39 protein-coding genes are annotated in these 50,564 nt (G+C 58.2%); 25 read left to right on the top strand and 14 right to left on the bottom strand.

Features of this window, described 5'->3' with window-relative positions; all coding sequences use genetic code 11:
• The first annotated feature begins 106 nt into the window (after positions 1–106).
• From VIL80_RS10070 to VIL80_RS10060, 3 genes are read left to right on the top strand one after another with little or no spacing between them, the layout of a single operon-like run.
• Positions 107–1,543, top strand: coding sequence for an NlpC/P60 family protein (locus VIL80_RS10070; protein WP_332035984.1), 1,437 nt, complete (start codon positions 107–109; stop codon positions 1,541–1,543).
• 11 nt (positions 1,544–1,554) lie between these two features.
• Entirely contained in the window at positions 1,555–2,649 is a 1,095-nt protein-coding gene (locus VIL80_RS10065) for a dipeptide epimerase (protein WP_332035983.1), read from the top strand.
• Between the two features lie 30 nt (positions 2,650–2,679).
• Positions 2,680–3,465, top strand: coding sequence for a MurR/RpiR family transcriptional regulator (locus VIL80_RS10060; protein WP_332035982.1), 786 nt, complete (start codon positions 2,680–2,682; stop codon positions 3,463–3,465).
• 94 nt (positions 3,466–3,559) lie between these two features.
• Here the strand turns inward: VIL80_RS10060 and VIL80_RS10055 are convergent, their stop codons facing one another.
• Positions 3,560–5,050 carry a transglutaminase-like domain-containing protein gene (locus VIL80_RS10055; protein WP_332035981.1) on the bottom strand — a complete coding sequence of 497 codons (1,491 nt, stop codon included), beginning with the start codon at positions 5,048–5,050 and terminating at the stop codon, positions 3,560–3,562.
• 160 nt (positions 5,051–5,210) lie between these two features.
• On the opposite strand from VIL80_RS10055, the gene VIL80_RS10050 reads away from it, so the two are divergent.
• The 6 genes from VIL80_RS10050 (at position 5,211) to VIL80_RS10025 (ending at position 14,007) form a co-directional block, all read left to right on the top strand.
• Positions 5,211–6,842 (top strand): serine hydrolase, encoded by a 1,632-nt coding sequence (locus VIL80_RS10050; RefSeq protein WP_332035980.1) that lies wholly within the window; start codon positions 5,211–5,213, stop codon positions 6,840–6,842.
• Between the two features lie 49 nt (positions 6,843–6,891).
• A complete protein-coding gene (locus tag VIL80_RS10045) occupies positions 6,892–7,974 on the top strand; it encodes a S66 peptidase family protein (RefSeq protein ID WP_332035979.1) in 1,083 nt (360 codons plus the stop codon).
• Positions 7,975–8,104: 130 nt separating this feature from the next.
• Entirely contained in the window at positions 8,105–9,514 is a 1,410-nt protein-coding gene (locus tag VIL80_RS10040; protein WP_332035978.1) for a Na+/H+ antiporter NhaC family protein, read from the top strand.
• Between the two features lie 13 nt (positions 9,515–9,527).
• Entirely contained in the window at positions 9,528–11,510 is a 1,983-nt protein-coding gene (locus VIL80_RS10035) for an aminotransferase class I/II-fold pyridoxal phosphate-dependent enzyme (protein WP_332035977.1), read from the top strand.
• Between the two features lie 133 nt (positions 11,511–11,643).
• Positions 11,644–12,813 (top strand): exo-beta-N-acetylmuramidase NamZ family protein, encoded by a 1,170-nt coding sequence (locus VIL80_RS10030; protein ID WP_332035976.1) that lies wholly within the window; start codon positions 11,644–11,646, stop codon positions 12,811–12,813.
• A 3-nt stretch (positions 12,814–12,816) separates the two neighbouring features.
• Entirely contained in the window at positions 12,817–14,007 is a 1,191-nt protein-coding gene (locus tag VIL80_RS10025) for an acyltransferase family protein (RefSeq protein ID WP_332035975.1), read from the top strand.
• Between the two features lie 89 nt (positions 14,008–14,096).
• Here VIL80_RS10025 and VIL80_RS10020 read toward each other — a convergent pair whose 3' ends face one another.
• The 8 genes from VIL80_RS10020 to VIL80_RS09985 are packed head-to-tail and all read right to left on the bottom strand — an operon-like array spanning position 14,097 to position 23,073.
• The gene (locus tag VIL80_RS10020; RefSeq protein WP_332035974.1) at positions 14,097–15,440 is read right to left on the bottom strand and encodes an ABC transporter permease; all 1,344 of its coding nucleotides are present in this window, start codon (positions 15,438–15,440) and stop codon (positions 14,097–14,099) included.
• On the bottom strand, positions 15,437–16,714 hold the full coding sequence (locus tag VIL80_RS10015; RefSeq protein WP_332035973.1) for an efflux RND transporter periplasmic adaptor subunit: 1,278 nt from the start codon (positions 16,712–16,714) through the stop codon (positions 15,437–15,439). Before VIL80_RS10015 ends, VIL80_RS10020 begins: the two co-directional genes overlap by 4 nt.
• Entirely contained in the window at positions 16,711–17,802 is a 1,092-nt protein-coding gene (locus tag VIL80_RS10010) for an HlyD family secretion protein (protein ID WP_332035972.1), read from the bottom strand. Before VIL80_RS10010 ends, VIL80_RS10015 begins: the two co-directional genes overlap by 4 nt.
• Entirely contained in the window at positions 17,799–18,836 is a 1,038-nt protein-coding gene (locus tag VIL80_RS10005) for an HlyD family secretion protein (RefSeq protein WP_332035971.1), read from the bottom strand. Before VIL80_RS10005 ends, VIL80_RS10010 begins: the two co-directional genes overlap by 4 nt.
• Positions 18,824–19,504 carry an ABC transporter ATP-binding protein gene (locus tag VIL80_RS10000; RefSeq protein ID WP_332035970.1) on the bottom strand — a complete coding sequence of 227 codons (681 nt, stop codon included), beginning with the start codon at positions 19,502–19,504 and terminating at the stop codon, positions 18,824–18,826. Before VIL80_RS10000 ends, VIL80_RS10005 begins: the two co-directional genes overlap by 13 nt.
• Before the next feature lie 59 nt (positions 19,505–19,563).
• The gene (gene murQ, locus VIL80_RS09995; RefSeq protein ID WP_332035969.1) at positions 19,564–20,547 is read right to left on the bottom strand and encodes an N-acetylmuramic acid 6-phosphate etherase; all 984 of its coding nucleotides are present in this window, start codon (positions 20,545–20,547) and stop codon (positions 19,564–19,566) included.
• Between the two features lie 52 nt (positions 20,548–20,599).
• Positions 20,600–21,487 carry a glucosamine kinase nucleotide-binding domain-containing protein gene (locus VIL80_RS09990; RefSeq protein WP_332035968.1) on the bottom strand — a complete coding sequence of 296 codons (888 nt, stop codon included), beginning with the start codon at positions 21,485–21,487 and terminating at the stop codon, positions 20,600–20,602.
• Positions 21,484–23,073 (bottom strand): sodium:solute symporter, encoded by a 1,590-nt coding sequence (locus VIL80_RS09985; protein ID WP_332035967.1) that lies wholly within the window; start codon positions 23,071–23,073, stop codon positions 21,484–21,486. Before VIL80_RS09985 ends, VIL80_RS09990 begins: the two co-directional genes overlap by 4 nt.
• A 210-nt stretch (positions 23,074–23,283) precedes the next feature.
• Here VIL80_RS09985 and VIL80_RS09980 point away from each other — a divergent pair, with 210 nt between their 5' ends.
• Positions 23,284–24,135 carry a MurR/RpiR family transcriptional regulator gene (locus VIL80_RS09980; protein ID WP_332035966.1) on the top strand — a complete coding sequence of 284 codons (852 nt, stop codon included), beginning with the start codon at positions 23,284–23,286 and terminating at the stop codon, positions 24,133–24,135.
• A 306-nt stretch (positions 24,136–24,441) separates the two neighbouring features.
• Here the strand turns inward: VIL80_RS09980 and ppnN are convergent, their stop codons facing one another.
• Positions 24,442–25,815 carry a nucleotide 5'-monophosphate nucleosidase PpnN gene (ppnN, locus tag VIL80_RS09975; RefSeq protein ID WP_332035965.1) on the bottom strand — a complete coding sequence of 458 codons (1,374 nt, stop codon included), beginning with the start codon at positions 25,813–25,815 and terminating at the stop codon, positions 24,442–24,444.
• Positions 25,816–26,042: 227 nt separating this feature from the next.
• Between ppnN and VIL80_RS09970 the strand changes: the two genes are divergently transcribed.
• The 3 genes from VIL80_RS09970 to VIL80_RS09960 all read left to right on the top strand — a co-directional run bounded on the left by VIL80_RS09970 (position 26,043) and on the right by VIL80_RS09960 (position 28,884).
• Positions 26,043–26,288, top strand: coding sequence for a DUF6482 family protein (locus VIL80_RS09970; RefSeq protein ID WP_332035964.1), 246 nt, complete (start codon positions 26,043–26,045; stop codon positions 26,286–26,288).
• Positions 26,289–26,512: 224 nt separating this feature from the next.
• Positions 26,513–27,727, top strand: a complete 1,215-nt coding sequence (locus VIL80_RS09965) for an MFS transporter (RefSeq protein ID WP_332035963.1) — start codon at positions 26,513–26,515, stop codon at positions 27,725–27,727.
• A 65-nt stretch (positions 27,728–27,792) separates the two neighbouring features.
• Entirely contained in the window at positions 27,793–28,884 is a 1,092-nt protein-coding gene (locus tag VIL80_RS09960) for an NADH:flavin oxidoreductase/NADH oxidase (protein ID WP_332035962.1), read from the top strand.
• 81 nt (positions 28,885–28,965) lie between these two features.
• Here VIL80_RS09960 and VIL80_RS09955 read toward each other — a convergent pair whose 3' ends face one another.
• Positions 28,966–30,306, bottom strand: a complete 1,341-nt coding sequence (locus tag VIL80_RS09955; protein WP_332035961.1) for a Na+/H+ antiporter NhaC family protein — start codon at positions 30,304–30,306, stop codon at positions 28,966–28,968.
• A gap of 197 nt (positions 30,307–30,503) precedes the next feature.
• On the opposite strand from VIL80_RS09955, the gene VIL80_RS09950 reads away from it, so the two are divergent.
• The 4 genes from VIL80_RS09950 (at position 30,504) to VIL80_RS09935 (ending at position 34,163) form a co-directional block, all read left to right on the top strand.
• Positions 30,504–31,103, top strand: coding sequence for a PepSY-associated TM helix domain-containing protein (locus tag VIL80_RS09950; RefSeq protein WP_332035960.1), 600 nt, complete (start codon positions 30,504–30,506; stop codon positions 31,101–31,103).
• Between the two features lie 24 nt (positions 31,104–31,127).
• On the top strand, positions 31,128–31,661 hold the full coding sequence (locus tag VIL80_RS09945; protein WP_332035959.1) for a DUF2271 domain-containing protein: 534 nt from the start codon (positions 31,128–31,130) through the stop codon (positions 31,659–31,661).
• Between the two features lie 31 nt (positions 31,662–31,692).
• Positions 31,693–32,526, top strand: coding sequence for a DUF4198 domain-containing protein (locus tag VIL80_RS09940; RefSeq protein ID WP_332035958.1), 834 nt, complete (start codon positions 31,693–31,695; stop codon positions 32,524–32,526).
• A gap of 89 nt (positions 32,527–32,615) precedes the next feature.
• A complete protein-coding gene (locus VIL80_RS09935) occupies positions 32,616–34,163 on the top strand; it encodes a flavodoxin domain-containing protein (RefSeq protein WP_332035957.1) in 1,548 nt (515 codons plus the stop codon).
• Between the two features lie 16 nt (positions 34,164–34,179).
• Here the strand turns inward: VIL80_RS09935 and VIL80_RS09930 are convergent, their stop codons facing one another.
• On the bottom strand, positions 34,180–35,292 hold the full coding sequence (locus VIL80_RS09930; RefSeq protein ID WP_332035956.1) for an SGNH/GDSL hydrolase family protein: 1,113 nt from the start codon (positions 35,290–35,292) through the stop codon (positions 34,180–34,182).
• 157 nt (positions 35,293–35,449) lie between these two features.
• Here VIL80_RS09930 and VIL80_RS09925 point away from each other — a divergent pair, with 157 nt between their 5' ends.
• Entirely contained in the window at positions 35,450–36,376 is a 927-nt protein-coding gene (locus VIL80_RS09925) for a dienelactone hydrolase family protein (RefSeq protein WP_332035955.1), read from the top strand.
• Here the strand turns inward: VIL80_RS09925 and VIL80_RS09920 are convergent.
• The gene (locus VIL80_RS09920; protein WP_332035954.1) at positions 36,353–38,029 is read right to left on the bottom strand and encodes a GMC family oxidoreductase; all 1,677 of its coding nucleotides are present in this window, start codon (positions 38,027–38,029) and stop codon (positions 36,353–36,355) included. The two genes, VIL80_RS09925 and VIL80_RS09920, sit on opposite strands and share 24 nt — an antisense overlap.
• Positions 38,030–38,102: 73 nt before the next feature.
• On the bottom strand, positions 38,103–38,726 hold the full coding sequence (locus VIL80_RS09915; RefSeq protein ID WP_332035953.1) for a TetR/AcrR family transcriptional regulator: 624 nt from the start codon (positions 38,724–38,726) through the stop codon (positions 38,103–38,105).
• A gap of 225 nt (positions 38,727–38,951) precedes the next feature.
• On the opposite strand from VIL80_RS09915, the gene VIL80_RS09910 reads away from it, so the two are divergent.
• The 7 genes from VIL80_RS09910 to VIL80_RS09880 all read left to right on the top strand — a co-directional run.
• A complete protein-coding gene (locus VIL80_RS09910; RefSeq protein ID WP_332035952.1) occupies positions 38,952–40,109 on the top strand; it encodes an acyl-CoA dehydrogenase family protein in 1,158 nt (385 codons plus the stop codon).
• 60 nt (positions 40,110–40,169) lie between these two features.
• Positions 40,170–41,144: an NAD(P)H-dependent flavin oxidoreductase gene (locus VIL80_RS09905; RefSeq protein WP_332035951.1), complete on the top strand. Its 975-nt coding sequence runs from the start codon at positions 40,170–40,172 to the stop codon at positions 41,142–41,144.
• Between the two features lie 103 nt (positions 41,145–41,247).
• Positions 41,248–44,043: a winged helix-turn-helix domain-containing protein gene (locus VIL80_RS09900; protein WP_332035950.1), complete on the top strand. Its 2,796-nt coding sequence runs from the start codon at positions 41,248–41,250 to the stop codon at positions 44,041–44,043.
• Between the two features lie 212 nt (positions 44,044–44,255).
• Complete coding sequence (locus tag VIL80_RS09895) at positions 44,256–46,589, top strand: TonB-dependent receptor (RefSeq protein ID WP_332035949.1); 2,334 nt, start codon at positions 44,256–44,258, stop codon at positions 46,587–46,589.
• A 91-nt stretch (positions 46,590–46,680) separates the two neighbouring features.
• Entirely contained in the window at positions 46,681–47,895 is a 1,215-nt protein-coding gene (locus tag VIL80_RS09890) for a phosphotransferase family protein (protein WP_332035948.1), read from the top strand.
• A 44-nt stretch (positions 47,896–47,939) separates the two neighbouring features.
• Complete coding sequence (locus tag VIL80_RS09885) at positions 47,940–49,082, top strand: acyl-CoA dehydrogenase family protein (protein WP_332035947.1); 1,143 nt, start codon at positions 47,940–47,942, stop codon at positions 49,080–49,082.
• 118 nt (positions 49,083–49,200) lie between these two features.
• On the top strand, positions 49,201–50,564 hold a 1,364-nt coding region (locus tag VIL80_RS09880), incomplete at its 3' end, for an AMP-binding protein (RefSeq protein WP_332035946.1).

The following is a 50,564-nucleotide window of genomic DNA, read 5'->3' as shown; positions in this document are numbered from 1 at the left end:
AGAGAATTTTTTTTGAATAAATTATTCTTTGGTGGTGAGGTGTTAGGTTAAAATATGTGCTCGTAAAGAAAGTCTGGCGTTCCAAGGGCTTAAAGGGTTTTCCCTGATGAAAATTAAAAACATATTTGTCTGCCTGTTGGGGGCAGCTGTTGCCGTCGTCGCACTTTCTGCTTGTGATCAGACTCCACAGAGTGCAGCTGGATCGTACGTAACATCCCTTGCTTCGATCTCAGTGCCGGAATATGTCAGCGATGTGCCAGGTGTTACTGAGTCCATGTTGGGGGTGGGGTTTTGGCAGCATCGCCTGATCGATGATCTTGTACGTTTGTCCGAGTCTCAGATCCATGATCTAAATGCCGCAAGTTTTTCCAGCGACCCGAACATGTTTCAGTTGGACGACTTCCCGAGTGTTATGTCGAAGGCAGAAGTGGTTTCGCTGATTGACCGAGTTAGTCAGCCCGCATCCTCTCCACGGGTATTTCCTGATGGACGCAGCGTTGAGCCTGCAGACTATGCAGAACTTGCGCAGGCGGTAGATCGGGAGGCGCTGCCGGAGGACGTTGCAGTGCAGTGGGGGCTGGTTGTCGAGCGTGTGAGCATGCGCAGTTTTCCGACCCAACGCCGCATACTGAAAAATATCGATGACCAGGATCTGGATCGATTTCAGGAGACCGGCGCGTTTCCGGGGCAGCGTCTCGCGATCCTGCATGAAAGCGCAGACGGGGAATGGTGGTTCGCGGTGAATTATCACTACGCGGCCTGGATACCGAAGCGTGCAGTAGCCGTCGGCGAGCGCGATGAAATCAACCGCTGGTTCCATAAACAGCCGCGGCTTACGGTAACCGGTGCTCAAGTGCGCACAAATTTCAATCCTGAGGAAGCGCGCACTTCCGAAGTTGTTCTCGATATGGGCGTTTCGCTGCCGCTGTTGAGTGCCGCTGACGTTGGCCACAATGTGCATGGGCAAAATCCGTATGCCAGCCACATTGTCTCGTTGCCTGTACGCGGTGACAGTGGAAATCTTGAGTTCGAACCGACCCTTATCGGGCGGGCACAGGATGTCACCCCGGGGAAGCTTGAGTACCACCCGTCGCTGGTATTGCAGCAGGCGTTCAAATTCCTGGGGGAGCGCTACGGTTGGGGGCACGACTACAACGGTCGCGATTGCACAGGGTTCGTCGGTGAGGTGTACAAGTCATTCGGAATTCTGATGCCGCGCAATTCTGGACAGCAGGGGAGCAGCGGTTTTGCCCCGACCAAGCGATTTGCACCTGAAGATCATGCCGCAAGAGCCGAGGCGCTTGAGCATTTGAATGTTGGTGACCTCATCTACATTCCCGGGCATGTGATGATGTATATCGGCGAAGTGGATGGTGAGCCGTATGTCATTCACGACGTTACCGGACTGAGTTATTACCGGAGCGATGAATCCTATTACCAGGGCACTTTGTCCGGAGTATCGGTAACACCTTTGAAGCCACTGCAGCTCAGTAAGGAAAAGAGCTTCATTGATGGCATTTATGCAATAAAGACAATTATTTGATCGGTATCGCCATGAAGATTGTTGACGTAAAACTGGGCATGCTGCAGGTGCCCCTGGTTACTCCGTTTAAAACTGCACTGCGCACGGTTGAGTGTGTGGAAGATGTCATCGTGATGCTGGAAACGGATACTGGCCATATCGGTTACGGCAATGCGCCGGCGACAGCAGTGATTACCGGAGACACTCACGGCTCCGTTATCGAGGCCGTGCGCAGTATATTTACCCCGCTATTGCTCGGGCGCGATGTGGCGGATCTGAACCGTCTCACGCGGCAGATCCAGGGGGCTATGATCAACAACACCAGTGCCAAGGCCGCGGTGGAGATTGCGCTCTACGATTTGTTTGCACAGAGTTACAAAACCCCCCTGTACCGGATTTTGGGGGGCGGTGAGAGCAGCCTCACCACCGATATCACCATCAGTGTTGATTACATCGATAAAATGGTGGCAGATGCGGAGCGCGCGGTAGAGCGCGGCTTTGAAATCCTGAAGCTCAAGGTGGGCAAGGATATTGGTCTCGATATCGAGCGAATCAAGGCGGTTTACGCCGCAGTGAAAGGTCGTGCGATTCTGCGTCTTGACGCCAATCAGGGATGGAGCCCCAAGCAGGCGGTGATGGCAATTCGCGGCCTGGAAGAGGCCGGGGTATTGCTGGAGCTGGTAGAGCAGCCCGTCAAGGCCAACAACCTGGAGGGGATGCGATATATCTCTGAGCGGGTTAAAACCCCGATCATGGCCGATGAAAGTATTTTCGGACCCCATGACGTGCTGGATGTGATCCAGCGCCAGGCGGCGGAAATTATCAATATCAAGTTGATGAAAACCGGTGGTATCTCCAATGCCCTGAAAATTGCCGATCTTGCCGGGCTTTACGACGTGGAGTGCATGGTGGGGTGTATGCTGGAAACCAGTATCGGCGTCTCTGCCGCGGCACATATGGCGGCAGCAAAGGCCCCGGTGGTAACCAAGCTGGATCTCGACGTGCCCTCGTTGTGCAAATTTGACCCGGTGGTTGGTGGCGCGACTTACCGGGATGCGGATATCATTCTCAACGAAACGCCCGGCCTGGGCATTGAAAAAATTGAGGGCCTGCAATTGCTGGTGTAACACCAGCATCGCAGAGCAGGACGGCACAGCATGACCTGTCTTTTGAAAATGCGCGCGATGCGCGATCAGTTGTCGGTAAACGAGCGCAAGCTGGCGGATTTCATTTTGGAAAATACGCAGTTGCTGCGCGACTACTCGTCCTCGCAACTGGCGGATGCCGTCGGGGTTAGCCAGTCCAGTGTGGTGAAGTTTTCCCAGAAGCTTGGCTATCGTGGGTACCCGAGCCTGAAACTCGCGGTGTATGAATCCTATGCCGGTGCCGGTATTGGCGGTGGCGATGAGCCGGTGCGAGCATTTGCGTCCACTGCCAGTCCGCTCAGCCAGCTGGGCCAGAAAAAGCTCGAGGTGCTGGAAAATACCGTCAGTATCAACGAGGTTGATCAGCTAACTGCAGCGGTGGAGGCCATTCGTGCCGCACGCTGTATCCAGATTTCGGCCTGTCCGGGTTCGGTATCTGTTGCGCGTTACCTTGCGCATCAGTTGCTGGAGCTTGGTTGCTGGGCGGTTTTCGATGAAGGCGGCAAGCTTCAGCAGCGTATTAGCAATTCCCTGCGGGATGATGACCTGCTGTGTATCCTGTGCGACTTTGGCGGCGAGGAGTCGCTGGTGGACGTAGCTAACCGGGCTCGTGAGCATGGGGTCAAGGTGTTGAGCCTTACTCGCTACAACTACAACGCTGCCAGTATTCACTCGGATATTCGCCTGTATGTGGTTCCATCGGATGACGAGGAGGATCTGCAGAGATTGCTGTTTCGCTCTGCGCAGCTGCATGTTATTGAGGGGCTGATCAGCGGTTTACTGAGCAAGAAAGGCTAGCGACAGGCCAGCCCTGAAGAAGAATTCTTGATGCAGAAGTCGCAAACAAAAAAGCCGCTGACCCAGGTCAGCGGCTTTTTTGTTTGGGGACGTATCAACGCTGTGCGCTTTGCTGTGGTGCAACCAGTTTCCAAGCCAGGTTGTAGTCCCACTGATCGAAATACAGGTTGCCGCCACGCCACTCCACTTCCCCTCGCTGGTTGTCGACCGTCTCCGAGCGAAAATGTTGTTTTGCCGGCACCAGGGGGCGACTGTAGTCGCTGTTGAAAATCAGGCGATAGCTATCGATGCCGCCCAGATAGAACCAGCGCTCTGCCTCACTGTCGCTTTCGAGTAAACCATGGGTGACATCCATCGGCAGCCAGCCGTAGGGGGCGAGGTAGAACTCTCCCCAGTCGTGCATGGTGTCAAATCCCTGCGGTGCGAACTCCCAGCCCGACTGCCAGCGCGCGGGGATGCCGTTCATACGCAGCAGTGTCATCAACAGCAGCGTCTGTTGGCCACAGTCCGCATGACCTGCTTCGGCAGCATACTGGCTGATGTTGCGAATGGTGGAGTATTCCCGTGCGCCCGCCCAGGGAATCTGGTCCACGTGCGCAAACAATTTCTGCGCGATACGGTAGGGGTTGGTTTCGTCGCCGACGATTTGTTGTGAAAGGGCCTGCAGTTCCGTTGTGAACTGGATGTGCGGTGCGCGCTCGCTGAGGAATTCCTCAAGATTTTCGCCAGTTACGGGCTGGACTATGCCTGCGTCAATTGCTGTGTAGCGAGACAGGCTGTCGAACGCGTAGCGAATGCGGAATTCAGTTGGTTGTCCTTTTGCGGCAGTTTTTTCCAGATAGATGGTCCTTTGTGACTGGGTTGCCGGCGCCAGCTGGTGCGCTTCGGGTAAGCTGCTGATCAAGGAGACGTTTTCCTGAAGCCCCGGTAAATGCTGTGGGAAGGGCAGCCAGGCGCGCACGGTTTCTCCTGCTGGAACTGCGTCGGCGTTTACAGTCAGGGAATACTCCACCTCAATGCGCTGCCGCTGAGGCGACTTTGCCGCGATGATTTCGCGGTGATGCGAGTGCAGCTGATACAGCGGGGCCTTTTCGGTAAAGCGTTTGTAATCGGTGGTGCGCGCTGCAGCTGCGTCAGAAATGTGTACCAGGTTGTAGGCAGCCTTGCGGAAATAACGGCGTTCGCCATCAATGGTCATGTATTCCAGCAGGCCAGCGCTGTCCCAGGCCTGAATATCGGTATCCGTGGCATCGGGAATATAGCGGCGTATGGATTCCAGCAGGTCTTCCGGCTTGATGGTAAATTCCATCTCGATGCGCCGCATACGCTCGGCCTCGAAAGCGAGCGCCTCACTCAGCGATGTATCTGCGTTGGCCGAGGCTGTGATGCGGTCGTCCATGGTTGCTTTGCCTTCCATTGATCCGGTTTTCGCGGCCAGTGCCTGGATCTCGCTCTTGGCGAGCTGGTAGTGCCCGCGGTCAATTTTTTGCCGGATTTGATTCAGGTCTGCGCTGAACGCCTGCGCTGCCAGTGCACAGGCGGCCGAAGCAATCAGCGCTTTAAGGTTGAAATAGGATTTTTTCACGGCAACTCCGTAGTGGCGTGTGTGATTCCGGCAAAATTCGGAATAATTTATTATTTACTTAAAAAACCACGGTTGATAAATTATTCTGATGTTTTCGTTGCGTCAAGCCCGTAGTGGTTCCTTGTTTTGTTCAATCAATAACACCGGAGGTCATAACCTCATGCGTCCCATATTGACTGTTTTGTGTTCCGTAGCCGCGGTGTTGCTATCAGCTTGCAATCGACCAGCCCCTGATAGCGCGCTGGATGGCGAGAGTGCGGCAAACTATGTCGAGCGGGTTCTGCAGGAAGAACGGGTGCCCGGAGCCGCTGTGGGTATCTGGCACCGTGGCGAGCCGGTATTGCTGAGGGGGTTTGGTGTAACCAACGTAGACAACCCGCATCCCGTGGACGGAGAGACGCTCTTCAAGCTGGCATCTACCAGCAAAGCCTTTACCACTGCTGCGCTTGGTTTGCTGGTGGAGGAGGGCAAGCTGGACTGGGACGGGCGCGTGGTGGACTATCTTCCAAATTTCCGGCTCGCCGATCCGTGGGTGACCCGTGAATTTCGCGTGGTCGATCTCCTCACCCACCGTTCCGGTCTCGGACCGGGTGCGGGCGATCTGATGCTGTGGCCACAGCCCAACCAGTATTCCCGCAGTGATGTACTCGCGGGCCTCGCACATCTGCCGATCACCGGTAGCTTTCGTGCGGATTACGCCTACGACAATCTCCTCTATATCGTCGCCGGTGAATTGGTGGCGGAGATCTCCGGCCTGAGTTACGAGGATTTCGTACAGCAGCGCCTGTTGGCGAGAATGGGGCTGGATCACTGCTATGCTGGCCCGGTACCTGCGGACGCCCGCGACAATCTCGCGGATCCACATCGCCTGGAAGATGCGGCGGACGGGGAGGCAAAACTGGTAGTGGACACTCCTAATCTCGCGGGCTTCGAGCCCATTGTACTGGCCGCAGCTGGCGGTATGCATTGCAGTGCCGGCGATATGCTCACCTGGCTGCGCACCCTGCTGGACGGTGGACAAATTCCCGGAGGGGAACGCCTGCTCAGTACCGAGACCCGCGACCGCTTGTGGCGCCCGGAAACCCTGATGCCTTTTTCCCCCGAGCGTGCCGAGCGAGATGGTGGACATTTTTATGCCTATGCCCTCGGTTGGCGGGTGCAGGATATGCACGGCAAAAAGGTCATACACCACACCGGCTCCCTGTCCGGTATGTACGCCTGGGCGGCAGTGGTGCCGGAAGAGGATCTGGCATTGGTAGTGCTGATGAACCGCAGTGCGGGCGCGGCACGTCAGGCACTGATCTATGGATTGTTGAAACCCTATCTGGGCGCGCCCGAGCGTGACTGGCTGGCCTATTTCCAGGATCTTTACGGCGCACCAACAGATGCCGTGGAGCCGGAAGCGCTGGCAGCGCCGGTCGGATTTACCGCCGTTACCGAAAGTGAGCTTACTGGTCGCTACCGTGACCCGTGGTTCGGCGATATGGAAATTGCCCGGGAGGGCGAGCAGCTGCGCTGGCGCGCGCTGAAATCTCCACGTCTCAGCGGAACGCTCACGCCATCGGGCGACGGTGTTTGGGCGCTGTACTGGGATGATCGCAGCCTCGACGCGGATGCTTGGATGACGGCGGATCGCAGTGAAACCGGCAATCTGCTGTTGACCATGCAGCCCAAGTCACGGGGGATTGATTTCAGCTACGATTTCCACGATCTGCGGTTTGAAAAAGTATTGCCAGAAAAAGAGCTGGACGATTCCCGGGCCACTACCGCTCTCTCTGCGGTAGCGCTCTAAACCGGAACAACACCATAAAATCATTATCGAATAATTAAGAGAACATCCCATGCAAAGGCGCCGACTGATCAAGTCCCTAATCGCTGCACCACTTATGGCCGCGGCAGGATCCGAAGCGCTTGGCGCGAGTGCGGTGGCTGCAGATGAAACGGGTTTCAGTGCCGATAATTCTGGCAAAGGCCTTTTACGTCCCAAGCGACTGCAAAAAGGTATGACGGTAGGCCTGGTAACCCCCGCAAGCAATGCGTGGGAGGATGAGGACATCCGCTTTGCCAGCGATGTAGTGCGCTCCCTTGGCTTCAAGGTAAAAGAGGGGGAAAACCTCTACCGCAGGAGCCAGTATCTGGCGGGGCCGGATGCCGCGCGTGCCCAGGATTTCAACGCGATGTTTGCCGACCCAGAGGTTGACGCCGTGTTCTGTCTGCGCGGTGGTTATGGTACGCCGCGTATCCTGCCAATGCTGGATTACGCCGGAATACGCCGCAATCCGAAGGTATTGCTCGGATACAGTGATATCACCGCACTGTTGAATGCGATCTACCACCGCAGTGGCGTGGTCACATTCCATGGCCCGATCGCCGCACAAAATTTCACTGATTACACCTACAGCGAGTACCAGAAAGTACTCGCTCACGGGGAGCGACCGGTGCTGCTGGGTGCGCCGCCGCCTTTCGAGGATGCCGCACCGGGGCGGGTCGAAAAAGAAAATCGTATTACCCGCTTTGCCGGTGGTCGCGCGCGCGGACGTCTGATCGGCGGCAACCTCACCTTGATGGCCAGCCTTCTCGGTACCCCTTACTGCCCGGATTATCGCGGTAAAATTCTGTTCCTGGAGGATGTGGGGGAGGCGCCCTATCGGGTGGATCGCATGCTCACCCAGATGTGGCTGGCCGGCAAACTGCAGCAGGTGGCAGGAATTGCTTTTGGCAAGTTCACCGAGGCCGATTCCGATGGCAATACATTCAGCATGGAGCACGTGCTGCGCGAACGCTGTGCCGATCTGGGAGTACCGGTGGTGCGGGGGCTGATGTTTGGTCATGTAAAAGACCAGACGGTAGTGCCGGTGGGTGCGATGGCGGAGCTCGACGGCGATGCCGGCACACTGGTGTTGCGGGACCAAGTGGTGGTATAAGCTCACCCAGGTAGATTTTCGAAGATGGGCGCCCGCAGTGCAGACTCCGGGCGCCACCACATCTTCAGGCCTGCTATCTCTGGTATCAGGTCACCCAGAAAGATATAACCAAAAAAAGAATGACCGTCTCATGACCGAACTTTCCTGGCTCACACTTCTTCCCCCCTTTATTGCCATCGGACTCGCGCTTCTCACCCGACAGGTTTACCTGGCACTGTTTGCCGGAATCTGGCTGGGATTTTTCCTGCTCAATGGCTCCGGCTTTTTTTCATCACTGGCGGAAGCGCTGGATGGCGTACTGGCTATTCTGGCGAATGCCGGTGATGCCCGTGTGGTGATGTTCACCCTGGTGATCGGGGCCTTTATCGTCACCCTTGAGCGCAGTGGCGCAGTCAGTGGCTTTGTGCACTTTCTCGAGCGAATCCGCTGGGTGACCAACGGTGCTCGCGCGCAGTGGATGGCGTGGCTGGTGGGGATCGTGATTTTTATCGAATCCAACATCACTGTGCTGGTGGCCGGTACGGTGTCGCGCCCGCTGTTCGATCGCTATCGCATCGCGCGGGAAAAGCTGGCCTATATCATCGATTCGACGTCTGCACCGGTGTGCATGTTGATTCCCCTCAATGCCTGGGGTGCCTTCAACCTCGGCCTGCTGGACGGCCTGGGTGTGGAAGATCCACTGAAGGTACTGCTGGCCAGTATTCCCCTAAACCTTTATGCGATCACCGCTGTGGCGCTCACCGCCTACACCATTGCCCGCAACTACAACCCCGGGCCTATGGCGGCAGCCGAGGCTCGCACCAGTGGTGGGGATATCGATGGGATCAATATTTCCAGCAGCACTACAGAAAACAGCTTTGGTGAAAAAAGCCACATCAAGCCCCGCGCCCTGAATATGTTCCTGCCGGTACTGGTACTGATTCTGGCAATGCCGCTGTTCCTGTGGATTACCGGTGATGGAAAAATATTCGAGGGCTCGGGCTCGACTTCGGTACTGTGGGCATCCCTGACCGCACTGGCCACGGTATCGGTACTGGTATTGATGCAGCGCGGCATGACCCTCGACGAACTGAGTCACACCTGGATGGAAGGCGCCGGGCGCATGTTGCCGCTGGCGATCATTCTGGTATTGGCTCTGGCCCTGGGTGCCGTGTCCAAGGCACTGGGTACGGGCCAGTACGTGGCAGGCTTGGTCGGGGATTCCATCCCGGTTGGACTACTGCCAGTGGTGATTTTCCTGGTTTCCGGCGTGATCGCGTTTTCCGTCGGTTCCAGCTGGGGCACGTTTTCGATCATGCTTCCCATCGCCATTCCGGTGGCGGGAGCGCTGGGTGCTGATCCGGTACTGTTCGTAGCCGCGGTGCTTTCCGGGGGGATTTTCGGCGACCACAGTTCACCGATTTCCGATACCACGATTGTGTCGTCACTGGCGGCGGGTACCGAGCATATCGAGCATGTGCGCACCCAGTTACCTTATGCCCTGCAGGCAGGCGCAATCAGTGCGCTGGGCTTTATTGCCCTCGGCTACCTGATGTTGTGATAGAGAGGCGAAAATGAATAAGAATAATTGCCGAGTATTATTGGTCACTTCCGATCCCGATTTTGGACAGCGCTGGGTGGCGGAACTTCAGCCCCTGGCCGACAACGATGCCGAAGCACCGGTGGCGCTGGATTTCCAGCACACACACGCTGATGGCTTGACCGGCTACCTGGCGTGCGGTGAAACCCAGGTAGTGGTGCTGGACGATGCCGGCACGCAGGCGGAAGACGTGGCTGCGGTGCGCGGATTGTTACGCGGGCAGCGGGCGGAAATCGATTGCGTATTGCTGACCGGTGCCGACACCCCCGGGGTGGATGAATTTGAGTGTGTCATTTCCCGCGCGGAATCCAATTACGGTGTTGTCTACCGTACCCTGCGGCGAATTTTGCTGGAGCGAATAAGCACTCCATTTGCCGATGCGCTGCGGGAATATGTGTATGCGGCAAAGGATTCCTGGCACACGCCGGGCCATTCCAGTGGTGACAGTCTCAGCGGCAGTCCGTGGATTGCGGATTTCTACCGCTTTATGGGCGAGCATATTTTCAACACGGATCTGTCTGTCAGTGTAAAGATGCTCGATTCGCTGATGGACCCTATCAGCGTCATCCGCCAGGCACAGCAGAGTGCGGCGCGAACATTCGGCGCAACGCATAGTTACTTTGTTACCAACGGCACTTCCACGTCGAACAAGATTGTTCTACAGCACCTGTTGCGCGCTGGCGACCGGGTGATTGTTGACCGCAATTGCCACAAGTCCGTGCATCACGCGATGATCATGAGTGGCGCATTGCCCGTGTATCTCGAGTCTTCGGTTAACCAGCGCTACGGTATCTACGGCCCGGTTCCGCAGTCTGAGATTTTTTCCGCGATTGATGCCAACCCCGGCGCGCGCCTGCTGGTGCTTACCTCGTGTACCTACGATGGGTTGCGGTACGACCTCAAGCCGATCATCGAGCGCGCCCATGCCGCAGGACTGTTCGTGCTGATCGATGAGGCCTGGTATGCCCACGGTCGCTTCCATCCGCAACTGAGGCCCACGGCGCTCGAGTGCGGGGCGGATTTCGTCACACAGTCCACCCACAAAATGCTGTCCGCGTTCTCACAGGCCAGCATGATACATGTGGGAGATTTTTCCTGGCGCAAACAAACTATGGACGACGCCGGGGGGGCGGAATTTGATGCGGCTGGATTCCGTGAAGACATCAATATGCACACGTCTACCAGCCCGCAGTACGGCATGATTGCCAGCCTGGATGTCGCCCGCAAACAGATGAGCATCGAGGGCTATTCGGTGCTGAGTCGAACCCTGGCATTCGCGGATGAAATCCGGCGCCATGTGGACGATGCCACGGTGTTTCGCAGTCTGGGCGCAGATGACCTCTGTGGTGAGGTGCTCGCTGCGGACGGTATCCGCCTCGATCCCACCAAGGTCACCATTGATGTGGGGTGTGCGGGGGTGTCCGCACCGGCGGCACAGGCGCGACTGTTTACCGAGTTTGGTATCCAGGTAGAGAAAAACACCCACAACACACTGTCATTCCTCGTCACCATCGGCACCACAGAAAGCAAAGTGCTGCGGTTAAAGCAGGCATTGCGGCGCTTGTCGGAGGATGCCCAGAACAACACGTTTGCCGAACCCGAATTGGCCAAGAACACCGGTCAGAGCCTGCCGGCACTCAGCAGTATTGATGCACTGCCGCGCAGTGCCTACTTCGCGCGCGGCGAAAAACTAGCGTGGGTGGGGGAGGGGCGAGAGGCACTGATCGGCCGTATTGCCTGTGACGAAGTGGTGCCGTATCCGCCGGGAATCCCGCTGCTGGTGCCCGGGCAGCGCATTACCGCCGAAATCCTCGATGCCATCATTGCTTTTACCAGCGAACGCAAGGACCTGGAAATGCATGGCGTTCGCAGTGTTGGGCAGGAGCCGGCGCTACGAGTATTGACCCTCGCCGAAGCAGCTGTCGCAGAGAGCGAGTTGCGCTCGCTGTTAGCGTGACATACATCGGCGTGTGACCGGTTAACGGTAGTCAGCTGCCGTCCGGTTTTACGCCCAGCGCCAACACCTGAGGAAGTTTGCGTTCACATTCCGATGGGGCGGCCACTTTTCAGAATAATTGCCGAGCATTGTCATGTTGAGATTCACCGCCACCATTGCGTTTCTTTTGTTCCAGCTTTCCGCGCGGGCGCTGGCAGCACCGGAGATCCACACGGGTGCTGAACAGCCGGACGCATATCTACCACTGCTGAAATCACAGCAGGTCGGTCTGGTTGTCAATCAGACATCGCAGGTAGGTGACAAGCATCTGATCGATTACTTGCGTGAGCGGCAGGTTGAGATCAAACGTATTTTTGCTCTCGAGCACGGGGTGCGCGGAAATGTGGAGAATGGGGGAACGGTAGCGGATGGGATCGATGGCCCCAGCGGTCTCGCGATTGTCTCCCTGTATGGCGGCCATTATGCGCCTGCCGAAGAAAGTCTGGCGGACCTGGATTGGCTGCTGTTCGACATCCAGGATGTGGGAGTGCGCTTCTACACCTACATCAGTTCATTGCATTACCTGATGCAGGCCTGTGCGAACCACGATATTCCCCTGTTGGTACTGGATAGGCCGAACCCCAACGGTGATTATGTCGATGGGCCAGTACTGGATCCGCAATTCCGCAGCTTCGTCGGCATGCACCCGATTCCGCTGGTACATGGTATGACCGTGGGGGAGTTGGCGCAGATGATTAACGGCGAAGGCTGGCTGGAAAACGGAGCCAAGTGTCAGCTGACAGTAATTCCTGTTTCCGGGTACCACAAGCAGATGGCTTACAGTCTGCAGGTCAGGCCGTCTCCCAACCTGCCCAACGATTTATCCATTCGCCTGTATCCATCGCTGGGACTGTTTGAAGGTACTACGGTGAGTGTGGGGCGCGGCACGCCGTTCCCGTTTCAGGCACTTGGCCATCCGGCGGATCGGCAGGGCCAATTCAGCTTTACCCCGGTACCGGTGTCGGGCGCCAGTGAAAATCCCAAACACAAGGGCATAGAGCTCAGCGGTGATGACCTGCGAGATACCGACAGCCGTACTCGATTCAGCCTGACACCGCTGCTGGACTGGATGCAGCGCACCGGCGAAACGCCTGAGCAGTTTTTTTCACGCGCGAAATTTTTCGACAAACTCGCCGGTACCGATACTCTGCGCAAGGCCGTAATGGCCGGCAAGAGCGAGGAGGAAATCCGGGGCATGTGGCAACCCGCCCTTGCCGCGTTTCGCGAGCGACGAAAGCACTATCTGCTCTACCCTGAGGAGTAAGATGTGATCCGGCAACATATCGACAACATCCTCGCGCAAGTTCCCAGCGGTCGCCTGATGTCCGTGGACCTGCTCCGCGGGTTGGCCATTGCGAGTATGGTGCTGGTGAATAACCCCGGTAACTGGTCGTATGTTTACGCTCCCATGGCCCACGCCGAATGGCATGGCTGGACGCCAACGGATGTGATCTTCCCGCTGTTTTTATTCGTGGTGGGTGTTTCGATGGTGCTCTCTTCCGGGCGCACAGGAGAATTTCCCGCAGTGGGTCGCGCGCAATGGGGCCGTGCTGCCAAGCTGTTTGCTCTCGGATTGTTCCTCTCCGTATTTTTCTACAATTTTCGGGATACCTCTTACAGCTGGTTTGAGGATCGCATCGAGGGTATCCGCTGGCTGGGTGTCCTGCAGCGTATCGCGCTGGTGTACATCATGGCCTGCTATCTGGTGCGCTGGCTGTCGGTCAAAGGCCTGGTGGTTGCGACACTGCTGTGCAGCCTGGGCCCGTGGTTACTGATGCTGCTGGTACCGTACCAGAATGCGGCTGGAGAGACTTTTCAGGGGCAGCTGGCATTTGGCAACCATTTTTCTGCCTGGCTGGACCAGTGGCTACTGGGAAGTGAGCACCTCTACTATCGGAGCGCTGAGCCTTTCGCGTTTGACCCGGAAGGCGTACTGACCACTTTGCATGCCGTTTCCACCTGCCTGATCGGCGTGCTCGCGGGGCTCGCGTGGAAATATAGTGGGGTGGATATGGCCAGCCAGCGCCGTCTGTGCCGCAACTGGCTGGTGGCGGGAGCGCTGATGTTGCTGGCTGGGCAGCTGCTGCACCCGCTGGTGCCGATCAACAAGGCACTTTGGTCCCCGAGTTTTGTGCTGGTCACCGCCGGTGTTTCGTCAATGTTATTGGCGGGTCTGTATTATCTCGTGGATATTCACGAGCGTCGCCGTATGCTGGCACCGCTGCTGGTTTTCGGTGTCAACGCCATTGCCCTGTTTATGTTGGCTGGCGTGGTGGGTCGGCTACTGATCATGATTCCTGTGGGTGAGTCCAGCCTGAAGGGCTGGTTGTACCAGTATGCCTATCAGCCAGTATTCGGTAATTACGCCGGCTCCCTTATTTTCGCGGTATCCAGCTTGATGGTGTTTTACTGGGTAATGTGGCAAATGTACCGTCGCCGTATTATCTGGAAGGTGTGATTTTCCCCGGCTTCCCCATCGGCAAAAGCGGTATCTAATGGCAGCGGTTATGCGTTGTTGTGAGAATTTAAGCACCGAAAGCCAACCAATTAGTCACTCTGCAGCGCATCGATAGGGTTGAGCCGCGAAGCCTTGATGGCCGGATAAACGCCGAACAGTAGCCCGATAACCGCGCACACGGTGAAGGAGAGCAAGACCGCGTGCAGCGACCAGGAAATGGCCCAACCCGCGTAGAGGGCGATAACTTCCGAAAGCACCACACCAAAGATGATCCCCAGCAATCCGCCGAGGGTGGCAATGGTGAAGCTCTCCACCAGATACTGATTGCGAATATCCCGCTGGGTGGCGCCAATGGCGCGGCACAGGCCAATCTCCCGGGTGCGCTCCAGCACGGTCGCAAGCATGATATTCATAATGCCGATCCCTCCCACCAGCAGGGAAATACCGGCCACACAGGACATCACGATATTGAAGATGGTCTGGGTTTCCATCTTCTGCGCCATCAGTGCGGCGGGTACGACCAGCGCATAATCCTGCACGCTGTTGTGGCGGCGATCCAGCAGGTGGGAGATGGCTCGGGCGGCCTGTTGCGCATCGGTTTCCGGGTACAGCTGGAATTTAAGTTCGGTAACTTCCGGAGAAAGTTTCTTGTGGGAGAAGCGCTGCATGGCGGTGGCGAACGGAATAAATATCTGCTCCCTCTCGGCACCAAGTCGAACACCCTCAAAGTTCGTGTTTTTCACGAACGGTGAATCCAGCACACCGACGACTTCAAACCACAGGTGATTGATCTTGATGCGGTGGCCCACCGCATTCTCCGAGGGAAATAGTTGCCGCGAGACATCCTCGCCCAGTACCGCCACCTGTGCCAGCAGCCGCTCATCGTCTTGCGTGAGCAGACGGCCACTGCCCAACTGGTAGGGGGTCAGTTGAAAATATCCCGGGTTGACGCCGCTGGCGCTGGCGTTGCTTTTGCCACTGGCACTTAACACGGCGTAGGTATCAATTGTTTTCTGCGCGGCAACGGCCTGCACGAAGGGCAGGGTGGTCAGCGCGACTTCACCATCCCTCAGGCTCAGTCCGCTGGACTGCTTGCGCTGTTCGTAGAGATCCTTGTTGTCGAGATCGGTGCTCTTCACAATCAGGTTGTTGAGACCCATGGTCTCAATCATGCGCAGCGCTTCCTGCTCCGCGCCCTTGCCGATATTCAGCATGGCAATCACCGCACCCACACCGAAAATCATTCCCAGCAGTGTCAGCAGGGTGCGCAATTTGTGTTGCGACAATTCCACCAGTGCTTCGCGAAAGGTAACCAGCAGCGATTTGAGATTGGAGCGCAGGGCACGCACACGCGCGTGTGCAGAGGGCGCTTTTGTCTCTTTCTGGTTCGATGAGTGTGGCGAAGTTGCAGGCGACATGGTTGAGTCGGTCATCCCTGATCTCCTTCGCTAACGGCCGCAGTCTGTGCACCGACATCGAACAGTGCGATGCGGTCGCCCGGTGCCAGCCCCTCGGTCACTTCGACATGGGTGGGCGTCCGCTGGCCCACCGTGACGGTGTGCCGCTGAAAGTTGCCGGATACGAAACGGTAGACGAATGCACCCGCGCGATCCTGAAACAGGCACTGTGACGGAATTTCGAGGCGCTTATTGGCATTGCTGACCTGAATTTTTGCGCTGACGCCTCGCCCCAGCCGAAAAAATTGCGGCTGCTGCTGGTCAAACCTGGCTACTACTTCGTAGAACTTCAGCGGGTTGCCGCGCTCTATGGTGGCCGGTGCCTCACTCACGGTCTCAATCACCGCGGAGAATGTCTGCTCGGGCATCGAGTCGAGCCACAGCGTTACGGGCTGGCCCTTGGCCAGACCGGTGGCTTCGCGATCGGCCACCTGAAGGCGCGCCTGCATCTGCCGGATATCCGGCAGGTCCGCAACCTTCCGGCCCGGCCAGATTTGAGTGCCGACCTGGGGCTTGTCGCCGCGCCAGTTAGCCTCATAGGTCAGCAGTCCGTCGTGCGGGGCCTGTATTTCCAGTGCCGACAAGCCGACGTCCAGTCGCTCGAGCTTATCGCGGTGTTTGCGTTCCTGAGTCGACAGCACATCAATTTCTCCCCGCGCTGTGTCCGCGAAGCGGCCTTTTTGCCAGTCGAGGAAGTCCAGTTTTGCCCCGAGATAACGTGAGTCCAGTTGGTCGTCGAGAATTTCAAGGCGGGATTTGATGCGCTCGTCGTCGATGGCAAAGCGCTCGGCAAAGGCCTTTTCGGCGGAGACCTGCTGGATGTCCTGTATCACCATGCTCTGCTCCGACTCGAGAGAGCCTTCCTTTTCGCGCAGGTCTTCCAGCGAGATCGCCAGGTCGGCCTGCGCCTGCCGCCGGTTCGCCTGCATGAGTTCACCGCCGAAACGCACGATCACTTCACCTTTCTTGACCCTGGAGAACTCCGGAGCCAGCCACGCGATGAACTTGGGTGGGCCGGATACCGGAGCGGTGATCACGGTGGAGTTGATGGCTTCGAGCTCGCCATGCGCGGGCAGGAATACGGCCTGTTGGCGATAGTCGACCGTGTGGACCAGTTGTGCTTCCGCGGTACGTTCACAGCCGGTCAGCAGTAATGTAGCCAGAGGAAACAGCAGCGACACCGTACAGCGCAGTGCAGTGCGCTTTCGGAAACCGGCGCAACGGATCGATTTTCTGGCGTGGCGATTCATGGCGTAACCTCGGCGATTTCCCCATTGGGAAGCGCGTTATCGGCAGCCGGCAGGTTGATCACCGCGGTCATGCCCGGGCGCAATTCGGTTTCAGTCGAACTGAGGTTTACGCGCAAATCGATCACCCGGCGGCGGTCATCCCGCGCGCGGTCGCGCACCACCCTGCCGAGTTCCGCCACCTCACCCTGTAGGCTGCTCCCGGCAATGCCATCGAGTACAAGGTTAACCGGCGCACCGACCGTAAAGCGGGTTTTGTCGGCCTCATCGATCTGCGCGCGAAACTGGATCTGGCTGAGGTCGGAAATATCCAGCACCGGCTGACCAAAGCGGACCGAGTCACCTTCCGAGGGCTTCTCACCTTCCCAGTTGGGAACATACTGAACCAACCCGGCGATACTCGCGGTGATTTTTAATTTTGCTGCTTCATCCTGCAGTGCACTAACCTCTTGTTTGAGGCGCTGCACCTTTCGTTCGGCCAGAGAGATGGTCAATGCGCCGGTGGTGCGGTGCAACTTGGCCATGGCCTGGGCGAGTTCAAGATCGTTGCTCGCGATCTCGTAGTCAATCTGGGCTTTTTGGCGCTCATTGCGCGACATAGACTGATCCAGGATTTCCGACTTACGGCGGGCTTTCTCGTGCTCCGCGCGCTTTTCTTCAATCGCCAGTGCATCGTCTCTCTGCGTACGGCTCTCCTGCAATTGGCTGTTTTCCAGCTCACTCTCGGCCTGTTTCAGTTCCGCCTGTTTGTCCTGGAGGGCATCCTTGATTGGTTTGTCATCAAACGCTACGACAAGATCTCCCACCGATACATGGCTGTTTTCCGGGATCAGGGTCTCGATGCTGTAGTTCCACATACGGGAGATTGATGGCGGTGCAACCCTGACCGAGCGGGTGGCTTCCAGCTCGCCGTTGATGGCGAGATCCTGAATCTGGAGGCCCGCTTCATCCGCGTCATTGATTTCCGGTTTACCGCAACCGGTCAGGCTACCGGCGCTGATGAGGGCAGCGAGAGTGGCGGCGCACCATAGAAGGCCGCGAGATTTGCGTGCCGGCCGGAAGATATGTTCGGGTTGGGGGAGGGCTGTCATTCCTTCACCTCCACTTCAATGCGTGCACCCATGCCCGGCAAAAGCTGAAAGGGAGTGTCTTCAGCAAGGGTGAATTCCATGCGATAAAAGAGCCCGGGGCCCCAGCCGTTTCTTTTTTCGGGCTGAGTGGCGACGGTTGTCAGAGTGACACCTAGTGGCTGGTTTGGGTAGGCGTCAAAGATCAAGGTGCCCTGCATGGCTTCGGCGACTCGATCCACATCGATCTCGTGCAGCCACGACTCGATATACAAGTGTTGCAGCGAGGGTATTTCCGCGATTATCCACGACGGTTGCGCTGTCATACCGACGAAGACCCGCTCACCAGTCCAGGGGTGCTTGCCATAGATCACCGGACCCTGGCGCTCTGCCCGGAGACTCATGTCGCTCAGGCGCTGCTCTAGCATTGCCAGTTTGTCTTTGGAGCGTTCAATGAGGATTCGCTGTTTTTCGAGAGCAACTTCCCGTGTAAGTTGTGCCTGCGCCAGCGCTTCTTCGGCTTTGTGTACGCTGGTTAGCGCTTCTGTGACGGCTACCTGGTAGGACTCATACTCAAATTTACTAAGGAATTTGTCCGGTATCGCCGCGTCGATACGTGCCTTTTTAAGAAGCAGCTGCTCCCGTTTCAATGCATATTCAGCTTCCAGCACGGTTTCTGCATGTTTGCTTGTTTCCTGCTGTAGTTTTTCCTCTGCGGTGATGAGGGCGACGGACTCGGAAGTGATTTGCCCCTGCAATTGGGCACCATCAAACACCGCGACGATTTCGCCCGCTTCCGCCACCTGTCCCTCCGGCATCAGCCACTGTAGTTCAACCCGCCAATTGTCGGTCATTGGGGAAAGGAACTGTTGACTGTTACGGGCACGAACCTCTCCCGACAGCAACAGCGGCGTGGATATTTCGAACCCGCGGACGGGCATCGCGATTAGCAAAGGGCAGGCCCAGAGCAAGGCTGCCAGCTGCCATCGCGCCATGTGTAACGCACGTTGCAAAGAGGGCAATAACGCTATCTGCGAGGCGAAATTCAGGCCGGGCACCGGGTATCCTCCACAACCAGACCGTCGCTCATGCGAATCACGCGCTCGGCATGCTCGGCGATTTCAGATTCGTGGGTGACCATCACAATGGTCTGCCCGTCGCGGTGTAGCTGCTTCAGCAGCGCGAGAATTTCCTGTGATGTTTTGCTGTCCAGGTTACCGGTGGGTTCATCGGCGAAAATGACTTTCGGGTTGTTGATCAGGGCGCGGGCAATCGCAACGCGCTGGCGCTGGCCACCGGACATTTCATTGGGCTTGTGATTAAGCCTGTGGCCAAGGCCCACGCGTTCAAGCAGTGCGCGGGCACGCTGCTCGGCGCTGGTCTCACCGATCTCACTGTAGCGCAAGGGCAGCATCACATTGCGCAGGGCACTGAGGCGTGGCAGCAGGTGAAATGTTTGGAAGATGAATCCGATTTGGCGGTTGCGCAGCGCTGACAGGGTGTCGTCGTCCAGGCTGCCGACGGAGCGGCCATCCAGCAGGTAGTCGCCGGAACTCTGTTGGTCCAGGCAGCCGAGAATGTTCATCAGCGTGGATTTGCCGGAGCCAGACGTTCCCATTATGGCGACGAACTCATTGCGGTCGATTTCCAGGGATACACCGGCAAGGGCCGTCACGCGGGCATCCCCCTCGCCGTAAAATCTGGTAAGGTTTTTTACGCTAATCAAGGGCCTTCCTATTGGCCGGATTGTGTGGTCTGAATACTATCGCTATAGCCACCGCAGGTTCAGGTTCCCGCTTCTTCACGGTACTGGCGGGGCTTGCTGTGTAGAGCTTCGCTCGGTATGGCGGCGGCCTGCGTGTTTTGCAGGGCGAGCCTCAGAAAGCCATTGGCGTCTTGTAACGCAGATTCCGCCGCGTCGCGGGGCAATCCACTCAAGATTATCATGATGGCGAGCTTTGCATTGTGCTCGCACATCTGTAAAACGCGGTCGGCTTCTTCCAACGGGGCGCCGGTGGCCTCCATCACGATGCGTCGAGTCCGGCTTACTAGTTTAGCGTTGGTGGCCTTTACGTCGACCATCAGGTTGTAAAAACTCTTTCCCAGCCGAATCATACTGGCGGTGGTAAGCATATTCAGTACCAGCTTTTGCGCGGTGCCAGCCTTCATGCGCGTGGAGCCGGTCAGGATTTCCGGGCCGACTTCCGGCAGTATCGCGATATCCGCTTCCTGCGCGATGGCGGCAAATTTGTTGCACGACAGGGCAACCGTGGTGCAGCCCAATTTGCGCGCATGGCGTAAGCCGCCGATGACATACGGCGTGCGCCCACTGGCGGCGATGCCGACGACCACATCCTTCTCCGAAAGCGAAATTTTTTTCAGGTCTTCTGCACCGAGTTCCAGGCTGTCTTCGGCCCCTTCCTGGGCGCGGTAAACGGCCTGCTCACCACCGGCGATCAGCGCGACTACCATGTCCTCGCCAACACCGTAGGTAGGAGGGCACTCCACCGCGTCCAGGATGCCCAAGCGGCCACTGGTGCCCGCGCCCATATAGATCAGGCGGGCACCGGCCTCGAATGCTTTGACAATGGCGTCAACGGCGCGGGAGATGTGTGGTATCTCTTTTTCCACGGCAGCCGGCACTTCGCTGTCGGCGTGATTGATCTTGCGCAGAATTTCTTCGGACGTTAACAGGTCAATATCCCAGGTGTCCGGATTGCGCGCTTCGCTGGCCAGCTGCGCCAGTTCATTGATGAGTTGCTGATTCATGGCTTTCTGACTCCGATGTCATCGCCGGGTAATGAAGTTATCGTGGAATTGTTCACGCAGTTTCCAGCGCGACATGAGTCGCGACCCTTCGCGCCAACAGGCATGCACCGTCGAGGGCGGTTCCCTTTGGTTCGATCAGTCTTTGCCGGTGATCCGCATGCAGATAGGGGCCGATCTTGTCTGCAAGCCCCCCGAGTAACGCCAACGGTAATGTGGGCTCGCCTTCGCTCGCGGTGCTGATCAGGCGGTCGACCTCGCCGGCGGTTTTATGGATGATTTCCACTGCGAGTTCACACTCGGGGAGTGCATCGAAAACCGTGGGTGCCAGTGCCGCGTATTCCTTGGAGCCGGCCTTTTGCAGCCAAGGCAGAATGGTGGCGCGATCACGGCCCACCAGGGCGATGATTCGACGACTCAGGAGGGTGGTCGCACGGCCATAAATATCCAGTTCCCACAGCAGCGCGCGCACGGCGCTCTTGCCGATAGCCGCGCCACTCCCCTCGTCGCCGATCGCCAGGCCCCAGCCTCCGAACTGTCGCGCTGCGCCATCGCGGCCCAGGCGCATGGCCACCGACCCCGTGCCGATGGCAACCATCACAATGGGGCAGCCGGCGCCGGCTCCCAACAAGGAAGTTTGTGCATCCGACGTGACCGTCACATGGGCGAACTTCAGTTCTTGTAGTCGCTCGCGTAATCGCTGCGCGGATAAGGGGTTGCCTGCACCGGCAATTCCACAGGCCACGGTAACCTGCTGTGGATCGAGCCGGTGTTTCGCCAGCATGTCCCTGCTTATACCGGCAACATTGTGTAGTGCACTGGCGAGATCCTGCGTCAGCGAGCTGCCGTCGGCGCGCAGGGTTGCCATTTCCCCCTCCGCACCTTCCAGACGCGCCAGTGTTTTAGTCGCTCCGCCGTCGATACCGAGAAAATAGGTACTCATGATTGCGCTTCTTTAAGGTCCATCTTGTTAGCCGTGGAGGAAACCGCCGAGGCCAGCGGTTTGCCCAGATTGCAGACTGCAAATGACACCAGTGTGCCCAGGCAAAGCTGCCAGGTAAAAGCGATGGTGAGAGGGTCGTCGCTACCGGTGATCAGGCTGATCATCCAGGGTTGCTGTGCCAGGGTCACCAGAAAGCCGATCGCCAGCGCCCAGCCGACACTGGTGGCGTTGCCGCGGCCAGTGAAGAGCGCGGTGAAGAACACACCGAGCAGACCAGAGTAGGCAAACACCATGACCGAGAGTGCGAAGGTAATCAGCGGCAGGTCACTGATCTGCTGCCAGAAAAAGCACAGGATCGCCATTGCCGCGAGCGTGCACGCCACCAGCGCCATGCTCCAGCGTCCCGCTTTGACAAAATGCTGTTCGGTTTTGTTTACGCCGCGGCGATTGAGCCAGTTCCGGTACAGGTCCTGTGTCAGCACGCTGGCCATGGAGTTAAGGCTGGAGTTGAGGGTGGAGAGCGCGGCGGCAATCACGCCAATGGTGACCAGTCCCCGCAGGCCGGCGGGAATTTCATGCAGGACATAATGCATAAACACCGTGACATCGCCGCCACTCGGCACCGACACTTCCCGGCCCCCCATCAGCAGCGGGTTCTGGTAAAAGATGTACAGCAGCAGGCCGATGCCCATGAACACGGCCATCACCGGTACGACCATGATCACGGAGTAGAGTACAGCACGGGCGCCGTCGCGCTGGGTCTTGCAGGTGAGCAACCGTTGGGTGACATCCTGGTCCAGGCCAAAGGCGGCAATATTCAACAGCACGAAGCCGGTAAAGGTGGCCCACAGGTTGAACGGATCGCCGAGATCCCAGCTGGTATCCACGATGGCCAGTTTCGATCCGCCACCGTCTACAGGATTGGATAGGGCCGCATGGATCTGTCCCAGATCGGCGGGTATCTGCCACAGTAGCACCGCTACCACTGCCAGCGCCGCGCTCACATATACCGCACACTGCAGCACATCGCTCTGGATTACCGAGCGCACACCGCCCACCAGAGTTTGCAGAAGCCCCGCACAGGAGAGCAGCAAGACCGCGAGAATCACATGGTTGGCGGCGATGTCATTGAACAGGATCATCGATACCGCGATGGCGGCCATGTACAGCCGCGCGCCGCTGGCAAACACCCGTCCCAGCAGGTAGACCGAACCCGCGCGGGTTTTTGCGCTTTCGCCAAAACGCGACTGCAGCAGTTCATATACGGTGGTGACGCGGCTGGCATAAAAGCGGGGAATCAATACGCGGGCGACAATGATTGCGGCGATGATGGCGCCTAGATTGGTAAACAGGTAGGTGAGGTCACCGCGGTATCCCAGATCCGGGCCGCCCAGGAAGGTTGCCGCCGACTGGGTGGTGGCCAGGGTGGAAATGGCGACCATCCACATCGGCATGGTATTTTGCGCGAGGAAGTAATCGCGGCTGTCTTTGGCGCGGTTTCGACTGAAGTACCAGCCCGAACCGGCAAGAAAAGTCAGGTAAAGCGCAAAAATTCCCCAGTCCAATCCGGTAAACTGCAAATCCATGGAGCAGTACTCTCTTATTCTTCGGTAGCCATGTTATTTTCAAGTCGGCTACTAAATTATTCCAGTTTTTCCTTGTGATTGGTATCATTTATTCTTTGTTCGCGCAAAGGGTTTCCCACCGACGCTGGCGATAATTGCAGCCTGGCAGTGGGGAAAATGGTGATAATGGCCGGCGAGTATTTTTCTGCCGCCGGTGAGATAGGGTAACCAATGGGATCTTTGGCCAAAATTCGTGCGATGCGCGATGCTATGTCGAATCACGAACGCCGTATTGCGGATTTCTTGCTGGAAAATGGCGAAGCGGTTCGCGGCCACTCCTCGAAATCACTGGCGGACAATATTGGTGTATCGCAGTCCAGTGTGGTCAAGTTCAGCCAGAAGCTCGGTTATAAAGGTTATTCCGATTTCAAACTGTCGCTCACCGAATCTGTGGCCCGATCGGCCATGCTGCCCAAGATCATTCACGGGGATATCGCGTCGGACGATGATGTGACTACCGTGGCGCAGAAGCTGATTTCCCGCAAAGCACTCGCCCTGAACGAAACGCTGCTGGTGAACTCCGAAGATACCTTGCTGAGAGCGGCCAACACCATCCAGGGGGCGGGCCGAATTTTGTTTGCGGGGGTGGGTGCTTCGTCGCTGGTGGCAAAAGACTTCGCTTTCAAGCTCATGAAGCTCGGCAAGTCGGTATTGGTGGAGTCCGATACCCATGTGCAGGTCGCGAACGCGGCCACCTTGGGGGAGGACGACCTGGTATTTGCCATCTCTGAATCCGGCCTTACCCAGGAGGTGATCCGCGTAGCCGAAACCGGTGCGGCGGAAGGTGCGGAGGTGCTGTCACTGACCCGCTACTCGCGTAATCCGCTGGCGGAAATATCAACGTTGAGTCTGTTCTGCGTGGCAAATGAATCCGAGGCGCGCAGTTCATCGATTCTTGCGCGTACCGCACAGCTGATGATCACGGACCTGCTGTTTATCCTGATTTCCCAGCGGGACGGCAAAGCGAAGGATATGTTTGAGCGCAGCCGTAGCGCGGTGGACGTATTCCGCCGCAGGGATTGATCCCACCTCTACCAAGGTTACGGCGAGGAATAGTTGATGGGGTTGCTTTATCTCGAATGGAATAATATATTCTTCGTGCCTGGCAAGTTTCTGATAACTGGTTTCCGTGAGAGGGCGAGTTTATTGGGCTGCAGGTATTGGCCCCGAATGGTATCAAGCGCTTTGACACCGAAAAGGGCCGTTCACCTTGTCTTCCAATTCTGGATTTCTTCTTGATTGAATTGGCTTGGGCCCTGTGTGGGCCCTTTTTTTGTGCATCCCATTGATAGTTGCGGTTGCGGCTAAGCGTACCGATTGAAATGGTATTCAGTCTGAGCTGATCCTGTAGCAGGGAATATATTGCTTACCCGGCAGCTTCATGCGCTGCTGTTTGATAAAGGATTCCAGCAGGGTGTCCATGCTGTGCATCATCGCCGGGTCACCACACAGTTCATAGGGGCCGTTTTTCTCCACGTTGCGGATGCCTTCATCTTTCACATTGCCGGACACAATCCCGGAAAATGCACGGCGCAGGTTGGCCGCGAGCAGGTAGGGCTCCTGATTCTTGTGCAGGGCGAGGCTGCGCATATTCTCGTGGGTGGGTGTAAACGGGCGCTGGAATTCAGTGGACACTTTCAGCTGCCAGTTGAAGTAATACGCATCCCCGGTTTCCTTGCGGTGTTCCCGCACTTTCTCGATACCCGCGGCCATTTGCCGTGCGACCTCTTGCGGATCATCGATGATGATCTTGTACTTTGACCTGGCCGACTCGCCGAGAGTGCCGGCAATAAACTGGTCGATACGGATGAAGTACTCCGCTGCACTCGCTGGGCCGGTGAAAATCACCGGAAACGGCTGATCCTTGTTGTCCTGGTGCAGCAGGATCCCCAATAGGTAAAGTATTTCTTCCGCGGTACCTGCACCACCGGGAAATACCACGATACCGTGGCCGGTGCGCACAAATGCCTCCAGGCGCTTTTCAATATCCGGCATGATCACCAGCTGGTTTACGATCGGGTTCGGCGCTTCCGCGGCAATGATGCCCGGCTCGGTAATACCAAGGTATTGGCCGTGGCGGTCGCGCTGCTTGGCGTGGCCGATGGTCGCACCCTTCATCGGGCCCTTCATCGCACCCGGGCCACAGCCGGTGCAGATATCGAGATACCGCAGTGCCAGTTCATAGCCCACTTTCTTGGTGTAATCGTATTCTTCCGCGGAGATGGAGTGACCGCCCCAGCAGACTACCAGCCTGGGAGTACGCTTGCGGTCGAAGGTGCCTGCATTGCGCAGGATATGAAACACCGCGTCGGTAACACCCTGCGCGGATACCAGGTTGTAGCGCGGGTCGCCCGTGATTTCGCTGTTAACGTAAATGATGTCCCGCAGCACGGCAAAAAGATGTTCTGCAATACCGCGGATCATTTTCCCATCTACAAAGGCACTGGCCGGCGCATTGCTCACCTTGAGTTTTACGCTGCGCTCGGTGGGAATGACGGAAATATCGAAATCGGCGTATGTTTCCAGCAGCTCCTTGCCGTCATCCATATAGCCGCCGCTATTCAATACGGCCAGGGAACAGTTGCGAAATGCCTGGTATTGAGGGCCGCGACTCTCGTCGCTGAGTTTGTGGATTTCGTACTTGGAGAGAATATCGAACTGGCCGGTGGGTGATACCTGCGCATCGACGATGTCATTGGACATACAACCCCCTGTTTAACGTGCTATGCGATTGCATTATAAGAATTGCCATTTCATGTCTGCTCAAGTATGAGCCTGGAATTCGACTAACGCCAGTCACATAAAATTCCGTTTCCGGGACAGGAACGGGAAAAAACAGATCGTGGTCGATTTCCCGTTGGATGCCCACCACCTTATGCTGGAATTGTGTTATTGCAAAGGCGTGTGCCTCAGGGCTCGCGGGAGGGGACATGAACCTGCAAATCATATCTCTCGAAGGACATATTTATCTGGTTGAAACGGTGGATGAAACCGGTTCGCACCTTCTCACCGACCGGCGAAACAGGCCACGCAAGTTCCACAGTCTTGAAGAAATTCGTGACCATGTCAGTGCCAAGAACATTGAGGAAATCTGGCTTGAGCAACAGACGCCCTACGAAGAAATGTGTGGCTTGTCGGAAGAAACTGCGCCACTGCGGATCAGGTTGAACTGGTAGGGCTTTAATTAAGCTTGCGCCGAACCATATGTTATCGGTTCACTGGCCGTATCGCACTGGGGCTGCGGAAGATTTTGAGTTGCCGTGGGCAGGGTACTTGTGCGTTTAGTCAAAGCGAAAAGAGGGTGAGGGTCGCTAGGAGAAACTCTCGAATTGTCATATTCTTCCAGGCTTGTCCATTGATAACCCTAAGTCTCCCTGCACTGGCCATGTGATGTAACCCTATGCCCTTCGAGGTGTTGAAAGACAGAAATTATGCACTGTATCTGGGCGGCAATACTGTGTCTTGGATTGGCACGTGGATGCAGCGCACCGCCATCGGCTGGCTGTCTTGGGAGTTGACGGAATCGGCGTCCTGGGTGGGCGCCATCGTACTGGCCCAGTATATTCCGCTGGTTTTTATCGCGCCGCTGTTCGGTGTGCTGATCGATCGCATGGATCGCCGGCGCTATGCGATTGCCTGCCTGATTTTACAGATCCTGTTGAATGCTGGTCTCTTCGCCATCCACGCTCTCGGGCTTCTCAATATCTACGCGCTGCTCGCGTGCTGCGTACTACTGGGTATCGGCAATGCCGCCTATCAGCCGATCCGGTTGACACTGATTCACGATATCGCACCGTCTGCGCTTCTCACCCAGGCCATTAGCCTGAATGCGGTAATGTTCAATGTGACGCGCGTAGTGGGACCCGCCATCGGGGGATTTTCCATCGGTGCCTTTGGCGTGGGAGGTACCTTTCTGATCAATACCCTTACCTTTCTCGGGACGCTGTTTGCACTGCTGGTGGTGCATATCCGTCCGACGGCGCGCAACACCGAAGCGGGCGGTGTGCTGTTCCAGTTGCTGGAAGGGCTGCGCTATATCAAGAATGTGCCGAAATTTCTCGAGTTGCTAATTCTGTCGATCACCATCGCCGCTTTTGGCCGTGGCATGCTGGAACTGTTGCCGGCCTTTGCCGGCGGCGTGTATGACCGCGGCAGTAGCGGGCTGGCGACCTTGATGGCGGTTGCTGGTGTCGGAGGGATTGTTGCCGGCGTGCTGCTTTCCGGTACCAGTAGCCGGCGCTCGCTGGTGCTACTGATCACCGTGGGCTGTGCTCTGCAAGGATTGTTTGTGGTGTTGTTGGGGTTGTCGAACCTGTTTGTCCTTGCGGTGTTAAGTATCTTCGGCATCGCCGCCATGTCGACCCTCGCCAGCATCGGCATGCAGGCGGTGCTGCAGGCCGATCTCGACAGTGCCTTTCGCGGCCGGGTAGTCAGTATCTGGGGAATGACCACGGTGGCAGGGCCGGCCTTCGGCGCTTCGATCCTGGGGGCATTGGCCCAGATTACCGGCCTGCCGATGGCGGCGATTGTGAGTGGGGTACTGTGCACGATCGTGTGTATTGCAGTGATGTGGCACAGCCAATTTTTCCCGCTGGGGCGGGATTCGACGCTATGATTTTCAACCAATTAAGTTCATTCCCAAGCAAATTAGCCAAAAACAGTAAGAGCGGAGTTCCCTGAATGCCCAATCTGTTTTCCACCTATCGTCTGAAGGATGTGGAGCTGCGCAACCGCATCGCTATTCCGCCCATGTGTCAGTACCAGGCCGATGACGGCTTCACCAACGACTGGCACCAGGTGCACTACCCGGCACTGGCGCGCGGCGGTGCGGGCCTGGTGATTGTCGAGGCCACTGCGGTGGCACCGGAAGGGCGGATTACCCCTTCCTGTACAGGCTTGTGGAGCGATGCGCAGGCCGAGGGCATGCAGCGCATTGCCGCCTCCATAAAGCGCAGTGGTGCAGTGCCCGGTATTCAGATTGCTCACGCCGGCCGCAAGGCGAGCGCCAATCGCCCCTGGGAGGGGGACGACCATATTCCCGCGGACGACTCGCGCGGCTGGCAGCCCATCGGTCCCTCCGCTATTGCCTATGGAGAACACCTGCCGCGGGTACCGCGGGAAATGACCCTGGAGGATATCGAACGGGTGAAAGCGGATTTTGTCGCTGCCGCGAAGCGCGCCAGGGATGCGGGATTCGAGTGGCTGGAGCTGCACTTTGCCCATGGTTATCTCGCGCAGAGTTTCTTTTCCGTGCACGCCAACCAGCGCACCGACGAATATGGTGGCGATGCCAAAGGGCGCGGTCGTTTCCCGCTGGAAACCCTGGCAGCGGTGCGCGAGGTATGGCCGGAAAACCTGCCGCTCACCATTCGCTTTGGGGTGATTGAATACGATGGCCGCGACGAGGAAACCCTGGAGGAATCTATCGATCTGGTGAAAGGGTTTCGGGAGGGTGGAACCGATCTCGTCAGTGTGAGCCTCGGTTTCAATACTCCGGACGCGCAGATTCCCTGGGGACCGGCTTTCCTTGCCCCTATTGCCGAGCGGGTGCGTCGTGAAGCGAAGCTGCCGGTGGCAACGGCTTGGGGGGTGGGTGAGCCGCATCTCGCCGACAAAACTGTGCGCGATGAACAGCTGGACCTGGTGATGGTAGGGCGTGCGCATCTGGCCAACCCGCACTGGAGTTATCAGGCGGCGCTGGCGCTGGATATCGAGCGTCCCTCGTGGGTACTGCCGGCGTCTTACGCCCACTGGCTGGAGCGCTACCGCTGATTTTTTTTGCGAGTGTGATGCCGGCGGCCACTTTTTAGTGGCCGTTTTTCTATTGGTACCGATGACAATCACATCGATGGATTAACCGGAAGCTGGTTTGCTTCGGGAAAACTTGCCATAGGTGACAATGGATATCAGCGCACACGCTCCCAGCAACCAGCAGTAGTAAATACTGCCGGCGAGTGCCAGCGGAGACACCTTGGCAAGGGACGATGCGAGCAGTATCTGCGCGCCATATGGCAGCATGCCCTGCACAGTGCAGGAGTAAATGTCGAGCAGGCTTGCGCTGCGGCGGGGATCGACTCCGTAACGTGCGGCCATGTCTTTTGCTAGCTGCCCGGTGAGCAGGATGGCGACGGTATTGTTGGCGGTACACACATTGGTTGCGGCCACTGCGGCGCTGATGCCCAGCTCACCGGTTTTTCGCCCGGGCTCCCCGCGACTGCCGCGCCGGCTGATGCGATCGATCTGTTGTTCGAGCCAGGCGATGCCGCCGCCGGCCTGCATCATCGCGCCGAGGCCGCCGATCATCAGCGACAGGATCAGGATTTCCTGCATGCTGCTATAGCCCGCGTAAATATCCTGTGACAGGCGCGCAACCGTATAACCCGGCTCCAGTACGAAGCCAATCCCGCTTGCCAGCAAAATCCCCACAAACAGCACCAGCAGTACATTCACGCCGGACACCGCCAGCACCAGCACCAGGATATAGGGTGCGATGCGCGCCAGGTCATACTCCCCGGGGCTCGGCACATTTGCGGTGGTGCCGGCAAACCACAACCAGATCAGGGTGATAAGCGCAGCGGGCAGGGCAATCAGCAGGTTCATGCGGAACTTGTCGCGCATGGAGACCTCCTGGGTGCGGGTGGCGGCGATGGTGGTATCGGAAATGATCGACAGGTTGTCGCCAAACATGGCGCCCCCCACCACAGTGCCGATGGTGAGCAGTGGGGAGAGGTCGGTGGCGTCTGCCAGCCCCACGGCTATGGGGCCGATGGCGGCAATGGTGCCCATGGAGGTGCCCATGGCGGTGGCGATAAAAGCGGTAATCAGGAACAGCCCCGGCAGCACCAGTGTTGGCGGAATCGCGCTCAGGCCAAAATTCACCGTGGCATCCACGCCGCCAATGGCCTTGGCGACGCTGGCGAAGGCGCCGGCAAACAGATAGATCAGCACCATGGTGACGATGGTGTTGTCACTGGCACCGCGCACGAAGGTCTCAATGGCACGGTTCAGCGGGCCGCGGGCAAGCAGTACCGCCAGCGCAATGGCCGGCAATATCGCCACCGTCGCGGAGACCTTGTAGAAGGCCATGTCCACCCCTTGCGACTTGAACCAGAGTCCGGCGCCGACAAACAGCGCGAGAAATAACAACAGAGGGAGCAGGGCGCGGGCAGACGCCAGGGAGGAAGACTGATTCATGGGTACCGCTGGAAATTGGGTTTGTGGGCTGCTGACTAAAAAAGGCGCGGATTCTAAACAGTATAGGGTTGGCTGATCCAGCAACCGCTTTACAGATTTTTACGCTTTCCAACCCTGTCGCCGCTTTAAGTAGATAATGAGATACATTATCATCTGCATTCTTAAATAATCAGTGAACACACAGGGATCGGGCAGTAGTGGCAATTTCTCTTGGGTCAGCGCGCCAATGGCACTGGATCAGCTCCGCGGTTTGCCTGGTGGGAATGCTATTGTTTGCCATCACCGGTATCACCCTGAACCATGCGGCGGAGATCCCCGCACACCCGCAAGTGATCACTCACGAGCTCAGCGTGCCCGCTGGGCTGCTGGATACCTGGAGTGGCAGCGAATCCGACACCACACAGTTGCCAGCGAGTTTGCTGCAGTGGCTGGCGAGCGAGCACCGTATCCGAGTGCCACGCAATCACCGCGGGGAGTGGGATGGCAGCGAATACTATCTCGCGATGCCGCGTCCCGGTGGGGATGCGTGGCTGTCCCTCGACCGCGACAGCGGCGATCTCACCTATGAAAGTACCGACCGTGGCTGGGTTGCCTATTTCAACGATTTGCACAAGGGGCGCGACACTGGCGGTGTGTGGCGCTGGTTCCTGGATATATTCGCGGTTGCCTGTGTGGTGTTCTGCGTGACCGGTTTCTGGCTGCTGTGGAAACAGTCATCGCGCCGAATTTCCACCTGGCCGGTAACCGCACTGGGAGTGCTGATCCCCCTGGTGATAGCACTGGTTTTCATTCACTGACCCTATCGACCTTCGGGAAAAGACATGGATATAAAGTTGTTCAAAAAACTGGCTGCAGCGGCCCTCATTTCCGCTTGCGGATTTGCCGGCACTGCACAGGCAGAAACCTTGCAGGTCAGTATCGAAATCCCGCGCCTCAAAGTGGCCGAATACCACAATCCCTATGTAGCGGTGTGGCTGGAAGATGAGTCTCGCAATGCCACCCAGATCGCCGTTTGGTACGACGTGGATATGCGCAATGGCGAGGGCAAGAAGTGGCTCAAGGACCTGCGTCAGTGGTGGCGCCGCGGCGGTCGCAGCCTGGACGTGCCGGTGGATGGCATTACTTCCGCAACCTATGGCCCTGGCAAGCATGCACTGGAAGTGGCGATTGACGAGAGCGATCTCGCCAAGCTGGCGCCCGGAAAATACCGCCTGCGGGTGGAGGCGGCGCGCGAAGTGGGCGGCCGTGAGCTGGTGGAAATTCCCCTGACCTGGCCGCTGGAAAAATCCGGCCAGCCGCTTTCTGCCAAGGGTGAAGAAGAACTGGGCAGTGTTCGCGTAGCACTGCTTCCCTGATTGCCAAGCGACGATTGAAAAGGAAAATCCCATGAAAAAAATGACCCTTGCCAGAGTCTTGTTGGCCGGCCTGATGACCGCTGGCGTTGCCATGCAAGCGGAAGCCCACCGCGCGTGGATTCTGCCGAGCTCCACGGTACTTTCCGGTGACGATCCCTATGTCACCTTCGACGCGGCGGTGTCAAATACCATCTTTTTCCCGGACCACGTCGCGATGGGGGTGGAAACGGTAACTGCTACCGCTCCGAACGGAGAAAAAATCGCGCTGGAAAATGCCTCCCGCGGCAAATACCGCACGACGTTTGACCTGCAGCTGAAGGAAGAGGGCACCTACAAGATTGGCGTCGCCTCCTCCGGTCTGCGCGCCATGTGGAAAGACGACGAAGGCAAGCGCCACATGTGGCCGGGACGCGGCCAGCAGGCGAATGATGCCGATTTCGCTACTGCGGTGCCGAAAAACGCCAAGGAACTGCGGGTTTCCCAAAGCTCCCGCCGTATCGAAACCTTCGTTACCGCCGGTGCGCCCAGTGACGCCGTGCTGAAGCCGCAAGGCATCGGCCTGGAACTGCAACCGATCACCCATCCCAATGACCTGTACGCCGGTGAAGTGGCCAAGTTCAAACTGCTGATCGATGGCGAACCGGCCAAGAATGCTGAGGTTGTTCTGATTCCGGGCGGCAGTCGCTATCGCGATTCCCAGAACGAGATCGAGGTAACCGCGGATAATGCCGGCCAGTTCAGTGTGACCTGGCCGAGTGCCGGCCAGTACTTTATGGAAGCGGAATACGAAGATGGCAAAGCCAAGGCACCGGCGACCGTGCGCAGTGGCACCTATACCGCCACCTTCGAAGTTTTGCCGATGTAAGGGCTGCGCCCAGTGAATCCCCGAGCCAGTCAGCAAGTGACTAGTCGGAAAGTTACTTGCCAGAAAGTTAATAGCCAGGAAATTAAACGGTGACAGAGAACCAGCGCATCTGCATTGCTCTTTTCTGCACCCTGGCGTGGCTTTTGTGGGTTTCAGTGCTGGTTGTACGGCATCGCCGCGCATTGCGTGCCACCCGTTGTCAGCAGCAAGCGCAGACGACGGGCGGTGTGCTGATTGCGTATGCGAGCCAGAGTGGCACCGCCGCCGCACTGGCCCGCCAGAGCGCAGAGCACCTGCTCCCGTCGCAGCCGGTCACGGTTCTGCCACTCAGTCTTGTGACTTCGCAGACGTTACAAGCCGCGCACAAGGCACTGTTCGTCGTTAGCACCTATGGCGAAGGGGAGCCGCCGGATAACGGCCAGCGCTTTGCCAGAAATTATCTGAGTGGCGCCGGCGGCGATACGGCCGCGCTGGATCTATCTCACCTTTCCTATTCCGTGGTCGCGCTGGGTGACAGCACATACGAACGCTTCTGTGCCTTCGGCCAGAGGCTGTTCGACGGTATGGCGCAACTGGGCGCGAAAGCGCTGGAACCATTGCACAAGGTCGACAGCGCTCGCGAAGAAGCCAGCGGTATCGGCAGCAGTATTGCCAGGGCCATGCCCAGTTGGTTCTGTGCGTCGCCGCCCGCGGAAAAAACTCGCAGTAATGCCACTGCCTGGTGGCGGCTGGCGGAGCGCACATTACTCAACCCCGGTAGTCCGGGCGCGCCGCTATTTGAATTGACCTTGCGCGCGGTCAACGATCTGCCCAAGTGGCGTGCTGGCGATGTGTTTGTGGTACAGCCGCGGCAGGAGCGCGCGCCGGTAGTGCGCTGGCTTGCATCTCACAATCTGCAAGCCACCCGCTGGATTGTCACCGATGGTCGTGGCCAGACACTACAGGCGTGGCTGCGCGATCGCGCGCTTCCCAATGCAGGGTTTGATCGGGAGAAGCTGCTGGGCGGGGACCTCAGCGAATTTCCGCTGCTGCCAGCGCGGGAGTATTCCGTGGCCTCAGGCCATCAGGAAAAGGCGCTCAAACTTGTCGTGCGCCAGCAGTTCACTGAAGAGGGGCGGCTCGGTCTCGGCTCCGGCTGGTTGACCGAATACTGCGAGCTGGGGGAGTTGTTTTCCGGCCATCTGCGGGAAAACAGCAACTGCCATACACCGGATCACCGTCGTCCGCTTCTGTTGATCGGCGCCGGCAGCGGCCTTGCCGGACTGCGCGCGCAGCTGGCGGAGCGGGCGGCACAGGCGAACTGCGGGCCAGTGTGGCTGGTTTTTGGCGAGCGCTGTCCGGACACTGACCGTCCGCTTGCACGGGAAATGGACAACTGGCTGCGACAGGGAACCTTATCGCGCTGCGAGCGGATTTTCTCCCGCGGTGGAGCGTCACCATTCCGCTATGTGCAGGAATTTCTCGCTGCGCAGCAGGGCGAATTGCGCTCCTTTATTTCCGGCGGTGCGGATATCTACGTGTGTGGCAATCGCGACGGCATGGGCGAAGGCGTGCACCGGGCGCTCAAGCAGCTTCTGGGGGAGCAGGAAGTGGAAACGCTGCTCGAATCCGGGCGCTACCGTCGGGACCTGTATTAAAGTGCAGGCCGGGCAATTAATGCCCGTCCTGCCAACCCATCTTTTCGCGCACAAACGCCGCCAGTTTTTCTCCGTTGGCGATGTGCTGGGCCACCCTCGGGTGCTGGGCGTAACCGGTATAGTCGAAAAACAGCGTGTGCAGCTTTGTATCCCCGGTCTGTTTCTGTATCTGTGCTACGGCTTTGCGAATGTAATCCGGCCATTTATTGTTGGCAGTGGCATCCATGCTGCCGAGGGCGCAGATAATATTGGCGTCGGGGTAGCGGGTGCGGATATCGCGAACAAAATCGACGTAGGCGTCGATCCGCTGCTGATCGTCGGGTACCGGCTGCAGGCGCTGTTTACTGTCTACCAGCCAACTGTCGTTCTGGAACAGGTTGATCACCACAACGTCCGGCGTCCAGCGCTGGAAATCCCAGCGGCTGTCATTGTCGCCAACGCCACTCAATTGGTCGTAATACGCTGACATGGTATAGGGGAACCAGCTCACCATGATGCCGATTCCACTTCGGCAGATGGTGTGCAGTTCGGCATCCAGTGTGCGCGCGGCCACCGCGCCGTAAGTCCAGTAGTGGTTCTGTTCCGAGGGCAGATCGTCGCGGCTGTTGTCCGCGCCCTCGTTGCCCATGCCGCAGCTGATGGAGTCGCCAAAGATTTCCATGCGCCGCTTGGGTCTCGCGCTTGCAGGCAGTAGCTTGCCGGAGCCTGACAACGTAAGCCCCCTGAATTTTGTCGCTCCGTACTCACCTTCGGTGCGCTTGTAGATTTCCACCGTGTGCTCACCTGGCGGCAGCACTCGGGAAATTTCATAGCTGTGCTCGCCCTTGTTGGCCAGCAGCACAAACGGATGTGCGGTATTGCCGTCGACAATCACATTGTAGAAATTCGAGCCGGTGGCGTCGTCCAGGGTTATGTGAAGCTCGGTGCCGGTAAAATTTGCCCGCACGCTGCTGCCCGGCCAGCTCAGAACGGGTGCGTGTTTATCACCGAAATCGATACGGCCCGTATATTGCAGTTCTGCCGCATTGGCGGGGACAGCTACACCGGTATTGGCGCCAGCGGCAGATACCGGCGCCGCCGAAAGCCCGGCCAGTACCAGCGCTGAAACGAACAAAGACCAATTTGTCATTGGGTTTAAACAACTCTTTTTTGTGATTGGTTTATTGTAATTGTGGGCATTGGTTCGCTGGCCGCTGCCGTCACTTACGGACTATTATCATTGGCTGCAACATAAACCTGTACGAAACCAGGTAAATCAATTTTCGCGAACTTGGAGGGCGAGGGTAATGTGTGACGAACTGAACAGTAAAGACGCCGAGGCTTACTTTCTGCAGCAGGGGGCCGGCAAGGGGGTAAGTCGCCGGACTTTTGGACGTCTTGGCATCGGTGCGGGTATTGGTACCGCACTCGCCTCCGCACTGCCCTGGTCCGCGGTGGCTGAGGTGGAAGGTGGGGTGAGTCTGGTGGAGAGCAATGTCACGGTGCCGACCCCGGACGGCGAGGCCGACTGCTATTTTGTGCACCCCGCCGAAGGGCGCCACCCAGCGGTGATCATGTGGCCAGATATCTTCGGTATACGCCCGGCGGTTCGCCAGATGGGCAAGCGCCTGGCACAGTCCGGTTACGCTGTGCTGGTGGTGAATCCCTACTACCGCAATATGCACGGTCAGCTGGTACCGGACGATGCAAAAATCATCGGCCCGGAATTGCGCGAAAAGATTTTCCCCAAGGGGCGGGAGCTCGCCGGCACCCTGTCACCGCAGACCTGCGTGACCGACGGCAAAGCGTTTATCGCATTCCTGGATAAACAGGCGGCGGTGGATCCGGCGAAAAAGGCGGGCACAGCCGGCTACTGCATGACCGGCTCCTATACCTTCCGCCTAGCTGCGGCAATGCCCGAACGCTTTGGTGCCGGTGCCTCATTTCACGGAGGTGGCCTGGTTACCGAAGCGCCGGACAGTCCGCATCGGCTGATTCCCGAGATCAAGGCCGGGTTTCTCGTGGCTATCGCCGAAAACGACGATGAGCGCCAGCCAGAGGCGAAGGTGGAGTTACGCAAAGCGTTTGATGCCGCAGGGCTGGATGCCACTGTGGAAGTTTACGAGGGCGCGATGCATGGCTGGTGTCCGCCAGATTCCATGGCGTACAACCAGCCTCAGGCAGAGCGTGCCTGGCAGGAAATGCTGACGCTATTCGGCAAGCGCCTGACTTGATCTTTGCATTGATTCCACCCCATTGCTTTTAACTGCCTGGTCCGCGCCCAGAATCAAATCTGCGGCGCGTTCTGCGATCGCAATGACGGGTGCATTGGTGTTGCCGCTGACAATATTAGGCATCACCGATGCATCCACCACGCGCAATCCCTCCACGCCGTGCACACGCAGTGTGCCGTCAACTACCGCCAGTTCATCACTCCCCATGCGACAACTGCCTACCGGGTGGTACACGCTCTCTGCATGCTGGCGAATAAACGCTTCAATTTCTTTGCGGCTGTTGGGCCGTGAGGTCGGTAACCACCAGTCCTTGTGATACTGCTGTAGCGGCGGCTGTTCGATAATTTCCCGCGCCTGTTCCACGCCTTCAATCAATACCTCGAGGTCTTCCTGCTCGTCGAGATAATTGGCATCGACCAGTGGCAGGTCGGCGGGATTGGCGGAGCGCAGGCGTACGCTGCCTCGGCTCAGCGGGCGCAGGCCGCAGACGTGGAGTGAGTAGCCGTATCCGCCCGGGCGCTCGCGGCCGTGATCGAACAGCGGTGCGGAGGTGAGGTGGAACTGCAGGTCTGCATAGCCACGTGCGAAGGTCGAACGGGAGAAGCCCCCGGCTTCGGCACCATTGCTGGTGAGCTGGCCGCGGTTGCGCCACAGAAAATCTGGCATGCTGGCGGCGGCCTTAAGGGTAGGCCACAGGGAATTGGAAAAAGTGATCGGGCGATTCACCTTCACTACTTGGGTCACGTCGAGATGGTCTTGCAGGTTTTCGCCGACACCAGGCAAATGGACTTTCGATTCAATATTCAGTGATTGCAACTGCTGCTGGTTGCCGATCCCTGAGAGTTGCAGCAGCTGCGGCGATTGCAGTGCACCGCCGCACAGGATGACCTCGCGGTGGGCGTACACTTGTCTTCCATCCAGTAACTGCACCCCGGTTGCCGATGTGTTGCGTAATAACACCCTGGCTACCCGTGCATTGGTCAGCACGGTGAGGTTATCGCGCACCTCTGCCGGGCGCAGGTAGGCAGTGGCGGCGGAACAGCGGCGGCCATCGCGCTGGGTAACCTGATAAAAACCGAAGCCGAACTGGCTGGGTCCGTTGAAGTCCTTGTTGGACTGGTGTCCGGCACTGATGGCTGCGTCCACGAAGGCAGCGCCGGCACGGGTTTTGTAGCGCAAATCGGAGACCGACAGCGGGCCCGTGTCATTGTGCAGCGGGCTGCGACCGCGCTGGTTGCCCTCGGATTTCAGGAAATACGGCAGCAGATTATTCCAGCTCCAGCCCGGGTTGCCGGCCTTTTCCCAGTCGTCGTAGTCGCCGGGATTACCGCGGATATACACCATGGCATTGATGGAGCTGCAGCCGCCCAGGGTTTTGCCCCTGGGCCAAAAGAGGCTGCGGTTATTGAGATGTTTTTGTGGCGTGGTGTGGTGGGGCAGGTTGTACTTGTCACCGGCCACGAGGAAGCCGATACCAATTGGCATTCGGATCAGCAGGCTGTCGTCCGGTGGTCCCGCTTCCAGCAGGCACACACTGAAGCGGCCGTCGGCGCTCAGGCGATTGGCCAGTACGCATCCGGCGGAACCGCCGCCGACAATGACATAGTCGAAAGAATTCTGTTTCAGTTCTTTCTTGCTGATTGTTTCCGTCATCACCGCGTTCTTCCCGTTTTATTCCCGTTATTTAGTTTCGGTCTTTATTTTTTGGGGCGGGCAATGTTGGGCATTATCCGCCGGCAATCATCCGCAGGCTGGATTTGCTGTGTTCTAGCAATTGGTCCAGATCGATTTGTTCCGGGCTCACCAGCCACTGGTAAATACCACCAAAAATCAGTGCGCAGTATTGTTCCGCAAATGCCTCAGGGGAGAGTGCGCTGCCGGAAAATTCCGCGCACTCTACAATCCAGCGCACCGCCTGTTTGCGTTGGTTATGGTGGATTTCCTGCAGTTTCTGCGTGATTTCCGAATGGTGGTCGATGGTGTGGTAGTAGAGCTTGTACATGGCTCGCAGGTGATCGGGATTGGAGCGCACAAAATTTTGCAGGGCGGTGACCGCCGCAATGATGGTGTCAAAGCCGCTGGTATCGGCGGTGGACCTGTCCAGCTCCTCACACCACAAATGGTGCAGGTGTTCGATCAGTGCGGAATAAAAAACATCTTTGGTCTTGTAGCGATAGGCGGCGAGGCCGCGGCTGTAGCCGGCGCTGGTGCCAATTTCTGCGAGGGTGGCCCGCTGTGGCCCCTGGTCGACGATCAGGCGAATGGCGGCGTCAAACATCTGGCTGTCTGACTGGGCGCTGCGCTCCGCCTGGGTCATACGCGATCGTCTGTTAGCGGTGGGGCTGCTCATTGGGGCCGTCCTGTGATTGGTGCTCCGGGGTGGGCGCCTATTGTCGCTCATTCACGCGCCGGTTTGCTGCAATGCCGCCAGTCTACCCAACAAACAAACTTGTCACAAGCAAGTAAGTGTGTGTATGCTGCTTGAAACGGTGGCAGACGGGCAACCGGAATCGGGACTGGATCGACGGCGATGCCGCGACCGGTATCCGAAATACAACGACAGGAGGCGAGTGCGGTGATAGTGAGACCCTTGGAGAGCGAACATGAGATGTTCCGGGATTCCGTGCGGAAGTTCCTGCAGGCGGAAGCGGTTCCCCATATGGAGGAGTGGCGGCAGCAGGGCGTGGTGGATCGGGAGATCTTCCGCAAGGCGGGGGAGAACGGCTTCCTGTTCATGTGGGCGGAAGAGCGCTTTGGTGGCCTCGGCCTGGAGGATTTCCGCTACGAGCAGGTGCTGATCGAGGAACTGTATCGCGCCGGCTGCGGGGATATTTTCATTCCCACCCACAACCGCCTCGTCGGCCGCTACCTCGGCAACCTGGCATCGGAAGAGCAGAAAGACCGCTTTTACCCCGGTTGCATCAACGGTGAAACCATTCTGGGTATTGCCATGACCGAGCCGGACACCGGCTCCGATCTCGCGGCGATGAAAACCCGCGCGGTGGATTGCGGCGATCACTGGCGTTTGAATGGCGCCAAGACCTATATCTCCAACGGCATCATCGGCGACCTGTTTGTGGTGGCGGCGCGTACCAGCGACGCCAAACACGGTGTGGGATTGTTTCTGGTGGAGCGCGGCATGGAAGGGTTCAGTCGTGGGCGCAACCTCGACAAACTCGGTATGAAAGCCCAGGACACCGCAGAACTGTTTTTCGACAATGTGTGCATCCCCAAAACCAATCAACTGGGTGAGCCGGACAAGGGGTTTTATTACCTGATGCAGAATCTGGCGGAAGAGCGTCTGCAGAGTGCCACCTGTTCGCTGGCCAATGCCAATGCCGCGCTGGACGAAACCCTCGAGTTCACCAAGGAGCGTAAGGTATTCGGCAATCCGGTGGCGAGCTTCCAGAACAACCGTTTCCAGTTTGCCAGTATGCGTACCGAACTCGATGTGGCTCAGGTGTACGTGGACCGTTGTGTGCAGGCGCAGAATGCGGGCGAGCTCAGCGGTGCTGACGCCGCGAAAGTAAAGCTGTTCTGCTCGGAACTGGAGGGCAGGGTAGTGGACCAGTGCCTGCAGTTTCACGGTAGCGCCGGTTATATGGATGAGTACCGCATCTCCCGCCGCTACGCGGATGCGCGCATCTCGCGCATTTACGCCGGCACCAGCGAGGTGATGCGGGAAATCATCTCGCGGGATATGGGGCTGGATTACCGAATCAAGAATGCGTAACGCGTACCGATTATCTGTCGCTAGCTTTTGTGCAAAGTTTCTGATGCCGGAGGGCAAAAAATGAAAACCAGAATTACAGAAATGCTGGGTGTCGAATACCCGATCGTTCAGGGTGGCATGATGTGGGTTGGCCGGGCGGAACTGGCTTCTGCGGTGTCTAATGCCGGCGGCCTCGGCATTATCACTGCACTTACCCAGCCAACGCCGGAGGATCTGTACAAGGAAATCCAGCGCTGCCGGGAAATGACCGATAAGCCTTTCGGCGTGAACCTCACCATTTTGCCCACGATCAAGCCGGTACCTTATGCAGAGTACGCGCAGGCCGCTATCGACGGTGGGGTTAAGGTAATCGAAACCGCCGGGCGCAACCCGGAAGAGTTTATTCCGCTGTTTCGTAAAAACGGGGTGAAGGTGATCCACAAGTGCACGTCGGTGCGCCACGCATTGAAAGCGGAAACCGTCGGCTGCGACGCGGTGAGCGTGGATGGTTTTGAATGCGCCGGTCACCCGGGGGAAGACGATGTGACCAATCTGGTATTGCTGCCGGTGGCTGCATCGAAACTGTCCATCCCCATGATCGCCTCCGGTGGTATCGGCAACGGCTACCAGCTGGCGGCGGCGCTGATGCTGGGGGCAGAAGGGGTGAATATGGGCACCCGCTTTGTGGCCACCAAGGAGGCGCCGGTACACCAGAATGTGAAGCAGGCCATGGTGGACGCGGATGAGCGCCAGACCACCCTGATTTTCCGCAGCCTGCGCAATACCGCGCGGGTATTCCGCAACTCCATTGCCTCCGAGGTGGTGTCCATCGAAGCGCGCCCGGGAGACACGGACTTCGCCGATCTCCAGCCGCTGGTGGCCGGGGTAAGAGGGCGCGAGCAGGTGCTGGAAGCCGGCGATGTCGAGGGCGGTATCTGGACCGCCGGGCAGGTAATCGGGCTGATCAACGACATTCCCAGCTGCGCGGAGCTGCTGGCGCGGATGATGGAAGAGGCGCGATCCGTGATCCGCGCGCGCGCAGAATTGTTGGGGTAACCCGCACTTTGTGACCCGTTTTCGCGCAGGCGTCCAGTATCGCGGTTGACAGGTACGGGCGCCCCACTTATTTTCAAACGACATAATAAATACAAGCCGGCCGATGATTGAGTCCGTAGCTAAGCTCCCAGAGCAACTGCGTCCGCCCGCCGCGTCTGAGCACCGTCAGCGCCGGGTGATGGCGCAACCCGCCAAGCTGTGCTGTCCGCAGGCACCGCCTTTCCAGATATTGCGTACCGCAATCAGTGAGCAGTTGTGCCGCGGCAATGGCCATGACAAGAGCGCGCGGGTTTCCCTGGTGCGCGCGCCTGCGGGCTTTGGCAAATCCACCCTGATGCGGCAGGTGTTCGAGCAGCTCGGCCAACAGGGGGTTGCCACCGCCTGGATGCGGCTGGACCTGGCGGATAACGATAGCGCGCGCCTGCTGCATTTCCTCGCCCGTGCACTGGACAAACTGTCCCCCGATGAATCTGAGCACAGTGGCGATGCGCCGGGTGCGGCTGCCATGGATCTACTGGACCGGGTGGAAACGCTGCCCGGCCCCTTCGCCCTGTTTCTCGACGATCTGGAAGTACTCCAGAACAGTGTTGCCCTCGCGTTTATTCGCCAGCTGGCGGAACGCCTCCCTCCTGACGGGCGCCTGATCCTGGGCTCCCGTACCCAGCCGGATATCGGTCTCGCGCGTCTGCGTGCCCGCGGGCAACTGCAGGAAATTGATGCCAACAGCCTGCGCTTCAGCGCCGAGGAAACCGCGCAGTTTCTGCAGCGGGAGTGCGGGCTGGAAATCGCCCCGGAGGATATTGCCACCCTGCACCAGACCACCGAGGGTTGGGCTGCGGCGCTGTGGCTTGCGTACCTCGCCCTGGAGCAGTGCCGCGATCCCGCGGCACTGGTGGCGGGTTTCTCCGGTTCCAACGCACTGGTCGCGGACTATCTCGGGGAGGAGGTGCTGGCGCGCCAGCCCGATGAGCTGCGGGAATTTATGCTTTCCACCAGCATACTCCCGCAGCTATCCGCCGAACTTTGCGATGCGGTGTGCGCGGGCAGTGGCAGCCAGGAAAAGCTGCTGGCGCTGTCCCGCAACCGTTTTTTGCTGGAGCCCATGGACGAGGAGGGACGCTGGTTCCGCTACCACAGCATGTTCTCGGCCTTCCTGCAGGGGCAATTGCAACAGCGGCATCCGGAAAAGGTGCCCGGGTTACATCGCGCCGCGGCGGAAGCCTATCTGGCCCAGGGGCGCGTAGTGGCTGCCATCGAACAGGCGCTCAAGTCCGGAGACATGGGCTATGCACTGCCGCTGTTCGCGGTGCATGCGGAGCGCTTGCTGGGCGATGGCCGCGGCCTGCTGCTCACCCGCCTGATGTCATTGGTTCCCACTGGCAAACTGCAGCAGTGGCCCGGCCTGCAGGTAGTACACGTGTGGGCTATCGCGTTCACCCGCGGTGCGGCTGAGGCCATGGCACAGCTGAATGAATACGAACAGGGCGCGCCGGCGGAATCCCAGGTACATCTGCACGGCATGGCACTCAGGCCCATGTTGCTGTCGATGCTGGATCGCCACGACGAGGCCTACCGCATCGCCTCCGACTATATCCACCGCCTGCCGGTGGAGCAGACGTTTCCCCACGCCATCCTGCGCACGTCCCTCGCCTACGTGGCGCTGGTGGTAGGCAATTACCGCGAGGCACAGGACCTGCTGGATGAGGGGCGACGCCTGCAGGTGATCGACTGCACCCCGTTTACGCATATTTACGCGCAGTGTGTGGAAGGTGCCATCGAACTGCTGCAGGGGCGCTTGCGGCAGGCGACCGCGCGCTTTCGCCTTGCCGCCGGAGTCAGTGAGCGCAACGGTCGCCCGGTGACCAACGGCAACGCCATGGCGGCGGTGCTGCTGTCGGAGGTGTGGTACGAGTGCGGCCAGTTTGCCGATGCCGAACGCCTGTTGCAGGTCTATGTACCGCTGGTGCAGGAGCAGGGTGTGCCGGATCACCTGATCTGCGGTCACCGCAATCTCGCGCGAATTCTTTACGCCCGCGGTGATCACGACGGCGCCTTCCAGACCATCACCGAACTCGAATACTTCGGTTACCGCAACGAACTGCCGCGGCTGGTGGCGAGTGCGCGTCTCGAGCGCAGCCGGATCTTTCTGCTCGAGGGCGATAAACACTCTGCCCGCGATGAGCTGAAGCGTGCCCAGTCTGTCGGTGATTGGGAGAAATTCGAGCGCTGGTCGCTGTTCGGTAGCGACCTGGATACACCGGGCGATGCGGAGTTGCGCTGGAAAATCCACTTTGCCGACAGCGACACTGCCGCGCGCCAACTCAAAGAGCAGATCGGTCAGGCCGAGGCCCTGGGGCGCGGGCGTCGCGCGCTCAAGCTCCGCCTGTTGTATGCCCTCGCCCTGTACCGTAGTGGCAATGAAAAGGCCGCGTTGCGGCAACTGCGCGATGTATTGCGCATCGCAGCTTCCGAACACTATGTGCGCCTGATTCTCGACGAAGGTGAGATGGCGGTGCAGCTGCTACAGCGCCTGGCCAGCCAGCAGGGCGTGGCCTTTGATCCGGACCAGTTGCTGCGCGACCCCCAGGCCCTGTTTCGCCAGCTGGTGCGTGAGTTAACCGCGAGCGCTGCCTTAGCCGGCGACGCGGGAATTACTACTGCCAATATGCCGCCACCCGCGCAAACCCCGGATGGCAAACCCCTGGAAAAACTCACCCGCAAGGAGTTTCAGGTACTGTGCCTGCTGGGTGAGGGGCTTTCCAATGGCGCCATCGGCGAGCGTATGTTCGTTTCTGAAAATACCGTGCGCACCCACCTCCGCAATATCAACGCCAAGCTGCACGCCCAGTCCCGTACCGAAGCGGTCGCCGTCGCGCGCAAGCTGAATCTCATTAACTGAGCAAGTTCCGCCGGGCTGGCCGTGCACCAGCCTGGTTCATCCTCGATAGACTGGGGGTGAAATTTCATCGGAATGGACGAGTTTTTTTTGTTATCGCCTTCGCATACTGCAATCAGTCCAATAAAAACTGAACCCAGTGTGAGGATAAGGCGCGGCCGGGCCGTATCAGCGCCGCCATACCAATAAAGATAGCGAGCGAGGAGAGATCTCCCATGGCGATGAATAACAAATCCCCCCGTATTTCCGGTAATCCCGTACTCCGGGCAAGTGCCCTGGCTACCGCTATTGCCGCGGCTGTACCGGCAGTGGCGCAGGATGGTGCGGGGCGTCAGCTGGAGGAAGTCGTGGTAACCGCCCAGCGGCGTGCCGAGAGCATGCAGGATGTGCCGGTGGCAGTTACGGCGGCAACTTCCGAAGACCTGGCGATGGCCCAGGTGGACAGCGTCGCGAACATCCAGCAGATCTCCTCCAGCATCAAGTTTGATGTCACCAACAGCGCCGCTAACAGTGCCAACATCATGATTCGCGGTATCGGTACCGTGGGTAACAGCCGCGCGTTCGAGGGTGCTGTGGGTGTGTTTGTCGATGGCGTATACCGCACCCGTGCCGGTCAGGCGATGCAGAACTGGCTGGATATCGGCGGCCTGGAAATCCTGCGCGGCCCTCAGGGTACGCTGTTTGGCAAGAACACCTCCGCCGGTGCGCTGATTCTCAACAGCGTGGCGCCCACCACCGATGCGTCGGAACTGGATTACGAAGTGACCGCCGGCAATTACGGCCGCCAGATGGTCCGCGGCGCCGCCAATATGCCGGTGACCGACGATTTCGCCGTGCGCATTGCCGGGCTTTGGGGGCAGCAGGATGGCTTTATCAAAGATCCCAATGGTGGTGACTACAACGAGCGCTCGCCCCGTGCCCTGAAAGCGCAGTTTCTCTATGAACCGTCGGAAACTTTCTCCGCACAGCTGATCGCAGACTGGTCTGATGAAAGCAATAACTGCTGTTACGGCCAGATCGACGTGGTTGACGGCCCGCTGCAGCCGTTTATCAGCAACGTACTGATTCCGGCCCGCGGCCTGCAGGCCCCCTCAGAAAACTTTGACGACTACGAGCAGGTGCTGAGCGGTGATACCGACCAGAACATCACCGACAAGGGTGCAGTGCTGAAGCTGCAGTGGGAGCTCGCCTCCGGCCAGACCGTCAACTCGGTGACCGGATATCGTGACTGGAGCATTTCCCAGTGGAACATGGACGCGGACTTTACCGGCGCCAATATCCTGATCATCAATGAGTCCCTGAATACGGAGATGGTTTCCCAGGAATTCACCCTGAACGGTGTAATTGACAGCTTCGGTCCCTTCGCCGGCGCCGATTATGTAGCCGGTGTCTACTATGCCACGGAAGATATTGCCGCTCACCATGAACTGGGGTGGGGCGACCAGGCGCAGACTTACTTCGATCTCTACCTCGGGTTTGCTGGGATTCCCGCGGGCTACGCCGACGCAAGCGCAGGCATCTGGAGTAATATCGATATGCCGGCGGACAGCACCACCTTTGCTGCCTTCACCCACTGGAACCTGGATGTGACCGAAAAATTCGGCCTGACCGTCGGTGCGCGCTACTCCAAGGATGAAAAAGCCGGGGCGATGCAGCGTAACTATTTCTCCCCGGCACCCACTGCTGTGTTCCGCCTGCTCGGCGTACAGCCGGGGCCGGAATACAACGATACCTTCAAAGACAGTGCGGTGAGCGGCACTCTGGCAGCCCGTTACCAGATCGACGACGCCATGATGGCCTACGCTTCTTACAGTCGTGGCTACAAGGCGGGTGGGGTGAACATCGATAACACCGCTGCCGGCACCCTGGTTAACAACCCGGCAGAAGTCCCCGGCGCAGTTCCGCTGGACCCCACCTACAAATCCGAGTTTGTTGATGGCTACGAGCTGGGTCTGAAGAGCGAGTACGCCGGTGGGCGCGCGCGCACCAACGTCGCGGTGTTCTACAACGAAATGAGCGACCTGCAGATCGCGCAGTTTATCGGAACCCAGTTCACCATCGACAACGCACCGGAAGCCACTGCCTACGGTCTGGAAGTGGAAAACCAGTTCCTGCTGAGTGATGCCTTCAGCCTCAACCTGGACGTTACCCATATTGCCGACGCCAGCTTTGGCAGTGACCCGGTGCTGGGATCTCTCGCAGACCGGGAATTTGCCCACGCGCCCGAGTGGGCCGGCAATCTGGCGCTGAGTGTGGATCAACCGCTGTCCAGTGCGCTCAGCCTGTTTGGCCGGGTCGGTATCAACTACTCCACCGAGCTGTACACCAACACGTCCAACGACCTGATGCGCGGCAACCAGAGTGAAGTGGCAGCCAATATCGGCGTGCGTTCTGAAGCGTCCGGCTGGACCCTGGCAGCCTGGTGTCAGAACTGTACCGACGAGCGTTACGTAACCCAGCATTTCAACTCCCCGCTACAGGGTAGTGATGCCAACGGTTATGTCTCTGCGCCACTCACCTACGGTGTCACCCTGCGCGGATCCTTCTGATCCGCAGCAGTGCTGAGTGTACGACCGCGGCATAGGTTTACCGCGGCCGTGCACGAGTGTGAATCGAGAAGAATATGAGTCAGGTGATGTCATGAGCCAGATACTGACCACGAAGATCGCGACGGATTCCGGGGTGCGGCTGCGGCAGGAAGAAAATGGTGTCCTCTTCCCTCCCGCAGAGCATACTGGCGAGTTCGAAAAATCCAATTGTGCTTCTCGCGTCGCCGCACTGGCTTCGCCGGATGCGCTGACCGAATCCTGGTTGAGCAATGCCCTGCGGTTGCGCAATCCGGCGTGGCCAGTGGTTGTGGGTTTTACCTGCGAACCGGTGTCTGCCAATGATTTCGACATTCTTGTGCGTCTGTTCCTGCGCTATGCCGACAGCAGTGATGGGGCGCCTGCAACCATCCTCGCCAAGTTTTCCCGCCCGCTGCCCAGTCCGCAGTGGGAGGACTTTATTCGTCATTCCTTCGCTCGCGAGGCATCTGCCTATCAGGAGCTGAACAGTCACTACGCCTGCCGGGTCCCGGGGCTGCTTTTTGCGGCCGCCGATGGCCAGTATTTCAATCTGCTGCTGGAAGATTGTGGTGGTGAAAGCTACGCGGTTGATGAAAGTCCCGATGAGCACCAGCCGGAACACGAGGCCGTGTTGCAGGAGCTCGCGCAGTTGCACGGCTGCTTTGTGCGGACGTCGCCGGCATCGGCCCCCGAGTGGCAGCTGCGGCAGCGGGACAGTGCCCGCTTTATTGCCCATCGCTATCGCGTTGGGGTGGAAGCGCTGCGCAGTATCTACGGCGGCTGGCTGGCACAGGGACATTTTGCCCTGGTGGAAAAATTTGCTGACTATGTGGCCGACTGGCACCGCTATGAACGACATATTCTCACCCTGAGTCACGGTGATGCGCGCCTGGAAAATGTGTTGTTCCAGCGCGACGGTGGTGCATGCCGCGGCAGCCTGCTCAGCTGGAAGCTCGCCGGTGTACGCAATCCAATGTACGACGTGGCCAGCCTGCTTTCCAACGACCTTTCCTATGTTGCCCGCAACAATAGCGAAGCGGCACTGCTGCAACGCTACTGCCGGGTGTTCGAACAAAGCGGAACCCAGTACCCGTTCCGCGAGGCTTGTGAGGACTATCGCTTCAACCTGTTCGGACCCCTCATTTTCAATATCTGCGCCAGCGGTTTCCTGCAGGACACCATTGCGCAGAACGGAGAGCTGATCAAACGCATCCGCCGAAATTGTATGGCTATCTTTGATTGGGATGCCATGACGCTGATGCAGAAACGACGCAATGTAATTGCGTAAAAATAATCAACGCCGAAGCAAGATCGACGCAGTAAGGAGTCAATATGATCCCGAGAACCCTGTTCCAACCGGAACACGAAGAATTTCGCCGCATGGTCAAGCGGTTTCTGGAAACCGAAGTCGTGCCCCATCACGAGCGCTGGGAAGAGCAGCAACATGTGGATCGGGAACTCTGGTACCGCGCCGGTGAGCTCGGTCTACTGTGTATGACCATTCCCGAAGAATACGGCGGTATGGGGGGCGATCGCGTTTACAGCACGGTTTTGATGGAAGAGCAGAGCTACGTCGGTGCCACCGGCCCCGGGTTTACCGTGCACTCGGATATTGTTGCCAACTATATCTACAACTTTGGCACCGAGGCGCAGAAGCTGCAGTGGCTACCACGCATGGCCTCCGGCGAAGCAGTCGGCGCGGTTGCCATGAGCGAACCGGGCACCGGCTCCGACTTGCAGGCGATTACTTGCCGCGCGGAAAAAGACGGGGATGACTATGTCATCAACGGCTCCAAGATATTTATCACCAACGGCTACCTCGCGGATATTGTTGTGGTCGTGGCAAAAACCGGTAACAGCGGTGAGGGTTCCAGAGACACTTCACTGATTCTGGTGGAGGCGGACCGCGCCGGTTTCAGCAAGGCACAGCCGCTGAAAAAAGTCGGGATGAAAGCACAGGATACCTGTGAGCTCTATTTCGAAAACGTTCGTGTCCCCCAGTCCAACCTGTTGGGTGAGGTGGAGGGGCAGGGCTTTATCCAGTTGATGCGCGAACTCTCCTGGGAACGATTGATCATTGCGATCCTTTCGGTCAGCAGCGCCCGCGCGGCACTGAAAAATACGCTGGATTACACTCGCGACCGCAAAGTGTTCGGACAGCCTGTGGCCAACTACCAGAACACCCGCTTCAAGCTGGCGGAGATGAAAACCGAGATCGAGATCGGCCAAGTGTTCGTCGATCGCTGTATCGAAGAGGTATTGGAAGGCAAGCTCGCCCCGGAAGCCGCCGCCGCCGCGAAATTGTGGACCTCGGAACTGTTGTGCCGGGTGGTGGATGAAGGTGTACAGCTGCACGGTGGCTATGGCTATATGCTCGAATATCCCATTGCCAAGGCCTATATCGACTCCCGTGCAGGCCGTATTTACGGCGGTACCAACGAGATTATGAAGGAACTGATTGCACGCAGCCTGTAACCGGCGGCTGCTTGGGAGCACAGTACCCGCGGTGCCCCGGCCAAGGTCTGATTGACAGGCTTCAGGGGCACCGGTAGCGTGATTGAAAATAAAAACAGTGTGATGAGAGTAGGTGTGCATGAGCAAGATCTTCGAGTTCGCCGAACCATTGGAATATGTCCTGCGCTGGGAAAAGGAAAAACCCAATGAGGTCTACCTAACCCAGCCCCTCGCCGGCGGCGAGGTGGAAACCTACACCTGGGGCCAGGTGGCGGAGCAGGCGCGGCGGGTTGCCGCCTATCTCAAATCCCTGGACCTGCCTGAGGGCAGCAATATCGCGTTAGTGGGAAAAAACAGTGCCCACTGGATCATGGCCGACCTCGCTATCTGGATGGCCGGGCACGTGCCCGTGCCTCTGTACCCGACCCTGGGTGCCGATGCCTGCACTTATATCCTGGAGCACAGTGAAGCCAAGCTGCTGTTTGTGGGCCGCCTCGATGGTGTGACCGACAGCTGGAGTGAACTGGCGCCGGTGCTGCCAGAGAGTCTGCCGCTGCTTTGTCTGCCCATGTCCCCTGCTGTTCGCGAGGTGAATTCTGTTCACTGGGACCAGCTGATCAGGGACTTTGAGCCACTGAAGGATGTGACACTTCGCGGGCGCGAGGCGCTGGCAACCATTATTTATACCTCCGGGACCACCGGGCGCCCCAAGGGCGTGATGCACAACTTCCGCTCTCTAACTGCACCGGCGGGTTGTTCGGTCAATTTGTGGTTGCCCAGTGAAAGCGACCGCATGCTTTCCTACCTGCCGCTGGCCCATGTGGCCGAGCGAGTCGCGGTTGAAATTCCCTCGCTACTTTTTGGCTTCCAGCTGTTTTTCAACGATAGCCTCGAGACTTTTCCGATCGACCTGAAGCGGGCGCGCCCCACACGCTTTTTCTCTGTGCCGAGGTTGTGGACCAAGTTCTACCAGGCGGTCAACGCAAAGATTCCGCCGGCGAAACAGAAAGTACTGTTTTCCATTCCTTTCCTTTCTTCGAAAGTGAAGAAGAAAATCCTGCAGGAATTGGGGCTGGATAGCGTTCAGGTGGGCCTTACCGGTGCTGCGCCGCTGTCAGCGGAAATCATCAGTTGGTATCGCAAGCTCGGGCTTGATCTTCTGGAAGTATTCGGGATGACAGAAAACTGTGCCGCATCCCACGCCGCCCGTATCGGCGAAGTGCGTCCCGGTTATGTGGGTACCCCGCTGGATGGTGTGGAGTGCCGTATCGATGACACCGGTGAGGTGCTGGTGAAAAGTCCGGGCCAGATGATGGGCTATTACAAGATGCCCGAGGAGACCAGGGCCTGTCTGACTGAAGATGGTTTTTTCCATACTGGAGACCGTGGCGAGCTCGACGAAAAAGGTCGGCTTCGAATTACCGGTCGTACCAAGGACCTGTTCAAAACCAGCAAGGGCAAATATGTTGCACCGGTGCCGATCGAAAATATGTTGGGCGCGCA

The sequence above is a fragment of the Microbulbifer sp. genome, assembly GCF_036563125.1.
Lineage (GTDB): Bacteria > Pseudomonadota > Gammaproteobacteria > Pseudomonadales > Cellvibrionaceae > Microbulbifer.
Note: the sequence above shows the minus strand (reverse complement) of the source record. Positions and strands in the feature narration are given on the sequence as shown.

Excerpts from the sequence above, each read along its gene's own strand:
- VIL80_RS09925 (WP_332035955.1), top strand. The coding sequence starts at position 35,450 with ATGTGTGACGAACTGAACAGTAAAGACGCCGAGGCTTACTTTCTGCAG.
- VIL80_RS10050 (WP_332035980.1), top strand. The coding sequence starts at position 5,211 with ATGCGTCCCATATTGACTGTTTTGTGTTCCGTAGCCGCGGTGTTGCTA.
- VIL80_RS10010 (WP_332035972.1), bottom strand. The coding sequence starts at position 17,802 with ATGACAGCCCTCCCCCAACCCGAACATATCTTCCGGCCGGCACGCAAA.
- VIL80_RS09990 (WP_332035968.1), bottom strand. The coding sequence starts at position 21,487 with ATGAGTACCTATTTTCTCGGTATCGACGGCGGAGCGACTAAAACACTG.
- VIL80_RS09930 (WP_332035956.1), bottom strand. The coding sequence starts at position 35,292 with ATGACAAATTGGTCTTTGTTCGTTTCAGCGCTGGTACTGGCCGGGCTT.
- VIL80_RS10060 (WP_332035982.1), top strand. The coding sequence starts at position 2,680 with ATGACCTGTCTTTTGAAAATGCGCGCGATGCGCGATCAGTTGTCGGTA.
- VIL80_RS09985 (WP_332035967.1), bottom strand. The coding sequence starts at position 23,073 with ATGGATTTGCAGTTTACCGGATTGGACTGGGGAATTTTTGCGCTTTAC.
- VIL80_RS09940 (WP_332035958.1), top strand. The coding sequence starts at position 31,693 with ATGAAAAAAATGACCCTTGCCAGAGTCTTGTTGGCCGGCCTGATGACC.
- murQ (WP_332035969.1), bottom strand. The coding sequence starts at position 20,547 with ATGAATCAGCAACTCATCAATGAACTGGCGCAGCTGGCCAGCGAAGCG.
- VIL80_RS09885 (WP_332035947.1), top strand. The coding sequence starts at position 47,940 with ATGATCCCGAGAACCCTGTTCCAACCGGAACACGAAGAATTTCGCCGC.
- VIL80_RS09900 (WP_332035950.1), top strand. The coding sequence starts at position 41,248 with ATGATTGAGTCCGTAGCTAAGCTCCCAGAGCAACTGCGTCCGCCCGCC.
- VIL80_RS09965 (WP_332035963.1), top strand. The coding sequence starts at position 26,513 with ATGCCCTTCGAGGTGTTGAAAGACAGAAATTATGCACTGTATCTGGGC.
- VIL80_RS10045 (WP_332035979.1), top strand. The coding sequence starts at position 6,892 with ATGCAAAGGCGCCGACTGATCAAGTCCCTAATCGCTGCACCACTTATG.
- VIL80_RS09970 (WP_332035964.1), top strand. The coding sequence starts at position 26,043 with ATGAACCTGCAAATCATATCTCTCGAAGGACATATTTATCTGGTTGAA.
- VIL80_RS09955 (WP_332035961.1), bottom strand. The coding sequence starts at position 30,306 with ATGAATCAGTCTTCCTCCCTGGCGTCTGCCCGCGCCCTGCTCCCTCTG.
- VIL80_RS09980 (WP_332035966.1), top strand. The coding sequence starts at position 23,284 with ATGGGATCTTTGGCCAAAATTCGTGCGATGCGCGATGCTATGTCGAAT.
- VIL80_RS10015 (WP_332035973.1), bottom strand. The coding sequence starts at position 16,714 with ATGAATCGCCACGCCAGAAAATCGATCCGTTGCGCCGGTTTCCGAAAG.
- VIL80_RS09920 (WP_332035954.1), bottom strand. The coding sequence starts at position 38,029 with ATGACGGAAACAATCAGCAAGAAAGAACTGAAACAGAATTCTTTCGAC.
- ppnN (WP_332035965.1), bottom strand. The coding sequence starts at position 25,815 with ATGTCCAATGACATCGTCGATGCGCAGGTATCACCCACCGGCCAGTTC.
- VIL80_RS09945 (WP_332035959.1), top strand. The coding sequence starts at position 31,128 with ATGGATATAAAGTTGTTCAAAAAACTGGCTGCAGCGGCCCTCATTTCC.
- VIL80_RS09890 (WP_332035948.1), top strand. The coding sequence starts at position 46,681 with ATGAGCCAGATACTGACCACGAAGATCGCGACGGATTCCGGGGTGCGG.
- VIL80_RS09915 (WP_332035953.1), bottom strand. The coding sequence starts at position 38,726 with ATGAGCAGCCCCACCGCTAACAGACGATCGCGTATGACCCAGGCGGAG.
- VIL80_RS10070 (WP_332035984.1), top strand. The coding sequence starts at position 107 with ATGAAAATTAAAAACATATTTGTCTGCCTGTTGGGGGCAGCTGTTGCC.
- VIL80_RS10040 (WP_332035978.1), top strand. The coding sequence starts at position 8,105 with ATGACCGAACTTTCCTGGCTCACACTTCTTCCCCCCTTTATTGCCATC.
- VIL80_RS10030 (WP_332035976.1), top strand. The coding sequence starts at position 11,644 with ATGTTGAGATTCACCGCCACCATTGCGTTTCTTTTGTTCCAGCTTTCC.
- VIL80_RS09895 (WP_332035949.1), top strand. The coding sequence starts at position 44,256 with ATGGCGATGAATAACAAATCCCCCCGTATTTCCGGTAATCCCGTACTC.
- VIL80_RS10035 (WP_332035977.1), top strand. The coding sequence starts at position 9,528 with ATGAATAAGAATAATTGCCGAGTATTATTGGTCACTTCCGATCCCGAT.
- VIL80_RS09905 (WP_332035951.1), top strand. The coding sequence starts at position 40,170 with ATGAAAACCAGAATTACAGAAATGCTGGGTGTCGAATACCCGATCGTT.
- VIL80_RS09960 (WP_332035962.1), top strand. The coding sequence starts at position 27,793 with ATGCCCAATCTGTTTTCCACCTATCGTCTGAAGGATGTGGAGCTGCGC.
- VIL80_RS10065 (WP_332035983.1), top strand. The coding sequence starts at position 1,555 with ATGAAGATTGTTGACGTAAAACTGGGCATGCTGCAGGTGCCCCTGGTT.
- VIL80_RS10020 (WP_332035974.1), bottom strand. The coding sequence starts at position 15,440 with ATGACCGACTCAACCATGTCGCCTGCAACTTCGCCACACTCATCGAAC.